Genomic DNA, 56,542 nt, shown 5'->3' on the forward strand with positions numbered 1-56,542 from the left:
TGGCCGTCTTCGACGAGGATGGACTCGATCACACCGCTGGTTTCAGCTTCGATGTGGTTCATCATCTTCATGGCTTCGACGATGCACAGAGTGTCGCCTTTCTTCACGGTCTGGCCGACTTCAACGAAGGACGGCGAGGTTGGCGAAGACTTGCGATAGAACGTGCCGACCATCGGCGAACGGGCAACAGTGCCGTTCAGTGCCGGAGCAGCAGCGGCAACCGGGGCAGCAGCCACTGGAGCAGCGGCGGCAGGTGCGGCAGCCGGCGCTTGCATCGGTGCAGGCGCGTAGTACTGCTGAGCCGGGGTCTTGCTGTGGCGGCTGATGCGTACGGACTCTTCGCCTTCCTTGATCTCGAGCTCGTCGATGCCGGACTCTTCCAGCAATTCGATCAGTTTCTTAACTTTACGGATATCCATGAATCATCAACTCCCAAGGGTCGGTCAGGGGCGTTTAACGCTTGTAGTTCAAGCCGTTGCCTGTGTTTCAAGCTGTTCTAGTGCAGCCTCCAGGGCCAGTCGGTAACCGCTGGCGCCAAGGCCGCAGATCACTCCCACCGCTACGTCGGAGAAGTAAGAGTGATGGCGGAAAGGTTCGCGTTTGTGCACGTTGGACAAATGCACTTCGATGAATGGGATGCTCACTCCCAGCAGCGCGTCACGTAATGCAACACTTGTATGTGTAAAAGCTGCTGGATTGATCAGGATGAAATCCACGCCTTCGCCGCGTGCGGCGTGGATGCGGTCGATCAATTCGTACTCGGCATTGCTTTGCAGATACAGCAGATGATGGCCGGCTTCACGGGCGCGGCGCTCCAGGTCCTGATTGATCTGCGCCAGGGTCGTCGACCCATAGGTCCCCGGTTCGCGGGTGCCGAGCAGGTTCAGGTTGGGGCCGTGCAGCACCAGTAGGGTTGCCATCTGCGTAGTCCTTGTTATGAATGAGCAGTCGTCAGAACCCGGCGACTATGCCGCAAAGACTTTGTGACTGTCCAGTTCTATGCAATAGCCAGCACGATGGCCGATGTTTGCGCAAAATATGTGACCGACTGTTCAAATCCGGTCATTTGCAGTGATTGTGCTGACGCCTTCGCGAGCAGGCTCGCTCCCACAGGGGGACATATTCCAATGTGGGAGCGAGCCTGCTCGCGAAAGCGGTTCATCAGACGCGAAAGGCCTGAACGGCTGTATGCAGTTGCCCGCCCAATACCAGCAAGTTCTCCCCCTGTTCGCGCCCACGCCCGATACGCAGCAGGTTATCCCCGCCCAACTGATGAATGCGCTCGCTGTGATCGCGAATCTCGCTGACCGCGCCGCTTTGCTGCGCAGTGATATCGGCAATGCGGATCGCCGTGTCGGAAATGGTCTGGATCGCGCCGACGATTTTATCCAGCGCCCCGTCCGCCGCTTGCGCCTGATTGGCGGTGGCTTCAGCGTGTTCGACCTGCGTACGCATGCCTTCGACCGATTGCCGGGCAGCGGTTTGCAGGCCGGCGATCAGGGTCTGGATTTCCGCCGTCGCCCCGGCCGTACGCTGCGCCAGTGAGCGCACTTCCTCGGCCACCACGGCAAAACCGCGGCCCATTTCCCCAGCCCGCGCCGCCTCGATCGCGGCGTTGAGCGCCAGCAGATTGGTCTGGTCGGCAATCGAGCGGATCACCGTCAAGACACCGCCAATGGTCGCCGACTCCTCGGCCAGATGTTCGATCATCTGCGCATTGCCCTGCACTTCACCGACCAGCGCGTGCAGGCCGGTCAGGCTCTGGCCGATAACGCTTTGGCCGTGTTCGACAGCCAGCCCTGCGTGACGACTGGCATCCGCAGCCTGCCGCGCATCGCCGGCCACTTGCTGGATGGTCGCTTCCAGCTCACCCAAGGAATCGCGAATCAGTGCGGTGTCACCGGCCTGATGCTCGGCGCCGCTGTGCAGATCGTTGCTCAGTTCGGCGAGGGTGCGGCTGCTGCCCGCCACTTGTTCGGCATTGCCGCGAATGGTGGCGACCAGGTCCACCAGATAAGCGCGCAGGCGATTGAGCGAAGCCTCGATGTCATGCAGTTCGCGATTGGTCTTACCCAGATGTATGTCTCGACTGAAATCACCTTCGGCCCAGGTCGACAGTGCTGGCGCCAGATTGGTCAGGGTGCGGGCCAGACGCCGCTGCAAGGTGTCGATCAGCAACGCGATCAACAGGATCAGACCGATCATCACGCCCTGCATCAAACGGACTTCGCCCTGGATTTGTCCGTGCGGGGCGCGCACCACGGGCTCCAGTCCGGCGATGGATTGCTGGACGGCAGCGATTTTCAAATGAGTGGCGGTGCTCAGCTCGGTGCGCTTCTGGATTTGCTCGCGGGTGCGTGCGAGTTCAGCGGGGTAGCGGCCCAGCAGGCTGTTGAGTTCACGTTTGAGGCCGACGCCAGCATCTTCGGTCGCGGCTTTTTCAGTGCTCTCGATACCCATCATTGCGGCGAAATCATCGCTGCTCGATTCATTGCTGGCGACCACCCCGAGCAAGGGCAGGGCGTCGATCACTTGCGCCTGAGCGCGGATATTGCTCACTTCGCGCTCAACATCGGCGCCGAGTTCACTGCGGCCGCTGCTGACCAGTTTGTCCCGCGCCAGCGACAGTTTGCCCAGATGCTGAGACGCAGCCAGCAGCGGGGTCAGGTAGGTGGCGTTGCCGTTGGCATAGGTGCTGAGTTGGTCGAGGCTGGCGCTCAGTTCGCGTTCGGCTTGCAACAGCAAGCCCTGCGGATCACCGGCCAGTTTGCCGGCAGCGAGCAAGTCGGTTTTGCTGAACTCTTCAAGCCCCGACAGACTCGGACGCAGGCTGTCGGCGAGCGCTGGCGGCAGTTCAGCGAGTTCTTTCTGCAAGCCGTCGATAGCCTGACTGGCGCTGCTCAGACGCAGGGCATCGCCGCTGGCGAGATAGTCCTCGATGTTGCGTGCCACTTCATTCTGAAACTGCTGCGACAGCCCCAGATAACGCTCCATCAACAGATACGGGCGTTCGAGGGCTTTTTGCGACCACCACAAAGTGGCGCCGAGGGCTACGCACACGGCGACCAGCAGCAGAGTGTTGAGATTGGTGAGCAACTTCAGGCGCATGACGGCTACCAACGGCAGAAATGGTAGCGACTGAATTTATTGCGGTTCTGTTACAGGGTTATGACCGAATCGGTGGATTCCGATGAAAAAGTGGCACTTTGCTGTGAGTCCCGTGCGGTCTGCACCCGATTACGCCCGGCACCCTTGGCGCGGTACAGCGCCTCGTCGGCCTGGCTGGCCATCATCAGGCTGTCGGAGTCGTCACGCATTTCCACGACACCGGCGCTGAAGGTGCACCACAGATCCTGCGGCTGTGCCGGGTAATGGATTTCGGCGAAGCGCTGGCGGATCTCGTCGAGCACTTTGTGCGCTGCCTCGATATCGGTGTCTGGCATGACGATGGCGAACTCTTCGCCGCCGTAACGGCCGATGAAATCGGTCTTGCGCAAACGTTGCTTGAGGAACAGCGCCAGGCTTTTGATCACGCGGTCGCCCATCGGGTGGCCGTGGCTGTCGTTGACCCGTTTGAAATGGTCGATGTCGAGCATGGCAAAGCTCAGCGGCTTGTTCTCGCGGCGGGAGCGGAACGAGCAGTCTTCGAGCAACTGCAGGATGTGTGTGTGGTTATACAGCCCGGTGAGGCTGTCGCGGACCATTCGCGCCTTGAGATTGCGCGCACGGGCGGCGCGGTTGCGCACCGTGGTGATCAGGTGGCGCGGCTTGATCGGTTTGGTCAGGAAGTCGTCGCCGCCTTCACTCATGGCGTCGAGCTGTTTATCCAGATCGTCCTCGGCCGACAGGTAAATGATCGGTACGCTGACATAGCGGTCATTGTGGCGGATGACTTTGGCCAGTTCGGTACCGGTGCAGGCGGGCATGTACATGTCGAGGATGATCAGGTCCGGCTGGAAATCCGCCAGCTCTGCCATCGCTTGAATCGGTTCGATCAGCGTGCGGGTGACGATCCCGGCACTGTTGAGCAGGCGTTCGGTGTGCAAAGCTTGCGCACGCGAATCGTCGATGATCAGCACTTTATAAGGTTCGTACTGGGCGACGCAGGTGAGGACTTCGATCTTCTCCAGCAGGCTCGACGCTTCGAGGGTGCCGGTGAGGAATTCCTGGCCGCCGGCGCGCACGGCGGCGAGGCGCGTCGGGGTGTCGGTTTCGTGCAGGCTGAAGAACAGCAGGGGCAGTGGTTCGTCCAGACCGACCTGGGCTTCGGCGGCCAGTTTCAGGCCGATGCCGGGGCCGCTGAAGTCGACGTCCATGACAATCGCTGCTGGCAAGCGCTCGACCATCGACGAGCGATACGCCGCGACGCTGTCCAGCGCCTGGGCGCTCAAACCGAAGAACTCCAGTTGTTTGGCCAGCCGCTCGGCGCGGTCGTGATCCTGCAGCATCACGTAGATCGGTTTGCGCAACGGCGGCAGGAAAGTCTGGTCGAGTTGATCGCCATGACGCAGGCCGGTACGCGACAAGCGCTGCATCAAGCGATTGAGGTCGGTGATCAGGCCGCTGCTCAGGCGACCGCGATTGGCGTCCACCGCTTCCAGCGACTGACTGATATGGCGCGCGAGCTGGGTATGCTCGGGCTGTTCGAAACGCTCGGCAAAACGCAGCAGGCGCAAGTTGGCCTCGCTCAGTTCGGCGAGGTCGACGTTGGACCATTCACTGCGTTGCAGGCGCTGCCATATCTCAAGAATCTGACGTGCCTGATGAATTACCCGCTGGGCAAAGTGGTGCTTGAGACGCTCACGGCTGGGGTCTTCTGGCTCGGTCATATCCTGACTACTAGTTAGGGTGCATGCTGAGATCGACTGGTGGCTCTATGCTAGCACCTCTTTTCCCTTAGACGAGTGTCGTACGTCAATAATCTGCAATGCGTCACTATTCAGTTTCTGACCGAGCGGTTTTATTTTCGACCTGTTCGTCGCTCAAGTACCCATGTGCTGGGGTTCTGATGGCTAATCGACAGGCATGCCGGTGAATTTTTCGCGGCACTGTCATCATCGTCGTGAATGCGCTTTACGAGGCTTATCAATGCTCTGCGGCGGTGTGATAAGGGAGCTGACATCAGGGATTCCCTTAGTTCTGACAGATGCACCAACGGCCGTTGCGATTTGCTGCTTATCTTTATGCGCAGGTGCCCGGCCCTGGCACGTTGTTGTATGGTTGTGGTCGAACCGATGAACTCAAGTGATTGAAAGGATATCGCCATGCTGGACTGGAAAAACCGCGCGGGCAGCGCGCCTGAACGTGCCGCCGAGCCCAAGTCGGCCACCCGCAGCTATGTCGGTGGGTTGCTGTTCAGCCGTGCGCTGGCCACGCTCATCGGTATTTATCTGCTGGTGACCATTGGTCTGGGCTGGTACTGGAGCCAGGAGCCGGCACTGTTTCCGGTGGCGCAAAACGCCCAGGCGGCCGCCGAAAAAGAAGGCAAGCAAATGGTGGTCGGCTACACCACGGTCGAAACCCTGAAGACCGTCGCCAGTACTTTGCTGGACAAACCGGGCGGCTACATTTCCAACGACCGTTTTCCGCCGGGTCTATGGATGGATAACACGCCGAGCTGGGAATACGGCGTGCTGGTGCAGGTGCGTGACCTGACCCGCGCACTGCGCAAGGATTTCGCCCGCTCGCAATCGCAGTCGGCGGAAGATGCCGATCTGGCCAAGGCCGAACCGCGCTTCAACTTCGACAACAAGAGCTGGATCCTGCCGTCCAGCGAGTCGGAATATCAGGAAGGCATCAATTCCCTGAGCCGCTATCAGGCACGTCTGTCTGATCCCACCCAGAAAAACGCGCTGTTCTATGCGCGCGCCGACAACCTGAACAACTGGCTGGGCGACGTCGGCACCCGTCTCGGTTCGCTGTCGCAGCGTCTTTCGGCCAGCGTCGGTCGAGTCAAGCTCAACACCGCGCTGAAAACCGAAGTTCCAGCGGTCGGCGAAGTACCGCAGGTTGACGAAGAAGTCGTCGAGACTCCATGGATGCAGATTGACAACGTGTTCTACGAAGCGCGCGGTCAGGCCTGGGCACTGTCGCACTTGCTGCGTGCCATCGAAGTCGACTTCGCCGATGTGCTGGCGAAGAAGAACGCCACGGTCAGCGTACGCCAGATCATCCGTGAACTTGAGGCGTCGCAAGAGCCGGTCTGGAGCCCGATGATCCTCAACGGCAGCGGCTTCGGGGTGCTGGCCAACCACTCGCTGGTCATGGCCAACTACATTTCCCGAGCCAACGCCGCCGTCATCGATTTGCGTCAACTGCTCAATCAGGGCTGAGTCATGAGTCAAAGCACCAAGGAAGCGGCGCACCGTGCCGCTTCGGATGCCGAACAGATCGCCTGGGTCGACGAGCAGGACAACCTGCTCGGCGCGCTGGTGCGGGCCGATTTGCGCGAGCGCGGGCTGATCGGCCGTGGCACCTACATCATGTTGTTCAATTCTGCCGGTGAGCTTTGCGTGCACCGGCGCACCTTGAGCAAGGCGATCTACCCCGGGTACTGGGACGTGGCGGCGGGCGGCATGGTGCAGGCGAACGAGACTTACGCCGAGTCGGCGGCCCGTGAGCTGGAAGAGGAATTGGGTGTGAGCGGTGTGGAGCTGACCGCTCACGATCATTTCTACTTCGAAGACACCGGCAATCGCCTGTGGTGCTCGGCATTTTCCGCCGTGTGGGACGGCCCGTTGAAACTGCAGCCCGAAGAAGTCCTCGAAGCACGCTTTATTCCGGTCGGGCAGGTCATGCAGGAAATCCAGCAGAAGCCTTATTGCCCGGACTCTCTGGCAGCGTTGAAGCGCTATTTGAAGGCTCAGCAAAGCGACGTCGCAAAGAACACATAAATTGGCGCCGATTGGCACTTAGCAATCGGGTTTTTTGCCGTTACACTGCGCGACCTTTTCAAGCTGCACCGGCCTGCTTTTATTGAAGAACCGGTGCAGTAGCGCTGCCCCTGCCTGAGTGGGGCTTCGCGGTCGATGACCTTGCCCAAGGTCGCGATCAGTCTTTGTCCTCCCAAGAGGATTGCCGGTGGCCAAAAAAGCCGCATCCTTCGCCGCCCTTGGTGGCCTGGTATTTTCCACCGACGCAGGTCGTCATTGCCCGGAATGCAGTAAGCCGGTGGACGCCTGTATCTGCAAACAAACCGTGATCCCGGCCGGCGACGGCATTGCCCGCGTACGCCGCGAGAGCAAGGGCCGTGGCGGCAAGACGGTGACCACCATCACCGGCGTGCCGCTGGCCGAAGACGCGCTCAAAGAGTTGGCGACAACGTTGAAGAAACGTTGCGGCACCGGCGGTGCGTTGAAGGACGGAATCATCGAAATCCAGGGCGATCATGTCGAGCTACTCTTGGCAGAGCTGATCAAGCACGGTTTCAAAGCGAAGAAGTCCGGCGGCTAGCAGCCTCTGTGAAAACCACCTGCGGCTTGATCCGGCTCTGAACAGTTTCAGACCCGGCGTCGTCTCCATGGTTTTCACAGAGCCTGTTCATGACCGGTTTCTAAACTCCACGCGGTCAGTGCGGTCTACCGCCGCGCTGACGAACCGTCATTTTCATTCTTTAGACTGCGCCGGCCTGAACGTCAGGCGACGCACTATGACTTCTTTATAGGGGACTTCGATGTCCGTACGACGCACACGCAAAGACGATGGCAGCCAATGGACAGTTGCGGACAGCCGCAGTGTTTACGGGATTCGCCATTGGGGGGCCGGGTATTTCGCGATCAATGACGCCGGTCGCGTCGAAGTTCGTCCGAACGGCCCGAGCAGCTCGCCTATCGACCTGTTCGAGCAAGTCGACCAACTGCGCAAGAGCGGTTTGTCGTTGCCGTTGCTGGTTCGTTTCCCTGACATCCTGCAAGACCGTGTTCGCCAATTGACCGGTGCTTTCGACTCGAACATCGAGCGTCTGGAATACCAGAGCAAGTACACCGCGCTGTACCCGATCAAGGTCAACCAGCAAGAAGCGGTGATCGAGAACATCATCGCCACCCAGGACGTCTCCATCGGTCTGGAAGCCGGCTCCAAGCCTGAGCTGCTGGCCGTGCTGGCACTGGCGCCGAAGGGCGGCACCATCGTCTGCAACGGTTACAAGGACCGCGAGTTCATCCGTCTGGCATTGATGGGCCAGAAACTCGGCCACAATGTGTTCATCGTGATCGAGAAAGAATCCGAAGTCGGTCTGGTGATCGACGAAGCCGCCTCGCTGAAGGTCAAACCTCAGGTCGGCCTGCGCGTGCGTCTGTCGTCGCTGGCTTCGTCGAAGTGGGCGGACACCGGTGGCGAGAAATCCAAGTTCGGTCTGTCGGCGGCGCAGTTGCTGTCGGTGGTCGAGCGCTTCCGCGCTGCCGGTCTGGATCAGGGCATTCGCCTGCTGCACTTCCACATGGGCTCGCAAATCGCCAACCTGGCTGACTATCAGCACGGTTTCAAGGAAGCGATCCGTTACTACGGCGAACTGCGCAACCTCGGTCTGCCGGTCGATCACATCGACGTCGGTGGCGGTCTGGGCGTCGACTACGACGGTACGCACTCGCGCAACGCCAGTTCGATCAACTACGACATGGACGATTACGCCGGTGTCGTGGTCGGCATGCTCAAGGAATTCTGCGACGCGCAGAACCTCCCGCATCCGCACATCTTCTCCGAAAGCGGCCGCTCGCTGACCGCCCACCACGCGATGCTGGTGGTGCAGGTGACCGACGTCGAGAAACACAACGACGAAATCCCGCTGATCGAAAACAAGGAAAACCTGCCGGAAACCGTGCAGTGGCTGGTTGACCTGCTGGGTCCGACCGACATTGAAATGGTCACCGAAACCTACTGGCGCGCCACGCACTACATGAGCGATGTTGCAGCACAGTATGCCGACGGCAAACTGACCCTGGCCGAAAAAGCCCTGGCCGAGCAATGCTACTTCGCCGTGTGCCGTCGCCTGCACAACTCGCTGAAGGCGCGTCAGCGTTCGCACCGTCAGGTGCTCGACGAACTCAACGACAAACTGGCCGACAAGTACATCTGCAACTTCTCGGTATTCCAGAGCCTGCCGGATACCTGGGCGATCGATCAGGTGCTGCCGATCATCCCGCTGCACCGTCTCGACGAAGAGCCCCTGCGCCGCGCGGTATTGCAGGATCTGACCTGCGACTCCGACGGCAAGATCAACCAGTACGTCGACGAGCAGAGCATCGAAACCAGTCTGCCGGTACACGGTTTGAATGAGGGCGAAGATTACCTGCTGGGCGTGTTCCTGGTCGGCGCCTATCAGGAAATCCTCGGCGACATGCACAACCTGTTCGGTGACACCGATTCGGTGAACATCTACCAGAACGCCGATGGCAGCGTGTACCACGCCGGCATCGAGACCCACGACACCATCGAAGACATGCTGCGTTACGTGCACTTGTCGCCGGAAGAACTGATGACTCACTACCGCGACAAGTGCGCCAGTGCCCGCATCAGTGCCAGCGAGCGCACGCAATTTCTCGATGCCTTGCGTCTGGGCCTGACCCGCTCCTCCTACCTGTCTTCCTGAGGCCAGGTTGCAATCTTGCCGGGTTGTCTGAAATTTTCCCGAAAGCTGTGGAAAACTCGGATGACCCGGTGGGATATATCCCAAAATCTTCGCGAAATGCTTGGCTATCCCGGCCAGCAAAGTCATCCGGTCTGCTTTTCGCGTAGGTCATTTCCTAAGTTGTACTTCAGCTCTCTACTCGGCCATGGCTCTCGGCGAGAATCCCCGACCGCCCCTCCTGTAGAGATCCGCCTATGTTCGATCAAGTCTACGAGTCGTCGTTTCGTCTCGATGTAGCGGGCCTGTCCGACCCTTTCGAAGTCCTGGCCTTTACCGGTAGCGAAGCCCTCAGCGAACCCTTTACGTTCGAAATCGATGTGTTGATCGATGATCCGCAACTGGATCTCGCCGGTCTGCTTTACCGTGGCGCGTATTTGTGTTTCGGGCCGTCGGGGGAGGGTGTGCACGGGCAATTGCAGAGCCTTGTCCAGCATGAACACGGACTCGGTTCGCGGTTGTGCCGGATTCGTCTGGGGCCGAAACTCGGTTGCCTCGATCTGCGCATCAGTCAGCGAATCTTCAGTGGCCGTACGGTGCCGCAGATCATCGAGCAAGTGCTCAGGGAGCATGGGATTGTCGGCGCTCAGCGACGCTTCGAGCTGCACGGCGACTACCCGGCCCGCACGTTCTGCACGCAATACCGTGAATCGGATCTGCAACTGCTTCAGCGTCTGTGTGCGCAGGCGCGGATTCACTACTTCTTCGAGCACGGCCGCGACCGGCATTGCCTGGTGTTCGGCGATGATCAGGCGCAGTTGCCCCTGGCAGGCGCCGCGCTGTATGAGGATGCACACGATGGCCATAACGTCGCCCCCTCGGTGCATCACTGGCAATTTGAAGAAACGTTGCAGGCGGATTCGCGGCAGGCGCAAAGTGCCGAAGGGCGTAGTGACCTGACCACGTTGCGCAGCGGCCAATGGTTGCGCTTGGTCGGTCATCCGTTCGCCGAGTGCAATCGTCAGTGGTTGTTGACCCGTATTGAACATTGCGTTGATCCATCCCTCGATCTGCCTTATGCCAACCGGCTGTTTGCCGCTGCGCAGTTGTCGCCTGCGACGGTTCCGGCACCGTCACGGCTGCGCATGCACAGTCTGCAACGGGCCTGGGTGGTGACGGTCGACGAACCGCAGCCCGACCGTTTGCGGCCAGTGGCGGTGCAGTTCGACTGGCTCTATCAGGGCGAAGGCGCGGCGCCGAGTCACTGTTGGCTGCCGCTCGCGCCGGCCTTGGCCGAGGCGCCATTGGCGGCACTGGGCGATGGGGTCGAGGTGGTGGTCAGCTTCTTTGAAGGCGACCCGGATCAACCGATGATCAGCGGCGTCTTGCAAGCACCGATTGCTGTCGCGGGCATCACCGATGATCCACCGTTACCGCTGCCGGACAAATTGGTCAGTGAAGGTTTGCAGCAGTTGCTGGTGTCTGGCGAACCATTGTTACTGCTATGCCTGATTCCGGGCGGCGGCAGTTTCAGCCGCTGCGCAGAGGCCGTGTGCAGTTGTCGGCTGATGGCTTCGCTTGAACAGAGCGGCGCAACATGAGCGGCGCGGCGCTTGAGCCGATGGCGCAATGGCTGCTGCTCGACGGCCCGGATGCAGCGCGGGCATTGACGATATTACGCCAGGCATTCCCCGGCATACGGCGCTTCTGGCTGTTCGAGGGAACCGAGTTCGAGCCAGTCAGCGAACACGGCCCGTTGCTGGTCGAGCTGTGCGACAGCTTGGCGTTGGCAGCGTTGTGTCACAGCGATCCGGATACCTGGCGCGGGCTGTTGCTCGGCAGCGAGGCATCGGCTCCGGCGTTGCTGAGCCACTTGCAGCGCATGCTCACGGTCTCGTTCGGATTGAACCATCGGGCCTTGCTCAGCTACTACAACCGCCAGACCGCGAGCTATTTTTTCGACGCCTGCGATGCCGGCGAATTGAGCCGCTGGCTCGGGCCGATCCGCCAATTGCGCTGGTTCGGCGGCACCTGGGCCGACCGTGCAATCGGCAGTCAGGGCTGGCAGCAGTTGCGTAATCCGGGGTTGGTTGTCGAGCCCCTGAACATCGAAGAAAGCCTCACCCGGCGTCAGCGCGAACGCTTGCAGACCTGTCTGTTGGAGCAGCACATCTGGCGTTGGTGCCAATCGCTGGGAACCGACTACGCAGTGATGGCCTCCCATGTTCAACAGGGGCTGGCGCTGGGTTTCAGCGACCGCACCGTGCTCGATGGCTGGCTGTGGCTACGCTTGCTGCATCCGCGTGCCGTGCTGGTGCCACCACCAGAGGGGTTGACCCAGCAGGAGCGGCTTGAGCATGTGCGGCGCCAATGGCGCGGTGATCCGGTTTGATGTGAGGTGCGGCACCTATGAGAGCTTTTTTTCGGCAAAGGTTTGGCGCGCTGATCGGCGCTGTAATGCTATTGGCACTGAGCGCCTGTTCGCCGGTGAAACTGCTCAATGCCCTGACGCCGGACAGCACGTTCAAGAAAACCGCAGACATTGCTTACGGCGACGATCCTCGGCAGAAGCTCGATGTGTACGTGCCACGTCAGGCGCTGGCGAATGCGCCGGTGGTGGTGTTCTTCTACGGTGGCAGCTGGAACAGCGGTGCGCGCGAAGACTACAGTTTTGTCGGCGAGGCGCTGGCGTCTCGCGGCATCGTCGCGGTCGTGGCGGATTATCGGTTGTATCCACAGGTGCGTTATCCCCTGTTTCTTGAGGATGCTGCCCGGGCGGTGGCCTGGACTCGGGCGCACATTGGCGAGTACTCCGGCAATCCGCAGCGCTTGTATCTGATGGGGCACAGCTCGGGTGGCTACAACGCGGCGATGCTCGCGCTCGATGGCAGCTTGCTTGGGGCGGTGGGCATGTCACCGAAGGATCTCAGTGGCTGGATCGGTCTGGCCGGGCCTTACGATTTTCTGCCGATCAAGAATCGCGATGTGCGTCCGGTGTTTTTCTGGCCGGACTCACCGCCGCAATCGCAGCCGATCAACCATGTCAGTCGCGGCGCGCCGCCCGCCCTGCTGATCGCGGCGAGCAAGGATGATCTGGTCAACCCGACACGCAACACCGGTGGTCTGGCGCGCAAACTGCGCGAAGCCGGGGTGCCGGTGCAAGATCTGTACTATTCGCGGCCCAGTCACATCACCTTGGTGGCGACGCTGTCGCGACCGTTGCGGCGACTGGCGCCGGTGCTCGATCAAGTGGTCGGCTTCGTCGAACACACGCCGACTCAGTGAGCGGCGCCGTTGAACCAGCCATCGTTGCGCTTGAGCCACCAGGCTTGCGCCCCGAGGGTCAGGCTGCGCAGCACCATGAACAGCAGAAACGTTATCCACAGACCATGATTGCCCAGACCTTGGAGCAGCCAGGCGAACGGCACGAGCAAAACTACGGTCATGAGCATGCCGTTGCGCATTTCCCGGGCACGGGTGGCGCCGATGAACAAGCCATCGAGCAGGTAGCTCCACACCGCAATCAACGGCAGCACGGCGAGGTAGGGCAGGTAGATGAACGCGGTGTCGCGCACGCTTTGGATGTTGGTCTGCATTTCGATGAACAGGTGCCCGGCCAACAGAAACAACAGGGCAAATCCGAGACTGGCAATCAGTGACCAGCCACCGGCAACCACCAGCGAACGGCGTAAGGCGAGGCGATCACGGGCGCCGATGGCGTGGCCGCACAATGCCTCGACCGCATGGGCCAGACCGTCCAGCGCATGGGCGGTCAGCAGCAAGCCGTTGAGCAACAAGGCGTTGGCGGCGACCGTCGCATCGCCGAGTCGCGCGCCTTGCACGGTGATCAGGAAAAATACCGATTGCAGCGCCAGGCTGCGAATGAAAATGTCGCGATTGACCGCCAGCAGCGGTCGCCAGCTCTGCCACAGCTTGAGTGCGGCCCAGACAATGTGCCCGGGATAGGCGCGCAGTGCGTTGCGCGTCAGCAGCAGGCCGAGCAGGGCGCCGCACCATTCAGCGATCACCGAGGCCCGGGCCGAGCCGACCACGCCCCAATCCAGACCGATGACGAACCACAGATTGAGGATGATGTTGATCAGGTTGGTGGTCAGCAGAATGGCCAACGGCGCCCGCGCGTTCTGGGTGCCCAGGAACCAGCCGACCAGCGCATAACTGGCGAGCGCTGCCGGCAGGCCGAACAGCCGGGTGTGGAAAAAGTCGCGAGTGAGTTGATCAAGCGCCGCCGACGGCTGCATGAAGTGCAGCGCTACACCGCTGAGCGGCACGCCCAAGGTGCCGAGCACCAGCGCCAGCCCCATCGCCAGCAGCAACCCCTGCAAGAGGATCTGCCGCAACGCCGCACCATCACTGCGCCCGGCGGCCTGAGCCGCGAAACCGGTGGTGCCCATGCGCAGAAAACCCATGGCCCACGCGAGAAAGGTGTACAGGCTGGCGCCGACCGCCACTGCGCCCAGTTGATGGGCGTGCGGCAAATGGCCGATGACGGTGCTGTCGACCAGCGCCACCAGCGGTACGGAAATATTCGACAGGATCATCGGCGCGGCCAGCGCCCAGACCTTGCGGTGGGTCGGGCGGTCGCGCCAGTCGGCAATCAGGTTGGACATGCGGGCTCCTTGGGGGAGCGGGCATTGTAGCGATTCATGCGATCCAATGTGGGAGCGAGCCTGCTCGCGAAGGCGATGTGTCCGTCGGCGTAGATCTCGGGGGCGCCGGCCATTCGCGAGCAGGCTCGCTCCCACAGGGGCGGTGGTATTAATGAATAATCCAGCTCAGCAGCCACAACCCCAGCAGCAACCAGATGATCCCGGCAATGATCGACGCATTCATGAACGCGCGAATCGCCGACCACAGCAGCATCAACCCGACGATCAGCGCGATGATGCTGATGATCGAAGTGTCCATCCCCAACTTCTTGGCCAGCCCGTCGACAAAGTTGCCACCGGCATTGCTCAGTATGTTGAACAGACCACTGAGGCCATCAACGATAAAGCGGATGACCGAACCGAGCGCCTGGCCGAGCCATTCGAAAAAGCTTTCTACCTGCATGTGTGCATCCTGATGAAAGAGCTGAACCTTGGGCCACAACGCCGGTGGCCGAGTTCCCTGCATGATAGAAGGTTTGCGCCAATCCTGTGTGGGAGCGAGCCTGCTCGCGAAGGCGTTGTGTCAGTGACATCAATGGTTGATGACGCACAGCATTCACGAGCAGGCTCGCTCCCACATGAGATCACCTGCGCTGCTTGCCTTTGGTGGACTTCCCCCCGAAGCTATACGCCTTCAGGAGAGCCCGATGAACCTTGTTGAACTGACCGAACGCCTGCACGCCATTCGCGACCGCAATGACTGGCGGCAATTTCACAGCCCGAAAAACCTCGCCATGGCCGCCAGCGTCGAAATGTCTGAGCTGGTGGAGATCTTCCAGTGGCTGACGGAAGACCAGTCGCGCCAGTTGCCGGCGGACAAACTCGCCCACGCCGGGCAGGAAGTCGGCGACATCGTCCTGTATCTGTTACTGCTGTGCAGCGAGTTGGGGTTGGACATGAATGAAGTGGTGCGCAGTAAGCTCGCCGACAGCGAACGGCGGTTCAACTGATGAGCGACCGGCATTTCGATCAGTTGGCGACCCGCTTCGCCGAGAAAATCTATGGCGGTGCCAAAGGCGCGATTCGCCTCGCGGTGTTGCAGGCTGACCTCGCCGAAGCACTGCCGGATCGTCCGTTGCGCGTGCTCGACATCGGCGGTGGTCTGGGCCACATGTCGCTGTGGCTGGCCGAACGCGGCCATGACGTGACCTTTACCGAGCCGGCCGAGCCGATGCTCCAAGGCGCCCGCCAGCGCTTCGCCGACGCGGGGCAGACCGCGACGTTCATTCAGGCGCCGTGGCAGGAACTGCTCGGTCAACTCACCGAACCTTACGATTTGGTGATCTGCCATGCGGTGCTGGAATGGCTGGCCGAGCCCCATGCGATCCTGCCGGTGCTGCACCAACTGACCAAACCCGGTGGCTGGTTGTCGCTGGCGTTCTACAACCGCGATGCGCTGATTTACCGAAATCTGCTCAAGGGCCATTTCAAGAAGATGCGCAAGAACGACATGGCCGGCGAAAAGCAGAGCCTGACCCCGCAGCAACCCCTCGATCCGCGCGAACTGGCAACGCAACTCGAAGGCCTGTGGCAGGTCGAAAGCCAGAGCGGGATACGGGTTTTTCACGACTATATGCCGGTGGAATTCCAGGCCCGCGCCGAACTTGTGGATTTGCTCGAGATGGAGCTCGCTCACCGTCGTCACCCAAGCTTCGCCGGGCTTGGGCGTTACCTGCACTGGATCTGCCGGCCGATCTGATCGGAGCGCGAAATGAAAGCACAATCGGGGTTATTGCTGATCTGTCTGGGGTTGGCCGCGTGCCAAGGCAGTAACCCCTACGTGGCGCAGTCGCGGCCCCTGCCGCCGGCACCGCCGCAAGCCGCCAATACCTTCGATCGCAGCGCTTACCCGGCGCCACCGCGTGATTATGGGCGTTACCGCAGTTGGGCCTGGCTCAACGGTCAATTGCCGCCGGGCACGGCCTGGGCTGATTCGGCGCAAGTGGCCGAAGCGGTGAGCAACGCGCTGGATCAACGCGGCTTGCGTCCGCTGCACGACAATCGTCCGGCTGACCTGTTCGTCACCGCCAACCTGCGTCTGGAAACCCGCTTGCGCCAGGTGCAGGACGATTACGGCTACTACGGTGGATACGGCGGCTATGATCGTTATGGTCGCGGTTACGGCATGTACAACACCGTGCCGATCGTGCGCACGTATCAGGAGCAGGTTGTGGTGGTGCGGGTCGATCTGTTCGACGCCGGCACTGGCCAACCGGTGTGGAGCGCCAGCGCCGAGACCGCGAACAAGGGCAGCCAGATTGATCGCACCGATGCGATTCGCGAGGCTGTCGAAAAGGCCATGTCGGCGTATCCTCCCAGTTAGCTTCCGGCAATCGGCAAGCTCCCGCAGGTTCATGTCTTCAAGTGGAGAAAAACCATGTTCCGCCGTCTCGCTTTACTGGCCATGGCCGCACTGCTCAGTGCCTGCGCCGCCAACCAGGTCAATCATGACTTCGATGCCAGCCGCGACTTTGCCGCCTATCGCAGCTGGAGCTGGAAAGAACCCGCCCTGCAATACCGCCCCGACGATCCGCGGATCAAGAGTGACCTGACCGAACAGCGAATCCGGCAGGCCGTCAGCGATCAGCTCGATCAGCGTGGCTTGCGCCCTGCTGCCGCCGGCGCCAAAGGTGACTTGAGCGTACAGACCTACCTGATTGTCGAGGATCGTCAGCAGCAGGTGACGACCAACTACGGCGGCGGTTGGGGTGGCCCGTGGAATGGCTATTGGGGCGCGCCGATGTACAACGAAACGCGCAACATCACCTACAAGGTCGCGACCATCCAGATCGACCTGCTCGACGGCAAGGACGGCAAACTGGTGTGGCGCGGCAGCGATGAGCAGATGCTCGCCAGCAAGCCGAATCCGGAGGATCGCAGCAACGCCATTCGTGAGACCGTCACCCGCATCCTCGCCAACTACCCACCGCGTTAACTGCTCTCAAAATCAACACGAACCCTGTGGGAGCGGGCAAGCCCGCTCCCACAGTTTCATTGGTTGATCAAAGTCAGCATTTCATTGCTAGTGGACTGGCTTGTTGCCAGCAGTCTCATTCAGCGCCGTCTACACTCAAATCCACCAATGGAGGTAGCGCTCGGCAGTGCGCCGGCAAAGGAGTGCGCGATGTCGCCTCGTTCGCAATTCAACGGCCCGGCCCGACAGCGCGGGGCGATCGGTCTGATGGCGGCGCTGACCCTTGGCCTGGCCTTGGTGTGCATGGTCCTGGTGGTCGACAGCGGGCGTCTGTACATGGAGCAGCGCCGCTTGCAGCGGGTGGTCGATGTCGCCGCGCTGGAGGCGGTCTCGCGAGGTGGCGATTGCCTGTCAGGTGCCAGCGCCAATGCTTACGCCACCGCCAGTGCGGCGCGCAACAATTTCACCGTGGCGCAAGGTGCGACCCTGGCCGTGACCTGCGGCACCGTGCAAACCGGTGCAAATAACCTGCGCGCCTTCGCCGCCGATGCCAGCAAAAAAGAAGCCATCAGTGTCGTCGCCACCCGGGTCGTGCCGACCAGTGTGGCTGCCGCGCTTTATGGGTTGTTTTCGCCGGGCAGCGTTTCGCCGACCACTCGCCTCGGCGCTACCGCCGTCGGCGCTTCCTCGATTCTGCCGCCGCAGGCGCAATTGACCATCGGCACCACGCTGGCGACCGTGGATGCCAGCAAGTCGGCGCTGCTCAACTCGATATGGGGCGGCATGCTCGGGGGCAGCCTCAACCTCAGCGTTGCTGGCTGGCAGGGGCTGGTGGACGCCAATATCAATCTGCTCAGTTACCTCAATCAACTGGCGCTCGATGTCAATGTCGATGCCGGCAACTACACCCAACTGTTGAGCAAAAACATCCAGATCGGCCAACTGATCGATACCGCCATCACCGTGCTGACCAAGGGTGGTAGCACCACCAGTGTCGCGGTCAACGGTCTGCTCGGGTTGAAGGCCGTGGTCGGCAGCACCCAAGTGGCGCTCGGGCAATTGCTGCAGTTGCAGACGGGAGCCACTTCTGCCGCGCTCAATGCCAATCTGCAAGTGTTCCAGTTGCTTGAGGCCGTCGTGCAAGTGGCCAACAGTCAGAACGCGCTGACCGCGACGGTGCCGTTGAGCATTCCGGGGCTGGTCAACGGCTCGGTCAAAGTCAAAGTCATCCAGCCACCGCAATTATCGGCCGTGGGCAACCCGATGCTGGCCAAGGCCGATCCCATGGGCGCCAACCGGATCTACGTGAAAACCGCGCAGGTGCGTACGTTGATCTCGCTGAACCTGCCGGTGCTGTCCAGTGTGGCCGGGCTGGCCAGCGCCATCGTCAGTACGCCGCTGGTGGGCGGATTGACGGACACGCTGAACAACCTGTTGCACCTGAACATTGCCGGCACGCTGAACTCGTTGTTCTGCGCGCTCGGTGGCACCTGTCAGCGCACAGATCTGAAGATTCTGCCGACGTCGAGCATCGACATCCTGCTGGAAGCCGCAGCCGCCGACAGCCATGTCACTGATTACAACTGCGTGAGCGATGCGAGCAAAAGCCTGACCACCCAGACCAACTCCTCGCTGGTCAAACTCAAGATCGGCAAGATCGACGCGACCAATGCGTTTTCCTCCGCGGCGGACGTCACGGTGCAGCCGCTGGCGTTGATTGATGTCGGTGTCATCACTTGCACCATTCCGCTGTTGGGCCTGGGCTCGGCCACCTGCGATCCCAACTCGCGCAAGCCATTTTATGGCGGTGGTCTCGGCGTGATGGTGGACACCTCGGTGGCCAGCACCCAGAACATCCACACCTACAACCAGCCACCGGAAATCAAGCAAACACCGCTGAACTACAGCTTCGGCACGCAGGGTGTGGTCAATAGCCTGAAAGGCACCTTGAGCGGGGTGCAGGTGCAAGCCTACAAACCCACCGGTTCGAGCCTGCTGGGCGGATTGCTCACCACCACTGCGGATGTCCTGGCCAGCGTCAACAGCACGTTGGGCGTGGTCATTGATAACTTGCTCAGCCCGGTACTCGACCCGATTCTTGACAGTTTGCTCGCCAACCTAGGTATCACCCTGAACAAGGTCGATGTCGGCGCCAACCTCAGTTGTCGGCCGCCCGGCCAACCGACACTGGTGATCTAGTCGTTCAGGGCAATCGGCAGTTCGATACAGAACCGCGCACCTTCGTCGCCATTACGCACGCTCAGGCGACCGCCCATGTTGTCGATGATGCCGTAACTCACCGACAAGCCCAGACCGGTGCCAACGCCGACCGGCTTGGTGGTGAAGAACGGCTCGAAAATACGCTCCAGCAAGCGCGGATCAATGCCGCCGCCGTTGTCCTCGACCCACAATCGCACCACGTGCTCATCGCACTCGGCATGCACGGCGATCCAGGGTTGAAAGTCTCGATTGGCCTCGCGTTTGCCGAGCAAGGCGTCACGCGCATTGACCATCAGGTTGATCAGCACTTGTTCGAGTTGATCGACATACCCGCGAACCTGAACCTGAAACCCCGCCTCTTTGATCCGTAACTCGACGCCTTTGCCGCGCAGCCCTTCCGACAATAGCGACAGCGTGCCTTCAATGGCATCGAGGGGGTTGAACGGATGCTGTTCGATTTCCGAGCGGCGGCCGAACACGCGCATGTGATCCACCACCCGCGCTGCCCGTTGCACCTGCGCATCGATGCGATTGAGCTTGTCGGTCAAATAGTCGATCTGCACATCGCCGTTGCTCAGACGCTTGAGCACATTGACGATGGCCATGCGCATCACGTTGAGCGGCTGATTGATTTCGTGGGCGAGACCGGTGGCCATTTCGCCGAGGGTGGCCATTTTTGCGCTTTGCGTCAGTTGCTGCTGGGAGCGCCGCACCTCGGTGTTGTCACGTCCCACGGCCTGCACCTCGACCAAGTGCCCTTGCTCATCAAACACCCCACGATCCGACCAGATCCACCACGCATGCTCGCGACCGGGCAGGCGCAAATTGATTTCGGCACTGCTCACCGGCTGTTCGGGGGTCAATTGCGCCAGGCGCTGGACGAAGGCGTCGCGCTGTTCGTCGGACATCCAGCCGCCCAGATTCACGCCGGGCATTTGCTCGGGCAGGCATTCCAGATACGTCGCCAACGGCCTGTTGCCGAAGGTCAGGGTCAGGTCCGGGCGGTAGCGGCAAATCATCGCCGGCGAGTCTTCCACCAGAATCCGGTAACGCTCTTCGCTGGCCTTGACCTGCTCGGCGGCGAGAGTGGCTTCGGTGACGTCCAGCCACAGTCCCACTGCTTCCACGGGCAGGCCGAGATCGTCGCGCAGCAGCTTGGCTTCGTCGAGCAGCCAGTGCGCATTACCCTGACGGTCGAGCACCCGATATCGCGTGCTCACCGAACCTTCGCGCAGTAACTGACGTGTGCGTTCGAAATAGCGCGGGCGGTCTTCGGGATGGACGTGTTCCACCAGTCGACCGTCGTCGCAGTCGGTGAGACTCCAGCCGAGCAACGGTTGCAGGCTGGCGCTGAAAAATGTCGGTTGCAGCGCGCCTTCGACATAGCGCTGCACATAGATCACGGCGGGGGCGCTGGCGATCAGATTGTCCAGACGTGCGTGGGCGGCGGCGGCCTGTTGCTGCTGATTCTTGATGTCGCTGATGTCGAGCATGAAGCCGACCAATCGGCGCTCGGCACCGATGCCCAGCGACCGACCCTGCAAGCGATACCACGATGGCAACGGCTGATCGCCGGGTTGCAGGCGCACACTCAATTCCAGTGGTGTGCCTTCGTCCTGCAAGGCTTGCAGATGACTACGCAGTTCATCGCGGTCGGCGGGATGCACCTGGCCGAACCAGTCCTGAATCGGCAGTCGCGGGGCGGTCAGCCCGAGGCTGGCGGCCAGGGCCGGGGCCAGTTGCACTTCGGCGCTGTCACTGCTGATCTCCCACCAACCGGTGCCGAGCAGCGCTTGCAGAACTTCGAGGCGTTCCAGTTGCTGGTGATGGCGATGCTCGCGCAGCCGTTCGAGCAAAGGCGCGGCCACGGCGGCGGCCAACAGCAGCCAGTCGTGATCGTTCAGGTCCGGTGCCTGTTGCTGCGCGTTGTAACCGGCGCAGAGCAACCACGCCGCGACGCCCTGCGCGTCGCGGTAGGGCACGGCGAAACCTTCGTGTGGGCCGAACAGCGCACTCAGGCGCGGTTGTTCGCTGGCCAACAAACGTTGCGGCAAGGCGCCGTTGAGACTGTCGAGGCCGGTGCCCAGACGCTGCTGATCACGCCAGATCTGTGGTGCCTGCAACGCGGCGTAGTGCTGATGAATCTGCCAGCCCTGACCTTGCTCATCGAGCAGTGCCACTGCCAGACAAGGGATGTGCAAGTGCTGGCTCAGGCGTTGCAATTGATCGCCCAGTACCTCTGGCAAGCGCGCGAGGCTGCCCAGGCGTAACTGATCGCGAACCTGCGTGGCCAGCAACTGACATTGCTCGCGACTGCGCGTCTGTCGCCGTTCGCCGAGCAGGTCACCGATGTCGAGCAATTGCAGGAGCCAGCCGGCACCTTGCGCCTGCACCCAACCACGCAAATGCAGGGGCGGACCGGCCAGGCTGAAAAAATCCAGGTCGAGCAACTGGCCTTGCCAGTCGGCGGGACGGCCCTCCAGCGCGAGGCTGCTGTGCGGCAACACATATTCCAGCAACGGCGCGGGATGGCTGGCGGACATCCGCTGCGCGAGGAAGTGGCGCAACGGTCCACTCAGATGAATGACCTGGCCATCGCCATCCAGATGCAACTGCAGGCCGACGCTCGGCACCACAGGCTCATCCAGTGGTTGGGCGGTTTCGGCGTGTCGATTGAGCAGGCGAGCGAACAGCTTGTCACCGGAACTCAAAATTGCAGGCTCGACGAGGCGCGCAATGTCGCAGGCAGGCGCGGTACCGAACCGATGCCCGGCAACACCAGAAACGGCAGCGCCTGATTCAATTTACTGGTGGGATAGTTGATGGTCACGGTCAGCACGCCGCCGGTATAGGTAATGGTGCTGTCGGAGGCGGCGTTGAAATTCAAGGCACCCGGCAGCCACGCCAATTGCCGGGTCAGCTCGGTTCTGGCCGTGGCGGTGACTGCGGCGGGGTAATTGGCGGTGGCCGGATCAAGTGCCACGCTGCGGCGCACGGCTTCAGCAGTCGATTCATTGAACGACTGCATCAACAACAGCGGCAGGCTGTAGCTGACCAGACCATAAAACACGGCAAAAAAGACGATGAACACCAAGGCGAACTCGATGGCGACAGCGCCTTTTTGCTTGCGGGGGAGGCCGGATTTCATGAGTGCGTCTACCCTGACAATCACTACGTAATATCAGCATAGAATCATTCGGCCAAAACGGACGTTTTTTACCGCATGCACAGCTTTGTCCTCCTGATCTGGCTGACGCTATGCGCGGCGCAAGATGCCCGACAGCGGCATATCGGCAACGGCCTGACCCTCGGGGTGGGTGGGTTGGCGGCGGTGTACTTGCTGGTGACCGGTCATACCTGGCTCGGCTCCGACATGGCGCAAGCGGGCTGGGCATTGCTGCTGGCCGCGGTGCTCTCTCTTCCCGGTTATATCTTGAAACGTTTTGGCGCCGGCGATGTGAAATTAATGACAGCCTTTGCGCTTGCGACGAACGGTACGCTGCTGCTCGGCGCGTTCATCGGCGCAGCGCTGTCCAGCGCTCTGTGGATCCTGTTGATGCCAAAACTCTGGTTGCATATGAGTCAAGGGCTTAGAGAACGTCTTCGATATCTAGGGCCAGACAAGTCAAAAAAGCTGCCATTTGCACCGTTCGTGCTGATTGGCACAATCCTGACTTTGCTTTGGATCCATTAGTCGCCCCATGCCACTACTGCTATGTACATAGTCGGAAAGTGCGTCTACTTTCAAATCAACGCTGTACAGCTTCATGCTGTCAGTACAGGAACGGTCAGCCTTTGGCCTGGGCATGGAGTGGCAAGTGAACAAGCTTACGTCTGCAGTAAAGGTTCTGGTGGTCGATGATCAGCCGCTGATTGTCGAGGAACTCTGCGAATTCATCGAAAGCAGCGGTTACCGTTGCGTGCCTTGCGAATCCAGCAAGCAGGCGATCGAACAATTCGTCGAAGACCCCGCCATCGGCCTGGTCCTGTGTGACCTGCATATGCCAGACATGGACGGCATTCAACTGGTGCAGGAACTGCAACGATTGGCGGGCAAGCAACGCGTGTTCGAAGCCATCATGCTTACCGGTCGTGCCGACAAGCAGGACGTGATCAAGGCCTTGCGCGCCGGCATCGCCGACTACTACCAGAAACCGATTGATCTGGACGAACTGCTCGAAGGTCTGCAACGCCAGGAAGCGGCATTGCAGGAACGGCAGAAAACCCTGCAATTGGGCCATCTGAATCAGAAGCTGCAATATCTCTCCGAGTCGATCGACGACCTCTACCAGGACCTCGACAAAGTCCGCCGTGGCCCTGCGCCTGCGACTGACGACAAGGCGGGGGAGATCGAAGGCGTGGAGATACCGGCGATTTTCAATCAGCTGTCGCCACGTCAGCTCGATGTCGCTCGATTGGTCGGCAAAGGCCAGACCAACTATCAGATCGCCTGTGAATTGGGGATTACCGAGAACACGGTAAAGCTCTATGTCTCGCAGGTATTGCGTCTGACGCACATGCATAACCGCACCCAGTTGGCCCTGGCCTTGTCACCCGGCAATTCGGGCCGGCAACGGGTGACCGCGCACTGACTTCAACTGACCTCGCTACTCGACGAGGTCATACCCCACGAACGCTACTGGCTTTGGGCTTGGGAAACAGGTTGTCCAGGGTTTCCAGCAACCGCACGTGATAGATCGGTTTACGGAACAGGTCCAGCACCTGCAAGCGCAGCATGTCGCTGACGTCCTCCATGTCCGCATGCCCGGAGGTGACGATCACCGGCAGATGCTGGCGTGAGGTGTGCTCACGCAGGCGCTTGATCAGCGACATGCCGCTTTCTTCCGGCATGCGCAGATCGGTGATCACCAAGGCGATATCGGGATGGCGGGTGAGGTGATGAAGGGCGAGTTTTACCGATGTCGCGGTATGACAGGTGAAGCCTTCGCCCTCCAGTAACTCCGCAAGTTCCAGCAGTGCGTCCTCCTCATCGTCGACGAGGAGCAACTGCTGGCGTGGAGAGTGTGAGGAGTTCATAGGCAACACCTGCAATGGACTGAGTGCTGACGGTAGAACCCAATGGCTGCATTGACAAGTTATCCGCCAAGTGCGGTCTGGATCTGGGTCAGAATCGCGGTGACACGAGTGCCGATGCCTGAACCGAATGCGGCAATCACCAGCGCCACCAGACCGACCACCAACGCGTACTCGATGGCAGATGCGCCTTCAGTGTCTTTGGCCAGACCTTTGAAAAATGCGGTCGTGGATTTGATCTTTTGAACAACGAGGGGATACGACATGAGAATTCTCCTTGAGCACGCCAGGTGTTGCGCGTTCGCAACATGATTTCCCTGTGCCAGCATCAGCATTGTCGGCATTCCTCGACCCTACAACTGTAAGAACGGATTAACACTTAAGTAGTAGTCGGCCGTTTGACGGCATAAAACGACGTTTGGCGCTTTAGGCCTCTACTTTCGTTGGATATTTCAGCCTTCGTAATGGCGTTTTGTTCGGGCTGCGCTACCGTCAAATAGCGAAATAGTTACTTGTTCATAGCTGCCTGATTGCGAAGTTATCTCGTTGAACGTCACGGGTCATTGCAAGAGAGACAAAGCGCAGCGGGAAAGGGAGAGCCGTCATGAACAGTCGCATCACTTTGGGTCTGGCCGGATTGTTCCTGGTGGGCGCCATCATTGCCGGATATTGGGGGCTGACATTGAGCCGGCCAACGGTGGCCGAACCGGTCGCCGCACCTGCCGTGGTACCGGTCGTAACACCCGCCACCAAGGCCGAACCTGTGGAAGACCCTACACGCCAACCCGTCGTGGTGCTGCTGCGGGACATCGCACCGTTCGTGAAAATCACCGCGGCCGACGTTGCCGTGGAGAAACTGCGCACGGCGCCCGCCGGTAGCCTGGGCAAGGTTGATCAAGTCATCGGCCGCACGCCGTGGCGCCCGTTGAGTGCCGGCAGTTGGCTGAGCGATGAAAGCTTCGAGCCGGGCAGCCAACTGGCACGGATGATTCGTCCCGGTGAGCGCGCACTGGCCGTGGCGGTGGATGAAGTGATCAACGTCGGTGGGCAATTGGCGCCCGGCGATTACGTCGATGTGCTGCTCTTCCTGCGCAAGGACGAAAGCAATCCGCAGGCCTCGGCGCAACTGGTGGTCCCGGCGGTGCGGGTGCTCGTGGTCGGCAGCCAGAGCGGCCTGACCAACGACGGCCAGCCAAGCAGCCCCGCGCGCAGTGACGATGAACGATTGAAACAGGAACAGCAACGCATGGCTGCACGCAGCGTGGTGCTGGCCGTGCCTGAACCGTTGCTCAACCGCTTGATGCTGGCCTCCGGCGCCGGGGTGTTGCGCTTGGCAGTGCGCAGCGCCGATGAGCAACAACTGGCGAAATACTGGGCTGGCGAAAGTGATGTCGCCACCCGTCTCGACACGCCGCGCCGCGACCTGCTCGAGTTCAGCCAATTGTCCCTGGCGCCACCGCCCAGACCACTCGCGGTGGCCGGGCAACCGACGGCGCGCAAACCCACCGTGGAAGTCATCCGCGGTGCCGAAAACGCTCAACCCACTCCCTGATTCGAGCAAGGACGCCTTTACATGCGCACACGCTTTACGCCCCTGTTCAACGGCTTGTTCCGAGCCTCGCTGCTGAGCGTCGCCTCGATCGGTACGGCCGTCGCCGCCGCGAGCAACTGCGCCGCCCTCGGTCCGTTGCCGGCGACATTGGAAGTTGGCGAAGGCCTGCAACAGTCGCTGCAATCACCCGTGGCAATCACCCGGGTGGCGGTGGGCGACCCGAAAATCGCCGACGTGCGCGTCACCGGCGATCAAGGCATCTTGCTCACTGGCGTCGCGCCCGGCGCCACCACGCTGATGATCTGGAGTGCCTGCGCCAGTGCTCCGCGCCAGAGCATGGTGTTCGTGCAGGGCAAGGCGAGTGCGGCGATGAAGGCGGTTTCATTGCCGGCCTCCGACGACCCGGGCCTGCCCTCGCAAGTGCAGACCGACATTCGCTTCGTCGAAGTCAGCCGCACCAAACTCAAAGAGGCCGGCACGTCGATTTACGGCAAAGGCTCAAACAACTTTTTGTTCGGTGCGCCCGGTACCGTACCCAACACCGGGGTCACGCCCGGCGTCGTGCCACTGAACAACATCGACCCGCGCATTGCTGTGCCGAGCATCCCGTTGGCCAACGACATGTTCAACATCGTCTGGGGTGGCGGCAGCAGTAAATTCCTCGGCATCGTCAACGCCCTGGAAGGCAGCGGATTTGCTTACACCCTGGCGCGCCCGAGTCTGGTGGCGTTGAGCGGGCAGAGCGCAAGTTTCCTGGCCGGTGGTGAAATCCCGATCCCGGTGCCAAGCGCCAACAGCAACAGTTACTCGATCGAGTACAAGGAATTCGGCATCCGCCTGACCCTGACGCCGACGGTGGTCAGCAATGACCGCATCGCCCTCAAGGTGGCGCCGGAAGTCAGCGAGCTGGATTACAACAACGGCGTGACCATCGGCGGCACCAAAGTACCGGCCTTCACCATCCGCCGCACTGACACCAGCATCTCGCTGGCCGATGGCGAGAGCTTTGTGATCAGCGGTTTGATCAGCACGCAAAACGCCTCCCAGGTGAACAAGTTTCCCGGCTTGGGCGACATCCCGATACTCGGCGCATTTTTCCGCAATTCCTCGATCAATCGTGAAGAGCGCGAACTGCTGATGATCGTTACGCCGCACCTGGTTCAACCCTTGGCCGTCAACGCGCCATTGCCGTCGTTGCCCGGTGAAAAGCTGCGCAACTACGACCCGAACTGGTATCGCCTGTACTTCCTCGAAAACGGCAACTTCGATAAACGCAGCGGGTTATCGCAATGAGCCAGAGCCTCAGTCAGACCTTCCTCGCCATCACCCGCAACGACACCGATCTTGAGTGGTTGCAAGGTGCGCTGGCGCCCCTCGGTCAGGTGGTCAGCGCCGGGGGTGGCAGCCTTGACGAGCTGCTGGCGCTGGTCGACGTGACCTTCGCCAGCCTGGTCTTCGTCGGGCTTGATCGCGATCATCTGGTGGCCCAGAGCGCGTTGATCGAAGGCGTACTCGAAGCCAAGCCAATGCTCGCCATCGTTGCCCTCGGTGACGGCATGGACAATCAGTTGGTGCTCAACGCGATGCGCGCCGGGGCTCGGGATTTTGTCGCCTACGGTTCCCGCTCCAGCGAAGTCGCCGGGCTGGTGCGGCGCCTGAGCAAACGTCTGCCAGCGGTCACGCCGAACGCCCAGCTCGGTGGCTTGACCGTGCTCTATGGCGTGCAAAGCAACGCCGACGGTGCACTGCTCGCCAACCACATGGCGCTGGTCGTGCAGAAGAGCGGCCAGCAAACCCTGCTGCTGGATCTGGGCTTGCCGCGTGGTGACAGCCTGGCCTTGCTCGGGCTTGAGAGCTCGTTCCATTTCGGCGATGCGCTGCGGCACTTGCGGCGGCTCGACGCAACCCTGATCGACAGCGCCTTCACCAGCGCAGAAGCCGGTCTGCGCATTCTTGCCTACGCGCATGGCGACGAACCGCTGGAACGCACCAGCGCCGCCGAGTTGTACATGTTGCTCAGTGCCCTGCGCCAACACTTCCAGCACATCGTCGTCAACCTTACCGGCCAGCCCGACAGCGAGGCGCTGCGCACCTTTGTCAGTCATTGCGACAAGCTGTTGTGGTACACCGACCAGAACGTGCTCGACTGTCGGCGCAACCTCGCCGTGCTCAATCTGTGGCGCGAAAAAGGCATGAAACTCGACCACGGCCGACTGCTGGTGGATCGCTACCTGCGCAACGTTGCACCGGACTCCGAAACCCTCGGCAAGACCTTCGGCCTGGAGGTGATCGCGGTACTCGCGTTCAGCCCGGAGATCCGCCTCAACGCGAAAAACCAAGGCGTGACCCTGTTCGAACTGGCCCCGCGTGAAGCCATCAGCCAGAGCCTGCGCACCCTCGGTGAACGCCTGGCGAAACGCTCAGAAGGCCTGGCCAAACCCAAGGCCAACTGGTTCAACCGCTTGCGAGGTACCTCATGACCGGCGAACAGCTGTTCGGCGGGCCGCAGCGCCATGCCTCCGGCAACACCGATCACGACGGCCTGAAACTGGTGCTGCACCGCTACATCATCGACGCCATCGAGGAGTCCGGGAAAAACCTGCTGGAGGGCTCGCGGCAGGTGTTGTCGCAATTTGTCATCGACAAGGTCGCCGAATACATTGCGCGCCTGCATCTGGCGATTTCCCGTTATGAAATGGAGCGTCTGGCGGAAGAAATCGTCGATGAACTGACCGGCTTTGGCCCACTGGAAGTGCTGCTGCGCGACAACGCGGTGACCGAGATTCTGGTCAACGGTCCGCACCGGGTGTTCATCGAACGCGATGGCGTGCTGCATCTGAGCGATTTGCGTTTTATCGATGCGCATCACGTCGAGCGGGTCATGCAGCGCATTCTGGCGCCGCTGGGGCGGCGTCTCGACGAGTCGTCGCCAATGGTCGATGCGCGCCTGCCCGATGGCAGCCGGGTCAACGCGATCATCCCGCCGATTGCCCTCGACGGGCCGTGCCTGTCGATCCGAAAATTTCGCAAGGACATGCTCAAGAGCACCGACCTGATGGCGATGCAAACCATCGATCAGGCGATCTACGACTTCATCGAAGAAGCGGTGGGCAAGCGCTGCAACATCCTCATCAGCGGCGGTACCGGTACCGGCAAAACCACGTTGCTGAACATCCTCAGCCAGTTGATCAATCCCCACGAACGTCTGGTGACCATCGAGGACGTTGCCGAATTGCAGCTCGACCATCCCCACGTCGTGCGCCTGGAAACCCGTCCGCCCAACGCCGAAGGCCACGGCGAGGTGAAGGCCAGCGACCTGATTCGCAACGCCCTGCGCATGCGCCCCGACCGGATCATCCTCGGCGAGATTCGTGGCGTCGAAGTGGTCGACGTACTCACCGCCATGAACACAGGCCACGACGGCTCGATGAGCACCGTGCACGCCAACAATGCCCAGGACGCCTTGCTGCGTCTGGAAACCCTGGTCGGCCTGACCGGGCGCACCATCGCCGAACGCACCCTGCGTCAGATGATCTGCGCCGCGCTGGATGTGGTGATTCAACTGACGCGCATGCCCGACGGGCGCCGCTGCGTCAGCGAAGTGGTGGAGGTGGTCGGCGTGCGTGACGACGTCTACGTCACTAACACCCTGTTTCGCCTTGATCGGCGCACCGGCTTCGGCTTTCTCCGCGAGGCGGTCAACCCGGCGGGCGACAAGTTGCGCCGTGAACCGACGCTCGCGCACTGAGGGCCAACGGCATGCTCAAACCGCTGTTGCTGATCGTGATCTGCCTGGTCTTGCTCGGGCTGTCGCTGCGGATGTTTTACAACGGCTGGCGGCAGGGCGGTGCCGAGCGGGTGCTCGACCGGCTCAATCAGGGGCAACCCCAACTGACGACGGATTCACCACGCTGGGCCGGCCTTGAACGGGCCTTTTTGCGCGCCGGACTGGGCCGCCCGACCGAGCGCATCGGTGTCTGGCTGCTGCTCTGGGCTTTCGCGATGCTCATCGGTTTTGCCTTGGCCGGATGGATCGGTCTGCTGGTGCTGATCGTGTTGCCACCGCTGGCGTTGCGCGTGTATGTCAGTTGGCGCTACCAGCGCCGGTTGCGGCGCATGATCGAACAACTGCCGCAATTGCTCGATCACACCGTGCGCAGTTTGAAGTCCGGGCGCACCCTCGCCGATGCGGTGCTCGGTGGCATCGAGGCCAGCGAATATCCACTGCGAGACGCCATGGGCCGGGTCCAGCGCAACGTGCAGTTGGGCGTGAGCCTGCCGGACGCCGCGTCGGATCTGGCGGAGCTTTACGAGCGTGATGAGTTTCGCCTGTTTGCCCTCGGACTCAAGGTCAATCATCGCTACGGCGGCAACGCCAGCGAGTTGCTGGAAAACCTCATCAAGATGATCCGCGAACGTGATCAGGCCTCGCGCCAGTTGCGCGCCATGACCGGCGAAACCCGCCTCACGGCGTGGGTGCTGGGCTTGCTGCCGATCATCATGGCCGGGTACTTCCTGATGGCCAATCCGATTTACCTGGTCGCCATGTGGCACGACCCGTCAGGGCAGCGGATGCTGGCCACGGCGTTCGGCATGCAGGTGATCGGCAGTCTTATCCTCTGGCGGATGCTGCGCAGCCTATGACGACGCCCCTGATGATCAGCGCCGCGCTGTTGCTCGGTGCCGCGCTGTTGCTGCTGGTCAGCCTGTTGGAACAACGCCGCCGCACCCGGCAGGTCAGTCGTCGACTGGAGGGCGATCTGTTACGGGAAAACCGCTTCGGCAACCTGTTGCAGGTGTTGGGCGACAGCAAAGTCGGCCAGCGCAGCGTCAAACTCGACAACGAAACGCAGAATCTGCTCAACCGTCTGGGCTGGCGCAGCGCGCGCCAGCGCTCGTTGTTCGCCGCCTGCCAGATCGGTTCGCCGCTATTGCTGCTGGCGCTGACGGTGTTGCTGCAATCGGTGTTTTTCCCCACCGTGGAAAAACAGTGGATCGCGCCGCTGTTCGCCCTCGGCGTCGGCTACCTGTTGCCCAAGCGACTGCTGGTGATTGCGGTCGCCCGGCGGCAGAAACAACTGGCGACCGAAATCGGCACATTCATTCCGCTGCTGCGCATCCTTTTCGAATCCGGCATGGCCGTGGAGCAGGCACTGCGTGTCCTCAGCCATGAGGGCCAGGCCTTGCTGCCAGTGCTGACTCAGGAACTGCGTCTGGTGCTGGCGCGGGTCGATTCGGGTCTTGAACTGGGCGAAGAACTGAACAAGGCCACGCAATTGCTGGCGGTGGATGAGTTCACCGACACCTGCGTGATCCTCCAGCAATTGCTGCAGCAGGGCGGTGGCGCGATGAAGTCGCTGCTGTCGCTCAAGCAATTGCTCGATGACCGACGCCTGACGCGTCTGCAGGAATACATCTCGAAGATGTCCGCGAAAATGTCCGTCGTGATGATGCTGTTTCTCTTCCCGGCGTTATTGATTGTCCTCGCCGGCCCGGGCTTCACTGCCCTGGCCAAAGCGTTGGGTGCATGAAGGAGTAGTGATGAAAGCAATGATTGCAGGTGCCTGTTTGCTGTTGCTCGGGGGCTGTGCCAATACCGGGCAAAATCCTTGGGAGGCGCTGACCAGCAGCGCCAGTTGCGGCAAGTTGAGTTCCGATCAGCAACTGTCGCTGAACCTGGCCGATGACATGGCCAATGACGGCAAGCTGCACGCCAGTCTGGCCAACCTGCAAAGTCTGCCGGACAACCTTGCCGATGTGCGTTTGCGCAAGGCCAAGGTCTATCGCCTGCTCGGTCGCAGCGAGGCCGAACCGTTGTATCGCAGCCTGCTCGGCACCTGCCTCGCCGCCGAGGCCGAGCATGGTCTCGGTCAACTCGCCGCAGCGAAATCCGACTACGGCCAGGCGCAGGCGCACCTGCAACGCGCCGCACGGTTGGCGCCGACCGACGAAAAAATCCGCAACGACCTCGGTGTGGTTTACCTCAACCAGTTGCGCATCGAAGACGCACGATTCGAATTTCTCACCGCCATGGAACTCAAGCAGAGCGATCAACTGGCCGCGCTGAATCTGGTGACGCTGTTGCTCTATCAGGACGACTGGAACCGCGCCGCCGAACTGGTCAGTCGTCTCGGCCTGAGCCCGGCACAGTTCAATGAGGCGCAGAGCCGCGCAGAAAAACTCAAAGTGCCAAACCGCGCCACCGTCGCCGTCACAGCGATGCTCAAGTCAGGAGAGCTGTGATGAAAATCGCAATTTTTTGCCTGGGCTTGCTGGCCCTGCCGCTGACCAGCCACGCCATCGACGCCGGCCCGGCCTCGGCCCAGCAACAGGAAACCGAAGGCTGGCTGCAACTGCAGAGCCGCAACAAAGTCGCCTCGCCGAAAGTGCAAACGGCCACGCCGACCGAGCGTGAACTGACCATGCAGCGCTGGCTGAAAAGCTATCAGCACGAGATCCCGCAGTTTTTCGATCAGGAGCAGGGCGGCAAGGTCGACAGTGGTTCGGGGGGCGGCGGCTGACGGTTTTTCAGCAGGTTTACCGCGTTATCGTTCATCGCGAGCAGGCTCACTCCTACAGGGGAATGCATTCCAAATGTAGGAGTGAGCCTGCTCGCGATGGGGCCTTTCCATTCAACCCTTCAATTGCAGTTGTTTAATAATGTGTGGAATTACCGGAACCGTCCCACAAGGTTTTCAGGTTGTCCGTCGGACGTGCGCTCACTAGTCTTGGGCTGTCGCTGCTAATTCAGCGACCGGGTGTGGAAACCTGCTTTCAAGTAGTTGCTTTGCATCAGCACCGTAATCGTTGCCGACGTCTTCGTTCGTCTGCAAACTGCGTCGCGGCGGCTGTGCGTGGGCAGACTTCGGTCTGGCCGGTTGCCTACTTATCGGTTTTCCACCCCGCGTACAGCTGCCACCTTTTTATCGTGTGGAAACGATCGGTAGGTGGCTCCAACAGCCAAGTAGGAGTTTTTTCATGGACAAACTGATCCCGACCCACCCCTCGAAACCACAACCCCGCTCGAAGAAATCCTGCGCGCCGAGGACCAGGCCAGAAACCGCGAAGCCATCAAACGCGCCCTCGATTTCTACCTGTGCCCCAATCCCGCCAAACCCCGCCAGCCGAGCACGATGTTCCTCGTCAATCCGAACGTCGACACCGAAAGCCTGCTCGCCCACGCCTGTGAATCACTGGCCAGTGCCAGCACGGCGACCAGCAACTTCGCCAATGAACTGAGCGGCACGCAGCGCAGCACGGTGTTGGGCATCCAGCAGGTTGTCATGCTCGCCGAACTGGCGGTGAACCGCGCGCTGGACCGGGTCGATCCACAGACCTGATCCGCAGGGATACCGCGTTATCGTTCATCGCTGGCTTGCCAGCGATGAGGCCCTTTCAGCCAACCCAATGTTTGTTGCCTGCCCGATCTGCGTGGGAGCCACTGCGGTGGGCTATCTGAAATCTGACGCCACCGCATTGACATTTTAATGGTGTCGAAATGATGGCTCGTGTAGATTGCGCCGCGCCCGGATCAGATGAACTGGTGGGCCGGTAGGGATGCCAAAGTGAATGTATGAACCCTGCTGAAACTGTTTTTAATGTTTTGGAAGGGAATCTCGCTTGAACACTTCTTGCCTGCGCCGCTCGTTGCTGGCGCTGTCCGTTGCTGCTGCCACCGTCAACACCCCGGCTGCCTTGGCTGTCACGCTCAATTACGATCTGAGTGGCGGGCCACTGGTCAGCATCAAGCAAAATTATGACTTCCTGAATCTCGTCGGCTCGATCAACGTCGTGGAGAGCTCGCCGTCGGCAATGACCAGTGCCGCGCGGTTTTCCGGGTCGCGGGTCAACGCTGAAATCGTCAACAAAGCTGCGATCACGATTGATGGGGCCACCCACGGTGTCGGGATCGACATCGATTCAGCGGGCATTTCCTGGGTCGAGCTCGACTCCAACTTCACAAATCAAGGCTCTGTCACCCTCAACGGTCTGGCCAACAGTGGCGAGTCGACGGGGATCGCGGTGAGGGACATGCCGATCACCGGCAACTTCATCAACTCAGGCGCTATCAGCGTGACCGGCAACAATGCGACAGGGGTTTCGCTGATTGGCACGACCATGGGCAACGGCGTGATCAACGAGGGCGCCGGCGCCATCGTGGTCAGCGGTAACAATGCTCGTGGCATTTATATGCAGAACACCTCGCAGTCCATGCCTATCTTCAACGCCTCGACGATCAAGGCTACCGGCAGTGGCTCAGAAGGTTTGACGTTGAACGGGGCAGCGTTTGTGCCGAAGCCTGGCGGCAATACCGACGGCCTGTTCAACCGGGGCATCATTTCCGGCGAAAGCATCGGTATCCATGTGAGCAATCAACCGGCGGCGCAAGGCTCGTTCAATATCACCCTCGCCGGGGGATTGATCGAAGGCCGGACTGCGGCGATTCAAGTGGACGATGGGCACAGTTATTTGTACTGGTGGGGCGGTGACGTCAAAGGTAATTTGCTCGGCCTGTCCGGGGTGTCGGTCGATGGCGAAGTCGACTTCGACGGTTCGCTGATCAAGTCAGGTTACGTGGCGATTCAGGAAGCTACATTAACCTTGATGCAGCCTCACACCACGATCATCGGCAATCTGGACATGGAGGAAGCCGACTCGAATATCGCGATGTCGGTCGGCAATGACACCGACATCAATCGGCCCATTCTGACTGTCACTGGCACCACTGAAATCGCACCGGGCGGCCACTTGCAGTTGCAGGCACGCACCAACGATTTCCGCACTGCCGCTGCAGGCAACCGTTACACCCTGATCAGCTCGGGCAATCTGGTCGGCGGAGAAAATCTGAGCGTGGTGTCGACTTCCGCGCTGCTGGATGTAAAAACCTTTGGCGTCGAAGGTAACGACATCAAGGCGCTGGTCAGCACCAAGTCGCAGGATGTCGTGACGGAAAACACCCTCAATGCCGGCGGCAGTCGTAACGCGGCAACGGCAGTGAGTCGCCTGTCCGGCCTGATGTCACGTATCAACGAGCAGGATCCGGTATTCCAGACCTTCGCCAATGCCAGCACCGATGCGCAACTGGCGCGCCTGTCAGAAAACCTCAGCCCGGATGTCAGCCGTGGTGTGCTGCACGCCGCCACCAACAGCCAGACGCTGGTCTCCGGGGTGATCAACGAACGCTCCAGCCGCGTACGCAATGCAACCGGCTCGAGCGAAAAAGGCGTGTGGCTGCAAGCCTTGAGCAACGACGCCAATCAGGACGAACGTCGCGGCGTGTCGGGTTATGACGCCGACAGCCACGGGATTGCCGTGGGTGCCGACGGCCAGTTGAATGCCGACACGACTTTGGGTCTGGCTTACAGCTACCTCGATACCGACGTGAAATCCGACCTGGGCAGCAAGACCCAAGTCACCGGTCACGCGCTGACGGTCTACAGCAACTGGGTGCATGACAACTGGTTCGTCGACACCTCGCTGATGTACGGCTGGAACGACAACGAGTCCAAGCGCTACATCGCCGGCACTCGAGCCAAGGGTGATTACGACAGTGATGTGTTTGGTGTCAGCGCTCTCGCCGGTTACAGCCTGCGCCTGATGCCGGATGTCGTGCTAGAGCCGCAAGTCGGTGCACGTTATGCCAACGTGGGCATGGATTCATACCGCGAGAAGGGCAGCGCCGCCTCGTTGAATGTCGGCAGCCAGCGTTACGAAGTCGGTGAGTTGGGCATGGGCGCGCGCCTGGCCGCTGCGTTCGCGGTGGGCGCCGGCAGTCTTGAGCCTGAAGCAAAACTCATGGCCTGGCATGACGTGATTGGTGACAAGGTGGCGACCCAGTCTTCGTTTGTACAGGGCGGCGACTCGTTCACCAGCCGCGGCACCACGCCGGTACGTGACAGCTATGAATTGGGCCTGGGCGCGAACTACCGGATGGGCGCGTGGAGTGTCGGCGGTTCGTACAACTACGTGACGGCCAGCGGATTTGATTCCGATGGCTTCACGGCGAAGGTGCGTTACGCGTTCTGATCCAGCCTCGGCACCGCGTTATCGTTCATCGCGAGCAGGCTCGCTCCCACAGGGGAATGCATTCCAAATGTGGGAGCGAGCCTGCTCGCGAAATCGGTCTGACAAGCGCCGCACCTTCTACAACTGATAACTGAAGCTGATGCTGTAACGCGCCCGGCGATTGAACGTATCCAGCGCTTCATCCGACATCGCCTTCGCTGCCTCCAGCGCAATGTTGTAGTACTTGGCGTCGCCGAACCTCAAGCCCACCGCCGCCGACGACAGGTTGTTGGCCTGCACCGGCAATTCATTGAACCAGCTGCGCGAGCGATCAAGCACCACGTACGGTTGCAGGATGCGCACCCAGTTGCCGTCGCGATTGAAACTGTAGTTGACCTCGTAAGCCACCCCCCAGCCCTTGTCGCCCGATGCCTGATCATCGGGATAACCGCGCCCGAAATTCTGCCCGCCGAACACCGCGCGCTCGCTGTCGGGGAGGGTGTCGTCGCTCCAGTACAACGCCGCCGACAGCACGCCTTGCCAGTTGTCGAAGAACTTGTCGCTCTGCACACCTGACAGGCGCACGCGGAAGAAGTCGAGGTCGATGGCGTTGTTGTTGGTCTTCGCGCCCATGCTGTCGAGGCCCTGGTACACGCCACCGCTGAGGATCCGCAGCTGCCGGGCATCGGCCTTGCGCCAGTCGCTTTCGAAGGCGAGGGCGCGGATGTCGGTGCGTTCTTCGACGCTCAGCGGGTAGCCGATGACGTTGTAGCGAGTCTTGTCATTGACCGCGTACAGCCGCGCTCCGGCGGTCAGCAGTTCGTTGGAAGCGGCGATCAGCGGCAGGGTGAAGCCGATCGAATAGCGGTCGTTCTCGCGGTGCGGTTTGAGCTGTAGGCCGTTGTCCAGCAGCACGTTGGTGCCGGGGTCGGCACGGTAGCGTGACGCGGACAGCGCGAGTTGTGTGCCTTCGGCATCAAGGAACTGGTTGTAGTCGAGGCGGTAGTAATGTTCTTTGTCGTCACCTGGCGGAAACAGACCGCTGAGGCTCAATTGCTCGCCCATGGACGTCTGCGAGTTGCTGCTGACACCGAGCAATGCCTGCGTGCCGTTACGGTTGTCTTCGGTGGTGCTCAAGGTGCTGGTAAACGGTTTGCGGCTGGCCTGGGCAACCAGCGTCGTTGCACCGTCGGTGGTGCCCGGCGGTGGCACTTGTGCCTGGATCGTCACGCCGGGGATGCGCGTCATCAACGTGGTGTAGCGCTCGAACGTCTTGCGGGTCAGCGGCCGTTCGGCCTGGATTTTTGCTGCCAGTTTGTCGAGCAGGCCTTTGACCCGGCCGACATCACCCTGCATCTGCACGTCCCGCACGTAACCTTCAACCAGTACGACGCGAGCCACGCCGTCGTCGAAATTCTGTTGTGGCAAGAATGCGTAGGACAGTAGATAGCCGTCCTGCTGATAGCGGCGGGTGATGTTGCGCGTTGCTTCGATCAACTCGGCGAGGCTGGTCTGATGGCCGATCAGCGGTTTGTAATTGTCGGCCAACTCATTCAGCGGATAGATCGTGCCGCCCTCGATCTGAACGGTTTTGAGATTGACCTTGGTGCTCATCATCAACGGTTGCGCGGCAGCCGCACCGGGCTCTGGCACTTGCAGCGGCGCGGCAGCCGGGCGATAGGCATCGGCCGGCAGGTTCGGCACGGGCAGGTTGCGGATGGTTTCGTTGCTGTTGAGAAAACTGGGCAGGGTGTCGGCGAGGGCAGCGGAACTGAGACTGAGGAACAGCAGGGACGCCATAACGCGCATAGGACACTCCGTGGTCAGGTCGCAGCTCGAGGCTGTTTTTTCCTAAGAAAAAAGCGGAAGACTCGTGGGAATCTTCCGCCCTCAACCAAGCGTAGGCGCTGTAGGTGAGGCCGTCGAATCGGCCAGGTGCAATTTAGCGTTTGTTGCCTCCCAGGGCGCCGGTCAGGCCGCCGATTACTCCGCCCAGACCGCCCGTGGTGCCGCCGGTTGCGGTGCCGCCGTTGACCAGCCCACCCACTGCTGCGACGGTACCGCCGACGTTGTTGACCAGACCTCCGACGGCTGTGGTGACCGGGTTGTTGGTGGCGGCAATCGCGCCGCCCAGATTGCTCACCGCACCGCCGACCTGATTGGTAAGCCCGGCGACTGGCGAGCCGAGACCGGTGGTGGCGCCGACATTTTGGGTCAGGCTGGTGACTGCGCTGGTGACTGGATTCAGGCCTGCACCGACGGTGGCCCCGACAGTGGCCAGTGGCGAAGTCGTTGCCGTGATCGGTGAACCCGAACCGCCGAGCACGGTGTTGAGCGAAGCGACGGTGTTACCCAGTCCGCCTGCGGTAACGCCACCGGCACTCACCACGCCGTTGGTATTGCCGGCGTTCAAGCCAGAGCCGACGTTGACCACTGCGCCGCCCACGGTTTGCAACAGACCCGTGCCGCCGAGGCCGCCACCCAGTCCACCGCCGACCCCGCCGCCAGTCCCGGACCCGGTGCCGTTGGATACCAGACCGCCAGCCTTGCCGACGGCGGTACCTGTGTTACTCAAAGCACCGCCGAGGGTGTTGGTCAGCGCGTTGCCGTTGCCGGCATCAGTCACCTTGTCGCCGACACCGTCCACGGTGCTGCCGACTTTCTGGATCACGCCTTTGAGTGGGTCGCCCAGACCGGTGGCATCGCCGATTTTGTCGGTGGTGCTTTCAACCATGGCGATCACCGGCACCAGGCTGGCGCCGACTTTATCGGTCAATTGGCTGGTTGGACCATTGGTCAGCGTGGTGTCGAGGGTATTGCCGAGCATGGTGACTTTCTCGCCAACGCTGTCGAGCACTGGTGCGACTTTGGTGACCACGCCGCCGACCACGGGAACGCTGCCGGTGGCGGTCGCCAGTTTGCCGCTGAGGTCGGACACGCCGTTGCCGACGTCCGTGACAACACCGCCGACCGAGGCCACGGTGGTGGTCAGGCCTTTAGGGTCGGTGGACAGTTTGCCGACGCCATTGGCGATGCCATCGCCCAGCGTAGTGACAACGTTGCCAGCGGTGTTCGCCGCGCTCTGCACCACACCGCCGACCACCGGCACGGTGCTCAGTGAGTCACCAATTTGACCGACGCCATCGCCGACACCGCTGACGGTTTTACCGACATCCTGCACCAGCGTGGTGGTCACCAAAGGTGTGGTGGTTGGATTGGTCGGATTAGTAGGGTTAGTCGGATCCGTCGGGTTGGTTGGATTGGTCGGGTCAGTGCCACCGGTTCCGCCGGTGCCTCCCGTACCGCCAGTGCCACCGGTTCCGCCAGTACCGGCGGTATCACCTGTGCCTCCGGTACCTCCAGTGCCACCCGTGCCAGCGGTGCTGCTGTCCGGCGAAGAACTGCCGGAACTGCTGTGATGGCCGCCACCGCCGCTGCTGCAACCGGCGAGGCCGAGGGAGAGAATCAATGCCAGAGCGATTGCTGATTTGCACCACACGTCTTGAGTTTTCATGATCGAGATTCCTTGCACCTGTCACAACGTTCGTTGCCTTCGATGGCTCACCGATCTGTCGCCGGTGATGCCTCGTCCGTTGTGTCAATCTCAGCCCGGGGGCAGGGAGCCGACCATTCTCAAGTTGGTATTAACGCCTTTATATATAAAGTGAAATCCAGCGCCTAAGGACTAATACCCACGGTATAAACGGGCAAAAAAAAGCCTTGAAAATCAAGGCTTGGTGTTTGTCGAGGAAGGAGGAAAGGAGCGGAAAAACTTAAGTGATATATACACAATTTACGGGTCGGCCCCAGTCTCCAGTGCGTTGAAAACGCTGTGGTGACAGGGAGCTTTTGTGATGAGGGGATTTCCTTCGCACAATTGCTGTGTTTGCCACCCACCTTTGGAGTCAGGCGATCGGCTGCCAATTCCCCACCATGTGCTCCAGATCCCCCGCACCCACCAGCCGCAACTCGCCACTGGAGCCCGCTTCGCTTGCCAGCAACGTCACCTCGCTCGGCAATCGCACCGGTTTGCGAAAGTGCACCGTGACTTCCAGATTGGCCTTGGGCAAGTGATTCGCCAGCGCCGCGAGTGTGCGGGCCTTGTTCCACAAACCGTGGGCGATGGCCGTGGGAAAACCGAACAGTTTCGCACTCGCCGCGCTCAAGTGGATCGGGTTGTAGTCGCCCGACACCTTGGCGTATTGCCGGCCAATGTCGGCCGGCGCTTGCCAGTGCGCCACTTCAGTCAGCGCTTGCGTCGGCTGCCAATGTTGTTCGACGGCTTCACCGTCAAGCTTCACCCCGCGACAGAGAATCTGGCTTTCGGCTTGCCACAACGGTCCGAGCTGATCATCCAGCGTGGTCAACAAATCGAACGTCACCCCCTTGGGATGCGGTTGCAGATTAGTCACGCGCACGCTGACTTGCGCCCGACTGATCCCGCCCATCGGCCGCAGCACGCGAATGCGGTTGCTCAGATGAATCAGTCCCAGCAGCGGAAACGGAAAATCCCTCGCCGTGAGCAATTGCATCTGCAAGGCAAATGCGAGGATGTGTGGATAAGTCGGCGGCAGCAGACCGTCGTCGGTAAAACCGCAGACCTTGCGATAGTCCGCCAGGCGTTTGCCATCGACATCGACCCAGCAGCGCAAGCCGCTGTCAGGCAGTTGCGTGCCGGTAATCTTGCGTCGTGTTGCCGCCCGCGCATACAAACCGGGCAGACCCGGTTCGCGATCCAGTGTGTGCCATTCGATGCTCATGCCTAGGCCCCCAGAACACTTTGTCCACAGACTCGCAGCGCCTGCCCGGTGAAAGCGCCGGTGCCCGGTTGCGCCAGCCACGCGACGGCCTCGGCGACGTCCTGCGGCAAGCCGCCCTGGCCGAGGGAACTCATGCGCCGTCCGGCTTCACGCAGGCCGAAGGGAATGTGCGCGGTCATCTGCGTTTCGATGAACCCCGGCGCCACGGCGTTGATGCTGATGCCGCGTTCCAGCAGCGTCGGTGCCCAGGCCTGGGTCAGACCGATCAGGCCAGCCTTGCTCGCGGCATAGTTGGTCTGCCCGCGATTGCCGGCGATGCCGCTGATCGAGGCGAGCAGGATCACCCGCGCATTATCTTTCAGCGTGCCGCTGTCGAGCAGGGCTTTGGTCAGCACCTGCGGCGCGTTGAGGTTTACCGCCAGTACCGCGTCCCAGAACTCCGGGGTCATGTTCGCCAGTGTCTTGTCGCGAGTGATCCCGGCGTTGTGCACGAGGATGTCGAGGCCGTCGGGCAACTGTTCGATCAGTTGCGTGGCAGCGTCTTCGGCGCAGATGTCGAGGGTGATGCTGCGGCCGCCGAGCCGTGCGGCGAGGGCTTCAAGATCCGTCTTGGCTGGCGGCACGTCGAGCAGAATGACCTCGGCGCCATCGCGCGCCAGGGTTTCGGCAATCGATGCGCCAATGCCGCGTGCCGCGCCGGTGACCAGCGCCTTGCGCCCGGCCAGTGGCCGCGTCCAGTCAGTGACCGGCGTTGCGCATGCCGTCAGGCGAATCACTTGTCCGGAAACGAAAGCACTTTTCGGCGAAAGGAAAAACCGCAGCGGGCCTTCGAGTTGCTCTTCGGCGCCTTCACCGACGTAGATCAATTGCAGCGTGCCGCCGCTGCGCAATTCCTTGGCCAGCGAACGGGAGAAACCTTCCAGCGCCCGTTGTGCACTGGCGGCGAACGGATCACTGAGGGTTTCCGGGGCGCGGCCGAGGATCACCAGATGCGCGCTGGATTCGAGGTTTTTCATCAGTGGCTGGAAGAACTCGCGCAGCTGTTTGAGCTGATCGGTCTGTTGCAGATGGCTGGCGTCGAACACCACCGCCTTGAGTTTCGGACCGAGGCCCGGAATCCATTCGGTGGCGCTCGCCGGTTGCTCGCCGTAGCGGTAAATCCCCTCGGTCAAACGATTGGCGAAGGCATTCACGCGTTCGGCCAGCGGCCCGCCACCGATCAGCAGCGCACCCTCCACCGGCCGCAGGCGTCCGGCCTGCCAGCGCTCCAGTCGCACCGGCGCCGGCAGGCCCAGAGCACCGACCAGACGATGGCCGATGGACGAGTTGGCGAAGTCGATATAGCGGTCAGACATGGAACGCTCTCCAAAAGTTGGGGTTCAAAGTGTGGACTACCAACGGCAATCAATCGTTCGATCCACGCAATAAGGCCTACGCTAGAACAGCAGAGTAGACCACTGACCCTGTGGGAGCTGGCTTGCCAGCGATGGCGGGCTGTCTGCCACTGAAGGTATTGGATGTGCCGGCCTCATCGCTGGCAAGCCAGCTCCCACAGGATTTGATGCGAATATGGACATCTAACAAGGAGCTTTTCATGAGTCAGCTGCGCCGCGTCGCGATCATCGGCGGTAACCGTATCCCTTTCGCCCGTTCCAACGGACCGTACGCCACCGCCAGCAATCAGGCGATGCTCACCGCCGCCCTCGAAGGCCTGATCGAACGCTACAACCTGCACGGCCAGCGCATCGGCGAGGTCGTGGCAGGCGCGGTGCTTAAATTGTCACGGGATATGAACCTGACCCGCGAATGCGTGCTCGGCTCGCGCCTGTCACCCTCGACCCCGACCTATGACATTCAGCAAGCCTGTGGCACCGGCCTGGAAGCGGCGCTGCTGGTGGCGAACAAAATCGCTCTCGGGCAGATCGACAGTGGCATCGCCGGCGGCGTCGACACCACTTCGGACGCGCCGATCAGCGTCAGCGAAGGCCTGCGCAAGATCCTCCTGCAAGCCAACCGCGCCAAGACCACCGGCGACAAACTCAAGACCTTCCTGCAATTGCGCCCTCGGCACTTGATCCCGGAATTCCCGCGCAATGGCGAACCGCGTACCGGCCTGTCGATGGGCCAACACTGTGAGTTGATGGCGCAGACCTGGCAGATTCCCCGCGAGGATCAGGATCAACTGGCCTTGGAGAGCCATCTCAAACTGGCCGCGTCCTACAGCGAAGGCTGGCACAACGATTTGATCACCCCGTTTCTCGGCCTGACCCGCGACAACAACCTGCGCCCGGACCTGACCCTGGAAAAACTTGCATCGCTGAAACCGGCCTTCGAAAAAAGCGCAAAAGGCACGCTGACGGCGGGCAACTCCACGCCATTGACCGACGGCGCTTCCGTGGTGCTGCTCGGCAGTGAGGAATGGGCGAAAGAGCGTGGCTTGCCGATTCTTGCTTACCTGCGCGACGGCGAAGCGGCGGCGGTGGATTTCGTCAACGGGGCCGAGGGCCTGCTGATGGCGCCGGTGTACGCGGTGCCACGTTTATTGGCGCGCAACGGGCTGACCTTGCAAGATTTTGATTACTACGAAATTCATGAAGCCTTCGCTGCGCAGGTTTTGTGCACACTCAAGGCCTGGGAGGATCCCGAATACTGCAAAACCCGTTTGGGGCTGGATGCGCCGCTCGGGTCGATCGACCGCAGCCGTCTCAATGTCAAAGGCAGTTCGCTGGCCGCGGGGCATCCGTTTGCCGCGACGGGGGGGCGGATTGTCGCGAACATGGCGAAATTGCTGGATGCGGCGGGCAAGGGGCGCGGGTTGATTTCGATTTGCGCCGCGGGCGGCCAAGGCGTCACCGCAATCATCGAAAGATAAACCGGATCCTGTGGGAGCGGGCTTGCCCGCGATGAGGCCATCAGATTCAATATTTTTATTGACTGGGATACCGCCATCGCTGGCAAGCCAGCTCCCACAGGTTTATTTGGGCATGTTCAAGGACGCTTACAGGCGGATGTCAGATTCTGTCGCAAATGCCCTCAACACCGATCAGCAACATTTACCACCGCCTCGGCTATGATTCGCTGCGGTCAGATTTTCGGCACAGTGTGTGCATTCTCAAGGTTCACAGGTCGGCAACCCCTCCCCGTGACGCGAGGATTGCCGTATAACGAGTGACATTCGCGTGTTTGGTAATAAAGGACCCACAATAAAAGCTGATGAAGACTCCAAAACGCATTGAACCCCTGATCGAGGACGGTCTGGTCGACGAAGTGCTGCGCCCACTGATGAGTGGTAAAGAAGCAGCTGTTTATGTGGTGCGCTGCGGCAATCAGTTACGTTGCGCAAAGGTCTACAAGGAGGCGAACAAACGTAGTTTCCGCCAGGCGGCCGAGTATCAGGAAGGCCGCAAGGTTCGCAACAGCCGACAGGCTCGAGCGATGGCCAAAGGCTCCAAGTTCGGTCGTAAAGAGACTGAGGATGCCTGGCAGAACGCCGAGGTGGCGGCGCTGTTCCGTCTGGCCGGTGCCGGTGTGCGCGTGCCAAAACCGTACGACTTCCTCGACGGCGTATTGTTGATGGAGCTGGTGGCCGACGAATTCGGCGATGCCGCGCCGCGTCTGAACGACGTGGTGCTGGAGCCGGATCAGGCACGCGAGTATCACGCGTTCCTGATCTCGCAGATCGTGCTGATGTTGTGTACCGGTCTGGTGCACGGTGACCTTTCCGAGTTCAACGTGCTGCTGACACCGACCGGCCCGGTCATCATCGACCTGCCACAAGCGGTGGATGCGGCGGGCAACAACCACGCGTTCAGCATGCTTGAGCGTGACGTTGGCAACATGGCTTCATATTTCGGTCGTTTTGCACCAGAGCTGAAGCAGACCAAATACGCCAAGGAAATGTGGGCGTTGTATGAAGCCGGCACCCTGCACCCGGCCAGCGTGCTGACCGGCGAGTTCGACGATCCGGAGGATCTGGCCGATGTCGGCGGGGTACTGCGCGAAATCGAAGCGGCGCGGCTGGACGAAGAGCGCAAGCAGGCGATTCGTGCAGCAGATGACGAGCCCAAGGGCAAGTCCGACGAGCCACCGCCTCCGCCATGGATGCAGTGATCGTTTAAAGAAAAACCCGGCTTCGGCCGGGTTTTTTTGTGTCCGCGCATTAAAAAGGACAGCAAAAATCCCCTGTAGGAGTGAGCCTGCTCGCGATAGCGGTGGTTCAGTCGACAGAGAGGTTGATGGTGCCGACGCTATCGCGAGCAGGCTCACTCCTACAGGGATCTGTGGTGTTCTTGAAATGTGTGTGGGAATCTTGTCTGCCTCCGCACACTCAAGGACTGAATGTGACTACCCCCCGCAATGCCCGCCTGATTATCACCGCCCGGCTGATCTCTGATTTCGGCGCTTTCCTCAACATGGTCGCGCTGGCCACGTACGTCTATCTGCTCAGCAACAGCGCCATGAGCGTCGGGATCTTCCTCGCCAGTCGAGTTGGTGGCGGGATTTTCGCCAGCCTGATCGGCACGCGGTTTTATCGGCGCTGGAGCGGACGTTCGCCGCTGATTGCCTTCGATCTGTTGCGCGCCGCAGTGCTTGGTCTGTTGCTGATCGTTCCGGTCAGCCAGCAAGCGCTGCTGTTGCCGCTGATTGCCTTCGGACTCGGCTTCGGCAATTCGATGTTCGCCATCGGCCTCAACAGTCAGTTGCCGCGTTTGATCGAGCCCGCACACTTGCTCAAGACCAACGCCTGGATCACGTCGGCTTCTTCAGCGGCGATGGTCGGCGGCAGTCTGGTCTCGGGATTGCTGGTAGCGGGGTTTGGTTTCGAAACGGTGTTTGCTCTGAACGCACTGACCTACTTGCTGGCCGCACTGTTGATTGTGCCGCTGCGTTTCGAAGCACCGACCGATAACGCGGAGCCTGAGCGCGGCGAATGGTCAGCCCTCAAGCAAGGCCTGCGTAGTGCTCCGGTGATTGCCGCGATGCTTACCGTGACGATGGCCGATACCTTGGGCAGCGCCGCGCACAACGTCGGTTTTCCGATCATCTCGAAACTGCTCTCGCCAGAGTCGGCGAGCACCACGCTCGGTCTGATGCTGGCGGTGTGGGCCAGCGGCAAACTGCTCGGCGCACGGATCGCCAGTCGCATGAAAGGCTCGGACAACATCCATCTCGAACGGCGATTTTTCTTCGGCGTGGCGCTGATGTCCTGCGGTTTCATTCTGATGTTTCAACAGCACAGTCTCTACGGATTGTTGCTGTTCTCATTGCCGGCGGGGCTGGGTGACGGCTTCTCGGAAGTCGGTCTGATGTCACGGTTGCAACGCGAACCGGAACACCTTCGCCTGCCGATTTTCAGTTTCCTGACGTTGCTGCAAATGACCGGGTTCGGCGTCGGCATGTTGATTGCCGCGCCGTTCTACCAATGGTGGACGCCGGGTGCCGTGGTCATGTTGTTCCACGGCATTCCCCTTGGCACATTGCTGGTGGTGAAGGTGCTGGCGCTCAGGCGCGGGCGGGTTGTGCGCAGCAGCCCGACGCCAGCTCCTTGAGGATCGGGCAATCAGGGCGATGGTCGCCCTGACAATGCTCGACCAGATCCTGCAAGGTGTCGCGTAGCTCGCCGAGTTCGCGGATCTTCTGGTTCAACTCGTCAATGTGCTGCCGGGCCAGCGCCTTGACATCGGCGCTGGCGCGCTGGCGATCCTGCCAGAGTGTCAGCAGTTTGCCGACTTCTTCGAGGGAAAAACCGAGATCGCGCGAACGCTTGATAAAGGCCAGTGTGTGCAAGTCATCGTCGCCGTAGACCCGATAACCGCTGTCGGTGCGATGGGCCGCTTTGAGCAAACCGATCGACTCATAGTAGCGGATCATTTTCGCGCTCAGGCCACTGTGCCGGGCCGCTTGGCCGATATTCATCGGTGCTCCTCCAGATCCTTGGGTTTCCAGGTTTTCAACAGTAGCGCATTGCTCACCACGCTGACGCTCGACAGCGCCATCGCCGCACCGGCCAGCACCGGGTTGAGGAAGCCGAACGCTGCCAGCGGAATGCCGATCAGGTTGTAGACGAAGGCCCAGAACAGGTTCTGGCGAATCTTCGCGTAGGTCTTGCGGCTGATCTCCAGCGCCGCTGGCACTAGCCGTGGATCGCCGCGCATCAGCGTGATGCCCGCCGCGTGCATGGCGACGTCGGTGCCGCCGCCCATGGCGATGCCGATGTCGGCGGCAGCCAGTGCCGGGGCATCGTTGATGCCGTCGCCGACCATGGCGACGACGCCGGTTTTCTTCAATTCGGCGACGGTGGCAGCTTTGTCGGCCGGCAGAACTTCGGCATGGACGTTTTTAATACCAAGGGCTTCAGCCACCACGCGCGCACTGCCGCGGTTGTCTCCGGTCAGTAAATGGCTGTGGATATCGCGTGCGGCAAGTTGTTGCACCGCTTCCAGTGCCCCCGGCTTCAAGGTGTCACCGAAGGCGAACAAACCCAGCACGCGCAGCTCGGGGCTTTGTTCGATCAGCCACGACAGGGTTCGGCCTTCGGCTTCCCATGCCTGGGCAGATTCGCTCAGATTACCGGCGTGCAAACCATTTTCGTCCAGCATCCGTCGGTTGCCCAGGGCCAGACGCCGCCCGTCAAGCGTGCCGGCGATGCCGCGACCGGTCAGCGATTGGCTGTCGCTGACATCCGGCACCTGCAGATTGCGTTCGGCGGCTGCGTCCAGTACCGCTTTGGCCAGTGGATGCTCACTGCCGCGTTGCAGCGCCCCGGCCAGTTGCAGCAGGGTATTTTCATCACCATCGACGGCACTGAAATGCGCGATGCGCGGGGTGCCGGAGGTGAGGGTGCCGGTCTTGTCGAACACCACGCTGCTGACTTCATGGGCACGTTCCAGTGCTTCGGCGTCCTTGATCAGAATGCCGTGACGCGCCGCCACGCCAGTGCCGGCCATGATCGCCGTCGGTGTGGCGAGACCGAGGGCGCAAGGGCAAGCAATCACCAGAACCGCGACGGCGTTGATCAACGCGGTTTCCAGCGGCGCGCCGTACAGCCACCAACCGATCAGCGTTGCCAGGGCCAGGACCAGTACGGTCGGCACGAACACCTGGCTGACTTTATCCACCAGCTTCTGGATCGGTGCTTTCGCCGCCTGAGCGTCTTCGACCAGACGAATGATTCGCGCCAGCACGCTTTCCGCGCCAAGTGCGGTGGTACGCACCAGCAGGCGACCTTCACCGTTGATGGCGCCACCGGTCACTTTGTCCCCCGGTTGTTTCGGCACGGGCAGGCTCTCGCCGCTGATCAAAGCTTCGTCGGCGTGACTCTGGCCCTCCAGCACTTCACCGTCGACCGGGAAGCGCTCGCCGGGTTTGACCAGCACTTGATCGTTGAGGCGCAGGGCACTGATGGCGACGTCCTGTTCGCGGCCGTCGATGACCTGGATCGCCCGCTCCGGGCGCAGCGCTTCAAGGGCACGAATCGCGCTGGCGGTTTGGCGTTTAGCGCGACTTTCCAGGTATTTGCCGAGCAGCACCAGGGCGATAATCACCGCCGACGCTTCGAAATACAGATGCGGCATGCGCCCGGCAGCAGTCGCCCATTCGTAGAGACTCAAGCCATAACCGGCGCTGGTGCCGAGGGCGACGAGCAAGTCCATGTTGCCGGCACCGGCGCGCACGGCTTTCCACGCCGCCACATAGAACCGCGCACCGAAGATGAATTGCACGGGCGTGGCGAGGACGAATTGCGCCCAGGCGGGCAGCATCCAGTGAATGCCGAACGGCTGCAGCAACATCGGCAACACCAGCGGCAGGGCGAGGGCGATCGCGCAGATCAGTGCCCAGCGCTCACGCTGCAGGCGCTGTTGCTGATTGTCTGTCTGTGGGTTTTCGGCCTGCCAGACGCTGGCCGAATAACCGGCCTTGCTGACGGCATCGAGCAGGGTTTGCGAGTCGATTTGTCCGAGCAATTCAAGGTGCGCGCGTTCGTTGGCGAGGTTGACGCTGACGCTTTTCACCCCGGCGACTTTGTTCAGGGCGCGCTCGACGCGTCCGACACAACTGGCGCAGGTCATGCCGTCAATTTTCAATTCGAGGGTTTGTTGCGGCACGCTGTAACCGGCACGCTCAACGGCGTCCATCAGCGCCGGCAAGCTGTCGCCGGGTGCTTGCACGCGGGCCTGCTCGGTGGCGAGGTTGACGCTGACGGCGCTGGCGCCGCTGACTTTGCGCAAGGCCCGCTCGACACGCCCGGCACAACTGGCGCAGGTCATGCCGGCAATCGGCAGATCGAAAGTGATGGATTCGGACATCGGTCACGCTCCCTGTAGAAGTTGCCTACAGGATCAACCTTGCCACGCGGGCAAGGTCAAGCGCCAATCAGTATTCGAGAGCAGCAGGGCGCAGATACATGCCTTTGGCCGATGCAGCAATCCGATACTTCACGACATCGCCGGCCTTGAGCGAGATCTCCTGCGCTGGCGGTGCCAGCATGCCCGGCTGACACCCCGGAACCTGACCAGGCTCAAGCTTCAGACGTATGGAAAACGTGCCGTGGGGCAGATTGAACGAGGTGGACTGCTCCTGAAGCAGGCGCCCGGCAAACTGATCCTGGATATACACGCCAATCTCGCAGGACGTCGGCACTTCCAGACGCTCGCGCGAGATGATCAGAACCGCGTAGTCCTCACCCGTTGCGTTGGCTTGAGGCACGGCGGCAAACAGGCTGAGGAAGCCAAACAGGCTGAAAGCTGACCAGCGCATGGCTGAATCTCCTGAATTTATGTCATTGATGCACGCAGCTTGGCCGAGCGCGGCGCTGATTGCCAGCCCGGCAGTTTATTCAAGAACTTGACCTTGCCATCGTGGCAAGCTCGAAACTGCCGGCAACCTCACTCAAAAGGAGTCATTTGCATGCAAGTGTTCAATGTTGAAGGCATGTCCTGCGGTCACTGCGTCAAAGCCATCACCAACGCCGTGCAGGCCAAGGATCCGGCGGCCAGTGTGCGCGTCGATCTGGTGGCAAAGGAAGTCGGCGTCGAAAGTTCGCTGAGTGCCCAACAGGTGATTGAAGTCATCAGCGAAGAAGGCTATGCCGTAAAACTCGCCTGACACAAATCCCTGTGGCGAGGGAGCTTGCTCCCGCTGGACTGCGCAGCAGGCCCATGGTTTTTGGCATGGAAATCAATCGGGGCCGCTACGCGACCCAGCGGGAGCAAGCTCCCTCGCCACAGGTTTACGTCAGGTCGTCTGATTTTTTAATTGTTAGCGAGCTATCGGAATGTTCAAGGCGTTCGGGCGCGGCTAGACTGTCGGGCTGCCGACTTGCCAACCTGGATGCCTGATGAACTTCCGTATCATTCTTATTCTCGGTGCCTTGACTGCCTTCGGGCCGTTGGCCATCGACTTCTATCTGCCTGCCTTTCCGTCCATGGCTCTGGCGTTCGGCACCGATGAAAAACACGTGCAGATGACCCTGGCGGCGTATTTCCTCGGTTTGTCCATCGGTCAGCTGTTGTATGGCCCGGTCGCGGATCGCTTCGGTCGCCGGATTCCGCTGCTCACCGGTCTGGCACTGTTCACCTTGGCGTCTCTGGCCTGCGCTTACGCGCCGAACCTGGAATGGCTGATCGGCGCACGCTTCGTGCAAGCGCTGGGCGGCTGTGCGGGGATGGTGATTTCCCGCGCGGTGGTCAGCGACAAATGCGACGCGGTGGGTTCTGCGAAAGTTTTCTCGCAGTTGATGCTGGTGATGGGCCTGGCACCGATTCTGGCGCCGATGCTCGGCGGGCTGCTGGTCAACACCACGGGCTGGCAGTCGATCTTCCTGGTGCTGACCGGCTTCAGTGCTCTGGCGGGGCTCGCGGTGGCGCTCGGTTTGCCGGAAAGCATGCCGGCGCATATGCCGCGCCAGCCATTGTCAGGCGCCCTGCGCCAGTACGGACGCCTGCTGAAGGACCGGGTTTACCTCGGTCATGCGCTGACCGGTGGCATCGCCATCGCCGGGATGTTTGCCTACATCGCCGGTTCGCCGTTTATCTTCATCAAGTTGTACGGCGTGCCGGCCGAGCATTTCGGCTGGCTGTTCGGCACCAACGCAGCGGGGTTCATTCTCGTGGCGCAGGTCAATGCGCGGCTGTTGGCCAAGCGTGGCCCGGCGTTCCTGCTGTCGCGTGCGGTCTGGGTTTATCTGGGTGCCGGCCTGACATTACTGGCGGTCAGCGCATTGCACACCGAGGCACTGTGGCCGTTATTGATTCCCTTGTTCATCTGCGTGGCCAGCCTTGGCTGCATCAGCCCCAATGCCGCGGCTTGCGCCATGAACGGCCAACGCGAACGCGCCGGCAGTGCGTCGGCGTTGCTCGGTTGCATGCAGTTCAGCGTCGCCGCCGGGGCATCGGCACTGGTGGGAATCCTGCACGACGGCACAGCTGTACCGATGGCCATGGTCATCAGTCTGTGCGGTTTGTTAGTGGTCAGCGTCGCGTTGCTCACCCGGCGTTTGCAGAATGCCCGGGCGCTGGCGCAAGCCGCCGTCTAAGCGGGCTCAGCCGGCAGCGCGCTGCTGGCTGCGGTCGGGAAACTGATGGGGCGCGCAAAGTCGCGCTTCGAGGGTGCGGGTAAAAGCCAGCGCTTCGGCTTCACTGCGGAATGTCACGGCATGCTGATCGAGGCGAACCTGCCATTGGGACTTTGCCACTTCTTTTATCAGGATCTTCATTGCTGACCTCCCTTGCGTAAAAGATGTATCGCAGAGGCTTCGATTCTAGTCCGGAATACGATCGCAATTGTGACAAAGGTCAAGCATCTGACTGACGGCAAAAATCCATCACAGCCCGCGCCAGGCATGGATCAGCGCTGGCGAAGGCGGTGATTTTCCGGTGTTTTAGAAACTTTCTAAAACAATTTTCCCCTTGGCTTTACCGCTTTCGAGCAATTCGTGCGCCCGGCGCAGGTTGGCGGCATTAATCGTGCCGAAATGCTCTCCAACCGTAGTCTTCAATGTCCCGGCATCGATCAGCTCGGCCACGCGGTTGAGCAGATGGTGTTGCTCGATCATGTCCGCCGTCTCGAACAGTGAGCGGGTGTACATGAACTCCCAATGCAGCGACAGGCTCTTGCGCTTGAGTTTGGTCACATCCAACGACTTCGGATCGTCGATCAGCGCCAGTTTGCCTTGTGGCGCCAGGGCCTCGACCAGTTGGTCCAGATGCTGATCGGTCTGGGTCAGGCTGGCGACGTGGGTCACATTGGCGATCCCCACGCGTTTCAGCTCTTCGCTCAGCGGCTGGCTGTGATTGATCACCAGGTCTGCGCCCAGTTCGCTGACCCAGTCGCGAGTCTGCGCACGGGAGGCGGTGCCAATCACGATCAGGCCGGTCAATTGGTTGGCCAATTGGGTGAGGATCGAGCCGACACCACCGGCTGCGCCGACAATCAGCAGGCTCTGGCCTTCGTCGGTCTGGCCTTCGCGGACTTGCAGACGTTCGAACAGCAGCTCCCACGCGGTGATCGCGGTCAGCGGCAGGGCGGCGGCTTCGGCGAAACCGAGGGATTTGGGCATATGGCCGACGATTCGCTCATCGACGACGTGCAGTTCGCTGTTGCCGCCAGCACGGGCGATGGACCCGGCGTAAAAGACTTTATCCCCAGCCTTGAACAGCGTCACGTCGCTGCCGACGGCCTTGACCACACCGGCCACGTCCCAGCCCAGCACTTTCGCCGTGCCAGATTCAGGCGCCACGTTCTGCCGCACCTTGGTGTCGACTGGATTGACCGAGATGGCTTTGACTTCCACCAGCAGATCACGCGGGCCGGCGACCGGTTCCGGCAGTTCGATGTCTTGCAGGGAATTTGCGTCGCTGATCGGCAGGGAAGCGTAATAGGCAATGGCTTTCATGGTTGGCTCCGTACAGGTAATAGAAGAAGGGCTCAGGCGATGGCGCCCAGACGTTTCAATTCGAAGTGTTCGATGCAGTGCCCGGCAGTGGCCTGGAAGTTCTGAAAATGGGCGCTGGCGTTATGCGTTTGCAGAATCGCTTCGCTGGCCCAGTGTTCAATCACGTAGAACACCCGCGGGTCGGCCAGGTCGCGATGCAAGTCGTACTGACTGCAACCGTCCTCGACACGGCTGGGTGCAACCAGTGCGTGCAACGCCTGTTCGAGAGTGTGCTGCTGGCCGGGTTTGGCGATCAGGGTGGCAATGGCGGTGAATGGCTGGGACATGTTCGGCTCCACAGAATCGGGATGAATTCGATGGAGCAGATGATTGGCTATTTCTCCTCGAGATAAAACCGGCTAAAAGAGCAGTCTCTTTCAATTTTTTTTTGATAATCGAGGCTGTGAATGTTGCGTTTCGATGACTTGCAGTTATTTGTCCGGGCGGCGGATCTGGGCAGTCTGTCGGCGGCGGCGCGGGTGATGGACATGTCCGCTGCGGTGGCCAGTGCGGCGTTGAAACGCATTGAGCAGCAACTCGGTGCGCGCTTGCTGGCCCGTTCGACGCGCAGTTTGCGTCTGACCGCTGAAGGCGAAGGCTTCCTCGAATACGCCCGGGCGGCATTGAGTCAGCTGGATGAAGGCCGGCGCTTGCTGGCCAGTGGGCAGGATCAGGTCAGCGGGGTCCTGCAACTGTCGGCGCCGTCGGATTTTGGCCGCAACCTGTTGTTGCCGTGGCTGGACGCGTTTCAGCGCGAGCACCCGAAGCTGACTGTACGCCTGCTGCTCGGCGATCGCATTGCCGACATGTTCCGTCAACCGGTGGACATTGCCCTGCGCTATGGCGAGCCGGAAGACTCCAGCCTTATCGCCTTGCCCATCGCCCCGCACAACCGCCGTGTGCTTTGCGCCTCGCCAGCCTATCTGGCGCGGCACGGTGAGCCGCGCCAGCTTGAACAACTGGCGCAGCACAATTGCCTGTTGTACATGCTCGGCAGCCGCGTTCATGACCATTGGAGTTTTCACGACGGCAAGCGCGAAGTCAGTCTGACGGTCAGTGGCGACCGCTTCAGCGATGATGCCGACGTGGTACGGCTGTGGGCGGTGGCCGGAGCGGGAATTGCCTACAAATCCTGGCTCGACGTGGGCGCCGACGTCCTCGCCGGTCGCCTCAAAGTGCTGCTGCCGGAGCTGTTGTGTGAGCGCGCTCCGCTGAATCTGTTGTGCGCCCATCGCGCGCAATTGAGTAAGCCGGTGAACCTGTTAAGGGAAATGCTCGCCAGCCAATGCGCTGATTTGAGTAGTCAATTTCCCGTTTTTCTGAAAGTTGATCATTAGTCGCAGGTAAATAGAGAAATTTCTGTCAGGAACAATCACCACCCGTGCAGGCTGCGAGGCGGGACGGGGCGTGCATCCCGCTTATACTAGCGCCCGCCTCATGCCAGTACCGAAACCCGTCCCGAACGCCGTCAATGCTGAGTTACCCTGTTTAATTACGGGGTTAGCCACGGTGGCGGGTTCTGCGTCGGAGCATGTTGCGTCAATGGCCTGCCTTGCCCCGGTTCAGGGCGTTTTTCGCGTCTTGGCCACCGACCCATTACTGGTCAAGATGTCTCCGAGCAGTAGACGATACGATTCCACAGGGAGTGAATACATGGAACATGCACCTTGCATCAGCCAGATCGCCACGTTGCTGGCCGACCCCAAGCGCAGCGCGATGATGTGGGCGTTGATGGATGGCTCGGCCCGGCAAACCGAGGAGCTTGCGCTACTGGCAGGGCTGTCGCCGTCATCGGCCAGTGCACATCTGGCACGGCTGGCCACCGGCGGTCTGTTAAAGGTCGAAGTCCGTGGTCGCAAACGGTTTTTCCGGCTCTCGGCGCCGGAGGTGGGGGCCGCGATAGAAGCGCTGGCCAGCGCCACCATCGCCAGTGCTCCGCGGGAAATCGCCGAAGCGTTCAAGCGCACCACCCCCATGGCCAAACCTCAGGCGGCGCCGTCGTCGCTGTTGCGCGCACGCTTTTGCGATGACCACCTGGGGGGCACGCTGGCCGCCGATCTGTATCAGCGACTGCTCGACGCCGGCTGGATTGAACAGCTAGAACAGCGGGTGGTGGTGACCCTCAAAGGCTCGAAGCAGTTGGCCGGGCGCGGGGTGTTCATTCAGGCACTGGCCCATCGCAACGTCCAGGTGGCCTGTGCATGCCCCGACTGGAGTGAACGACGTCCGCACATGGGCGGCTCACTCGGTGCAGCGTTGCTGCAGTTGTTCATGCAGTCTGGCTGGCTGGCCCTGCCCAATGATTCAAGAGCCCTGCAACTGACAGCCACCGGCCAGCGCGAGCTGCATCAATTCGCCAAGGAAACCGAGCTGGAAATGGCGTAACAGGGCATCGCGCAAGCGGCGCCTGAAACGGCATCGGCTCTGCTGGCGTCGTCTACGGCTGTGAACAGGTCGCATCCAGCACGAACGGCAAGGCGCTATCGCGCACACTCGATCCGGGGATATTCGGATGGGGGGAGGCGATATGGACACTCAAGGCTTCAGCGCGGCAGAACGCCTGGAACGACTGCCGATCAGCGGTTATCACCGGATCATTTTCATCATCATCGCGTTGGCGTTTTTCTTCGACTCCATGGACTTGGCGATGATGACGTTTCTGCTCGGCTCGATCAAAGCCGAGTTCGGCCTGAGCAGCGCACAGGCAGGATTGCTCGCCAGTTCGAGCTTCTTCGGCATGGTGCTCGGTGCGTCGCTGTCCGGCATGCTCGCGGACCGCTTCGGGCGCAAACCGGTGTTTCAGTGGAGCATCGTCCTCTGGGGCGCGGCCAGTTACCTGTGCTCGACGGCACAAACGGTCGAGGCGCTGACGCTGTTTCGTATTTTGCTGGGGATTGGCATGGGCATGGAGTTTCCCATCGCGCAGTCGATGCTCTCGGAACTGATACCGGCTCAGCGGCGTGGGCGCTATATCGCGTTGATGGATGGCTTCTGGCCGCTGGGTTTCGTCGCGGCCGGTGTGCTGTCGTACTTCCTGCTGCCAGTGATTGGCTGGCGCGACATCTTTCTGGTGTTGGCGGTGCCGGCGGTGTTCGTGTTGGCGATCCGTTTGTTCATTCCTGAATCACCGCGCTGGCTGGAACAGGCCGGGCGGCATGAGGCGGCGGACAAGGTCCTCGACGGCATCGAACAGCGCGTACGTGCATCGCTCGGCGTTGCCGCGTTGCCTGCGCCGATACGTTTGCCGCGGACCGTGACGCCACCGGGCAACTTCTTCTCGGCGCTCAAGCAGATCTGGTCGCCACAGTATCGCCAGCGCACGACGATGATCTGGAGCCTGTGGTTCTTTGCGTTGTTGGGTTTTTACGGGCTGACGTCGTGGCTGAGTGCGTTGCTGCAACAGTCGGGTTTCGCCGTGACCCAGTCGGTGTATTACACGGTGCTGATTTCGCTGGGCGGGATTCCCGGATTTTTGATGGCGGCGTGGCTGGTTGAGCGTTGGGGACGCAAACCGGTGTGCATCGTCACGTTGCTCGGCGGCGGGGTGATGGCGTTTCTCTACGGGCAGAGCGCGGTGTTCGGCGGCAACGTTGCCTTGTTGATCGGCACGGGACTGCTGATGCAGTTCTTCCTGTTCGGCATGTGGGCGGTGCTCTACACCTATACGCCAGAGTTGTATCCGACCTCGGCACGGGCGACGGGCTCGGGATTCGCCTCGGCGATCGGCCGCGTAGGTTCGCTGCTCGGGCCGTTGGTGACCGGGCTGGTGTTCCCGATTACCGGGCAGGGCGGGGTGTTTGCGCTGGGGGCGCTGTGCTTTGCGATAGCGGCGGGTGTGGTGTGGCTGTTCGGGATGGAGACGCGGGGGAAAACCCTGGAAGAACTGACGGAAACCG

General features: G+C 61.1%; 51 protein-coding genes and 1 pseudogene (1 of these 52 cut by a window edge). 32 read left to right on the plus strand and 20 right to left on the minus strand.

Annotated elements, in window-relative coordinates; translation table 11 throughout:
• The 4 genes from accB to gcbA all read right to left on the minus strand — a co-directional run.
• A partial coding sequence (gene accB, locus ACIOWE_RS16805; RefSeq protein ID WP_401393484.1) for an acetyl-CoA carboxylase biotin carboxyl carrier protein occupies positions 1–419 on the minus strand: 419 nt, incomplete at its 3' end.
• Positions 420–467: 48 nt separating this feature from the next.
• Positions 468–920 (minus strand): type II 3-dehydroquinate dehydratase, encoded by a 453-nt coding sequence (gene aroQ / locus ACIOWE_RS16810; protein WP_093430249.1) that lies wholly within the window; start codon positions 918–920, stop codon positions 468–470.
• Between the two features lie 241 nt (positions 921–1,161).
• Positions 1,162–3,108, minus strand: a complete 1,947-nt coding sequence (locus tag ACIOWE_RS16815) for a methyl-accepting chemotaxis protein (RefSeq protein ID WP_401393486.1) — start codon at positions 3,106–3,108, stop codon at positions 1,162–1,164.
• A gap of 50 nt (positions 3,109–3,158) precedes the next feature.
• On the minus strand, positions 3,159–4,829 hold the full coding sequence (gene gcbA / locus ACIOWE_RS16820) for a diguanylate cyclase GcbA (protein WP_401393489.1): 1,671 nt from the start codon (positions 4,827–4,829) through the stop codon (positions 3,159–3,161).
• A gap of 435 nt (positions 4,830–5,264) precedes the next feature.
• Between gcbA and ACIOWE_RS16825 the strand changes: the two genes are divergently transcribed.
• From ACIOWE_RS16825 to ACIOWE_RS16855, 7 genes are all read left to right on the plus strand, one after another.
• Complete coding sequence (locus ACIOWE_RS16825) at positions 5,265–6,332, plus strand: DUF2333 family protein (protein ID WP_201235688.1); 1,068 nt, start codon at positions 5,265–5,267, stop codon at positions 6,330–6,332.
• Between the two features lie 3 nt (positions 6,333–6,335).
• Positions 6,336–6,893 (plus strand): NUDIX hydrolase, encoded by a 558-nt coding sequence (locus ACIOWE_RS16830; protein WP_401393492.1) that lies wholly within the window; start codon positions 6,336–6,338, stop codon positions 6,891–6,893.
• 187 nt (positions 6,894–7,080) lie between these two features.
• The gene (locus ACIOWE_RS16835) at positions 7,081–7,452 is read left to right on the plus strand and encodes a translation initiation factor Sui1 (protein ID WP_007914613.1); all 372 of its coding nucleotides are present in this window, start codon (positions 7,081–7,083) and stop codon (positions 7,450–7,452) included.
• A gap of 220 nt (positions 7,453–7,672) precedes the next feature.
• Positions 7,673–9,586: an arginine decarboxylase gene (gene speA / locus ACIOWE_RS16840; protein ID WP_401393495.1), complete on the plus strand. Its 1,914-nt coding sequence runs from the start codon at positions 7,673–7,675 to the stop codon at positions 9,584–9,586.
• 233 nt (positions 9,587–9,819) lie between these two features.
• The gene (locus ACIOWE_RS16845; protein WP_401393498.1) at positions 9,820–11,163 is read left to right on the plus strand and encodes a type VI secretion system Vgr family protein; all 1,344 of its coding nucleotides are present in this window, start codon (positions 9,820–9,822) and stop codon (positions 11,161–11,163) included.
• A complete protein-coding gene (locus tag ACIOWE_RS16850) occupies positions 11,160–11,954 on the plus strand; it encodes a DUF4123 domain-containing protein (protein WP_401393501.1) in 795 nt (264 codons plus the stop codon). The genes ACIOWE_RS16845 and ACIOWE_RS16850 overlap by 4 nt, the downstream gene beginning before the upstream one ends.
• Before the next feature lie 17 nt (positions 11,955–11,971).
• Positions 11,972–12,847 (plus strand): alpha/beta hydrolase, encoded by an 876-nt coding sequence (locus ACIOWE_RS16855; RefSeq protein WP_401393504.1) that lies wholly within the window; start codon positions 11,972–11,974, stop codon positions 12,845–12,847.
• Here the strand turns inward: ACIOWE_RS16855 and ACIOWE_RS16860 are convergent.
• Both ACIOWE_RS16860 and ACIOWE_RS16865 read right to left on the minus strand, forming a co-directional pair.
• Positions 12,841–14,190, minus strand: coding sequence for an MATE family efflux transporter (locus ACIOWE_RS16860; RefSeq protein WP_201235682.1), 1,350 nt, complete (start codon positions 14,188–14,190; stop codon positions 12,841–12,843). The two genes, ACIOWE_RS16855 and ACIOWE_RS16860, sit on opposite strands and share 7 nt — an antisense overlap.
• 148 nt (positions 14,191–14,338) lie before the next feature.
• Positions 14,339–14,632 carry a hypothetical protein gene (locus ACIOWE_RS16865; protein ID WP_401393508.1) on the minus strand — a complete coding sequence of 98 codons (294 nt, stop codon included), beginning with the start codon at positions 14,630–14,632 and terminating at the stop codon, positions 14,339–14,341.
• 244 nt (positions 14,633–14,876) lie between these two features.
• Here ACIOWE_RS16865 and ACIOWE_RS16870 point away from each other — a divergent pair, with 244 nt between their 5' ends.
• The 5 genes from ACIOWE_RS16870 to ACIOWE_RS16890 all read left to right on the plus strand — a co-directional run bounded on the left by ACIOWE_RS16870 (position 14,877) and on the right by ACIOWE_RS16890 (position 19,342).
• The gene (locus ACIOWE_RS16870) at positions 14,877–15,179 is read left to right on the plus strand and encodes a MazG-like family protein (protein ID WP_135294881.1); all 303 of its coding nucleotides are present in this window, start codon (positions 14,877–14,879) and stop codon (positions 15,177–15,179) included.
• Entirely contained in the window at positions 15,179–15,928 is a 750-nt protein-coding gene (locus ACIOWE_RS16875) for a methyltransferase domain-containing protein (RefSeq protein WP_401393511.1), read from the plus strand. Before ACIOWE_RS16870 ends, ACIOWE_RS16875 begins: the two co-directional genes overlap by 1 nt.
• Before the next feature lie 12 nt (positions 15,929–15,940).
• Complete coding sequence (locus ACIOWE_RS16880; RefSeq protein ID WP_401393514.1) at positions 15,941–16,552, plus strand: DUF4136 domain-containing protein; 612 nt, start codon at positions 15,941–15,943, stop codon at positions 16,550–16,552.
• Between the two features lie 54 nt (positions 16,553–16,606).
• Positions 16,607–17,164, plus strand: coding sequence for a DUF4136 domain-containing protein (locus ACIOWE_RS16885; RefSeq protein ID WP_401393516.1), 558 nt, complete (start codon positions 16,607–16,609; stop codon positions 17,162–17,164).
• Between the two features lie 189 nt (positions 17,165–17,353).
• Entirely contained in the window at positions 17,354–19,342 is a 1,989-nt protein-coding gene (locus ACIOWE_RS16890; RefSeq protein WP_401393519.1) for a pilus assembly protein TadG-related protein, read from the plus strand.
• Here ACIOWE_RS16890 and ACIOWE_RS16895 read toward each other — a convergent pair.
• Both ACIOWE_RS16895 and ACIOWE_RS16900 read right to left on the minus strand, forming a co-directional pair.
• Positions 19,339–22,074, minus strand: a complete 2,736-nt coding sequence (locus tag ACIOWE_RS16895) for an ATP-binding protein (RefSeq protein WP_401393522.1) — start codon at positions 22,072–22,074, stop codon at positions 19,339–19,341. The two genes, ACIOWE_RS16890 and ACIOWE_RS16895, sit on opposite strands and share 4 nt — an antisense overlap.
• Entirely contained in the window at positions 22,071–22,511 is a 441-nt protein-coding gene (locus ACIOWE_RS16900; protein WP_213027445.1) for a TadE/TadG family type IV pilus assembly protein, read from the minus strand. Before ACIOWE_RS16900 ends, ACIOWE_RS16895 begins: the two co-directional genes overlap by 4 nt.
• 75 nt (positions 22,512–22,586) lie before the next feature.
• Between ACIOWE_RS16900 and ACIOWE_RS16905 the strand changes: the two genes are divergently transcribed.
• Together ACIOWE_RS16905 and ACIOWE_RS16910 are read left to right on the plus strand one after the other, a co-directional pair.
• Positions 22,587–23,057, plus strand: coding sequence for a prepilin peptidase (locus ACIOWE_RS16905; protein WP_401393523.1), 471 nt, complete (start codon positions 22,587–22,589; stop codon positions 23,055–23,057).
• A 124-nt stretch (positions 23,058–23,181) separates the two neighbouring features.
• Entirely contained in the window at positions 23,182–23,955 is a 774-nt protein-coding gene (locus ACIOWE_RS16910) for a response regulator transcription factor (RefSeq protein WP_401393525.1), read from the plus strand.
• 28 nt (positions 23,956–23,983) lie between these two features.
• On the opposite strand, the gene ACIOWE_RS16915 is transcribed toward ACIOWE_RS16910, so the two are convergent.
• Both ACIOWE_RS16915 and ACIOWE_RS16920 read right to left on the minus strand, forming a co-directional pair.
• Positions 23,984–24,400: a response regulator gene (locus tag ACIOWE_RS16915; protein ID WP_401393528.1), complete on the minus strand. Its 417-nt coding sequence runs from the start codon at positions 24,398–24,400 to the stop codon at positions 23,984–23,986.
• Positions 24,401–24,459: 59 nt separating this feature from the next.
• Positions 24,460–24,663, minus strand: coding sequence for a Flp family type IVb pilin (locus tag ACIOWE_RS16920; RefSeq protein WP_401393531.1), 204 nt, complete (start codon positions 24,661–24,663; stop codon positions 24,460–24,462).
• A 338-nt stretch (positions 24,664–25,001) separates the two neighbouring features.
• On the opposite strand from ACIOWE_RS16920, the gene cpaB reads away from it, so the two are divergent.
• The 10 genes and pseudogenes from cpaB to ACIOWE_RS16970 all read left to right on the plus strand — a co-directional run bounded on the left by cpaB (position 25,002) and on the right by ACIOWE_RS16970 (position 35,975).
• On the plus strand, positions 25,002–25,949 hold the full coding sequence (cpaB, locus tag ACIOWE_RS16925; protein WP_401393533.1) for a Flp pilus assembly protein CpaB: 948 nt from the start codon (positions 25,002–25,004) through the stop codon (positions 25,947–25,949).
• Between the two features lie 21 nt (positions 25,950–25,970).
• Complete coding sequence (locus ACIOWE_RS16930) at positions 25,971–27,242, plus strand: type II and III secretion system protein family protein (protein ID WP_401393536.1); 1,272 nt, start codon at positions 25,971–25,973, stop codon at positions 27,240–27,242.
• Positions 27,239–28,429, plus strand: coding sequence for a pilus assembly protein (locus tag ACIOWE_RS16935; protein ID WP_401393539.1), 1,191 nt, complete (start codon positions 27,239–27,241; stop codon positions 28,427–28,429). The genes ACIOWE_RS16930 and ACIOWE_RS16935 overlap by 4 nt, the downstream gene beginning before the upstream one ends.
• The gene (locus tag ACIOWE_RS16940; RefSeq protein WP_401393541.1) at positions 28,426–29,697 is read left to right on the plus strand and encodes a CpaF family protein; all 1,272 of its coding nucleotides are present in this window, start codon (positions 28,426–28,428) and stop codon (positions 29,695–29,697) included. Before ACIOWE_RS16935 ends, ACIOWE_RS16940 begins: the two co-directional genes overlap by 4 nt.
• 11 nt (positions 29,698–29,708) lie before the next feature.
• Positions 29,709–30,593 (plus strand): type II secretion system F family protein, encoded by an 885-nt coding sequence (locus tag ACIOWE_RS16945; RefSeq protein WP_401393543.1) that lies wholly within the window; start codon positions 29,709–29,711, stop codon positions 30,591–30,593.
• Complete coding sequence (locus ACIOWE_RS16950; protein WP_401393545.1) at positions 30,590–31,480, plus strand: type II secretion system F family protein; 891 nt, start codon at positions 30,590–30,592, stop codon at positions 31,478–31,480. The genes ACIOWE_RS16945 and ACIOWE_RS16950 overlap by 4 nt, the downstream gene beginning before the upstream one ends.
• Before the next feature lie 10 nt (positions 31,481–31,490).
• Positions 31,491–32,192: a hypothetical protein gene (locus ACIOWE_RS16955; protein ID WP_401393547.1), complete on the plus strand. Its 702-nt coding sequence runs from the start codon at positions 31,491–31,493 to the stop codon at positions 32,190–32,192.
• On the plus strand, positions 32,192–32,470 hold the full coding sequence (locus ACIOWE_RS16960) for a DUF3613 domain-containing protein (protein ID WP_401393549.1): 279 nt from the start codon (positions 32,192–32,194) through the stop codon (positions 32,468–32,470). Before ACIOWE_RS16955 ends, ACIOWE_RS16960 begins: the two co-directional genes overlap by 1 nt.
• Positions 32,471–32,927: 457 nt before the next feature.
• Positions 32,928–33,289 (plus strand): annotated as a pseudogene (locus ACIOWE_RS16965) (DUF6124 family protein).
• Positions 33,290–33,569: 280 nt separating this feature from the next.
• On the plus strand, positions 33,570–35,975 hold the full coding sequence (locus tag ACIOWE_RS16970) for an autotransporter outer membrane beta-barrel domain-containing protein (protein ID WP_401393551.1): 2,406 nt from the start codon (positions 33,570–33,572) through the stop codon (positions 35,973–35,975).
• A 117-nt stretch (positions 35,976–36,092) separates the two neighbouring features.
• On the opposite strand, the gene ACIOWE_RS16975 is transcribed toward ACIOWE_RS16970, so the two are convergent.
• From ACIOWE_RS16975 to ACIOWE_RS16990, 4 genes are all read right to left on the minus strand, one after another.
• A complete protein-coding gene (locus tag ACIOWE_RS16975; RefSeq protein WP_401393554.1) occupies positions 36,093–37,763 on the minus strand; it encodes a ShlB/FhaC/HecB family hemolysin secretion/activation protein in 1,671 nt (556 codons plus the stop codon).
• 133 nt (positions 37,764–37,896) lie between these two features.
• Positions 37,897–39,468 carry a collagen-like triple helix repeat-containing protein gene (locus tag ACIOWE_RS16980; RefSeq protein ID WP_401393557.1) on the minus strand — a complete coding sequence of 524 codons (1,572 nt, stop codon included), beginning with the start codon at positions 39,466–39,468 and terminating at the stop codon, positions 37,897–37,899.
• A gap of 391 nt (positions 39,469–39,859) precedes the next feature.
• On the minus strand, positions 39,860–40,714 hold the full coding sequence (locus tag ACIOWE_RS16985; protein ID WP_401393559.1) for a MaoC family dehydratase: 855 nt from the start codon (positions 40,712–40,714) through the stop codon (positions 39,860–39,862).
• A gap of 2 nt (positions 40,715–40,716) precedes the next feature.
• Positions 40,717–42,069 (minus strand): 3-oxoacyl-ACP reductase, encoded by a 1,353-nt coding sequence (locus tag ACIOWE_RS16990; protein WP_401393561.1) that lies wholly within the window; start codon positions 42,067–42,069, stop codon positions 40,717–40,719.
• 239 nt (positions 42,070–42,308) lie between these two features.
• Between ACIOWE_RS16990 and ACIOWE_RS16995 the strand changes: the two genes are divergently transcribed.
• The 3 genes from ACIOWE_RS16995 to ACIOWE_RS17005 all read left to right on the plus strand — a co-directional run bounded on the left by ACIOWE_RS16995 (position 42,309) and on the right by ACIOWE_RS17005 (position 46,263).
• A complete protein-coding gene (locus ACIOWE_RS16995; RefSeq protein ID WP_401393563.1) occupies positions 42,309–43,586 on the plus strand; it encodes an acetyl-CoA C-acetyltransferase in 1,278 nt (425 codons plus the stop codon).
• Positions 43,587–43,927: 341 nt separating this feature from the next.
• Positions 43,928–44,824, plus strand: coding sequence for a PA4780 family RIO1-like protein kinase (locus tag ACIOWE_RS17000; RefSeq protein ID WP_122593621.1), 897 nt, complete (start codon positions 43,928–43,930; stop codon positions 44,822–44,824).
• 230 nt (positions 44,825–45,054) lie between these two features.
• Positions 45,055–46,263, plus strand: coding sequence for an MFS transporter (locus tag ACIOWE_RS17005; protein WP_401393566.1), 1,209 nt, complete (start codon positions 45,055–45,057; stop codon positions 46,261–46,263).
• On the opposite strand, the gene cueR is transcribed toward ACIOWE_RS17005, so the two are convergent.
• The 3 genes from cueR to ACIOWE_RS17020 all read right to left on the minus strand — a co-directional run bounded on the left by cueR (position 46,217) and on the right by ACIOWE_RS17020 (position 49,471).
• Positions 46,217–46,630, minus strand: a complete 414-nt coding sequence (cueR, locus tag ACIOWE_RS17010; protein WP_096819703.1) for a Cu(I)-responsive transcriptional regulator — start codon at positions 46,628–46,630, stop codon at positions 46,217–46,219. The genes ACIOWE_RS17005 and cueR overlap by 47 nt on opposite strands.
• Positions 46,627–49,020, minus strand: a complete 2,394-nt coding sequence (gene cueA / locus ACIOWE_RS17015) for a copper resistance metal-translocating P1-type ATPase CueA (RefSeq protein ID WP_401393569.1) — start codon at positions 49,018–49,020, stop codon at positions 46,627–46,629. Before cueA ends, cueR begins: the two co-directional genes overlap by 4 nt.
• A 67-nt stretch (positions 49,021–49,087) precedes the next feature.
• The gene (locus ACIOWE_RS17020; RefSeq protein ID WP_201235654.1) at positions 49,088–49,471 is read right to left on the minus strand and encodes a hypothetical protein; all 384 of its coding nucleotides are present in this window, start codon (positions 49,469–49,471) and stop codon (positions 49,088–49,090) included.
• Between the two features lie 150 nt (positions 49,472–49,621).
• On the opposite strand from ACIOWE_RS17020, the gene ACIOWE_RS17025 reads away from it, so the two are divergent.
• Both ACIOWE_RS17025 and ACIOWE_RS17030 read left to right on the plus strand, forming a co-directional pair.
• Positions 49,622–49,819, plus strand: coding sequence for a heavy-metal-associated domain-containing protein (locus tag ACIOWE_RS17025; protein WP_401393572.1), 198 nt, complete (start codon positions 49,622–49,624; stop codon positions 49,817–49,819).
• A gap of 232 nt (positions 49,820–50,051) precedes the next feature.
• Complete coding sequence (locus ACIOWE_RS17030; protein ID WP_401393575.1) at positions 50,052–51,248, plus strand: multidrug effflux MFS transporter; 1,197 nt, start codon at positions 50,052–50,054, stop codon at positions 51,246–51,248.
• A 6-nt stretch (positions 51,249–51,254) separates the two neighbouring features.
• Here the strand turns inward: ACIOWE_RS17030 and ACIOWE_RS17035 are convergent, their stop codons facing one another.
• The 3 genes from ACIOWE_RS17035 to ACIOWE_RS17045 all read right to left on the minus strand — a co-directional run bounded on the left by ACIOWE_RS17035 (position 51,255) and on the right by ACIOWE_RS17045 (position 52,933).
• Entirely contained in the window at positions 51,255–51,428 is a 174-nt protein-coding gene (locus ACIOWE_RS17035; RefSeq protein ID WP_201235643.1) for a hypothetical protein, read from the minus strand.
• Positions 51,429–51,593: 165 nt separating this feature from the next.
• Positions 51,594–52,607: a zinc-binding alcohol dehydrogenase family protein gene (locus ACIOWE_RS17040; protein WP_401393578.1), complete on the minus strand. Its 1,014-nt coding sequence runs from the start codon at positions 52,605–52,607 to the stop codon at positions 51,594–51,596.
• A 32-nt stretch (positions 52,608–52,639) separates the two neighbouring features.
• A complete protein-coding gene (locus ACIOWE_RS17045; protein WP_401393581.1) occupies positions 52,640–52,933 on the minus strand; it encodes a putative quinol monooxygenase in 294 nt (97 codons plus the stop codon).
• A 120-nt stretch (positions 52,934–53,053) separates the two neighbouring features.
• Here ACIOWE_RS17045 and ACIOWE_RS17050 point away from each other — a divergent pair, with 120 nt between their 5' ends.
• From ACIOWE_RS17050 to ACIOWE_RS17060, 3 genes are all read left to right on the plus strand, one after another.
• Complete coding sequence (locus ACIOWE_RS17050) at positions 53,054–53,983, plus strand: LysR family transcriptional regulator (RefSeq protein WP_401393584.1); 930 nt, start codon at positions 53,054–53,056, stop codon at positions 53,981–53,983.
• A 316-nt stretch (positions 53,984–54,299) separates the two neighbouring features.
• Positions 54,300–55,031 carry a helix-turn-helix transcriptional regulator gene (locus ACIOWE_RS17055; RefSeq protein ID WP_201235636.1) on the plus strand — a complete coding sequence of 244 codons (732 nt, stop codon included), beginning with the start codon at positions 54,300–54,302 and terminating at the stop codon, positions 55,029–55,031.
• Positions 55,032–55,173: 142 nt separating this feature from the next.
• Positions 55,174–56,542 carry the 5' portion of an MFS transporter gene (locus ACIOWE_RS17060; RefSeq protein ID WP_401393587.1) on the plus strand. It continues 14 nt past the right edge of the window, so only the first 1,369 of its 1,383 coding nucleotides appear in the window; the start codon lies at positions 55,174–55,176; its stop codon lies beyond the right edge, outside the window.

It is taken from the genome of Pseudomonas sp. NPDC087598 (assembly GCF_044743525.1).
Taxonomy (GTDB): Bacteria; Pseudomonadota; Gammaproteobacteria; order Pseudomonadales; family Pseudomonadaceae; genus Aquipseudomonas.

Bases quoted from the DNA above. Each gene is read 5' to 3' on its own strand.
- ACIOWE_RS16905 (WP_401393523.1), top strand. From the start codon at position 22,587: ATGCACAGCTTTGTCCTCCTGATCTGGCTGACGCTATGCGCGGCGCAA.
- ACIOWE_RS16870 (WP_135294881.1), top strand. From the start codon at position 14,877: ATGAACCTTGTTGAACTGACCGAACGCCTGCACGCCATTCGCGACCGC.
- ACIOWE_RS16975 (WP_401393554.1), bottom strand. From the start codon at position 37,763: ATGCGCGTTATGGCGTCCCTGCTGTTCCTCAGTCTCAGTTCCGCTGCC.
- aroQ (WP_093430249.1), bottom strand. From the start codon at position 920: ATGGCAACCCTACTGGTGCTGCACGGCCCCAACCTGAACCTGCTCGGC.
- ACIOWE_RS16930 (WP_401393536.1), top strand. From the start codon at position 25,971: ATGCGCACACGCTTTACGCCCCTGTTCAACGGCTTGTTCCGAGCCTCG.
- ACIOWE_RS16940 (WP_401393541.1), top strand. From the start codon at position 28,426: ATGACCGGCGAACAGCTGTTCGGCGGGCCGCAGCGCCATGCCTCCGGC.
- ACIOWE_RS16815 (WP_401393486.1), bottom strand. From the start codon at position 3,108: ATGCGCCTGAAGTTGCTCACCAATCTCAACACTCTGCTGCTGGTCGCC.
- ACIOWE_RS17000 (WP_122593621.1), top strand. From the start codon at position 43,928: ATGAAGACTCCAAAACGCATTGAACCCCTGATCGAGGACGGTCTGGTC.
- ACIOWE_RS16885 (WP_401393516.1), top strand. From the start codon at position 16,607: ATGTTCCGCCGTCTCGCTTTACTGGCCATGGCCGCACTGCTCAGTGCC.
- ACIOWE_RS16980 (WP_401393557.1), bottom strand. From the start codon at position 39,468: ATGAAAACTCAAGACGTGTGGTGCAAATCAGCAATCGCTCTGGCATTG.
- ACIOWE_RS16920 (WP_401393531.1), bottom strand. From the start codon at position 24,663: ATGTCGTATCCCCTCGTTGTTCAAAAGATCAAATCCACGACCGCATTT.
- ACIOWE_RS16945 (WP_401393543.1), top strand. From the start codon at position 29,709: ATGCTCAAACCGCTGTTGCTGATCGTGATCTGCCTGGTCTTGCTCGGG.
- ACIOWE_RS16935 (WP_401393539.1), top strand. From the start codon at position 27,239: ATGAGCCAGAGCCTCAGTCAGACCTTCCTCGCCATCACCCGCAACGAC.
- ACIOWE_RS16890 (WP_401393519.1), top strand. From the start codon at position 17,354: ATGTCGCCTCGTTCGCAATTCAACGGCCCGGCCCGACAGCGCGGGGCG.
- ACIOWE_RS16875 (WP_401393511.1), top strand. From the start codon at position 15,179: ATGAGCGACCGGCATTTCGATCAGTTGGCGACCCGCTTCGCCGAGAAA.
- ACIOWE_RS16830 (WP_401393492.1), top strand. From the start codon at position 6,336: ATGAGTCAAAGCACCAAGGAAGCGGCGCACCGTGCCGCTTCGGATGCC.
- ACIOWE_RS16955 (WP_401393547.1), top strand. From the start codon at position 31,491: ATGAAAGCAATGATTGCAGGTGCCTGTTTGCTGTTGCTCGGGGGCTGT.
- cpaB (WP_401393533.1), top strand. From the start codon at position 25,002: ATGAACAGTCGCATCACTTTGGGTCTGGCCGGATTGTTCCTGGTGGGC.
- ACIOWE_RS16990 (WP_401393561.1), bottom strand. From the start codon at position 42,069: ATGTCTGACCGCTATATCGACTTCGCCAACTCGTCCATCGGCCATCGT.
- speA (WP_401393495.1), top strand. From the start codon at position 7,673: ATGTCCGTACGACGCACACGCAAAGACGATGGCAGCCAATGGACAGTT.
- ACIOWE_RS16900 (WP_213027445.1), bottom strand. From the start codon at position 22,511: ATGAAATCCGGCCTCCCCCGCAAGCAAAAAGGCGCTGTCGCCATCGAG.
- ACIOWE_RS17030 (WP_401393575.1), top strand. From the start codon at position 50,052: ATGAACTTCCGTATCATTCTTATTCTCGGTGCCTTGACTGCCTTCGGG.
- ACIOWE_RS17040 (WP_401393578.1), bottom strand. From the start codon at position 52,607: ATGAAAGCCATTGCCTATTACGCTTCCCTGCCGATCAGCGACGCAAAT.
- ACIOWE_RS16985 (WP_401393559.1), bottom strand. From the start codon at position 40,714: ATGAGCATCGAATGGCACACACTGGATCGCGAACCGGGTCTGCCCGGT.
- ACIOWE_RS16995 (WP_401393563.1), top strand. From the start codon at position 42,309: ATGAGTCAGCTGCGCCGCGTCGCGATCATCGGCGGTAACCGTATCCCT.
- ACIOWE_RS16960 (WP_401393549.1), top strand. From the start codon at position 32,192: ATGAAAATCGCAATTTTTTGCCTGGGCTTGCTGGCCCTGCCGCTGACC.
- ACIOWE_RS16915 (WP_401393528.1), bottom strand. From the start codon at position 24,400: ATGAACTCCTCACACTCTCCACGCCAGCAGTTGCTCCTCGTCGACGAT.
- ACIOWE_RS16950 (WP_401393545.1), top strand. From the start codon at position 30,590: ATGACGACGCCCCTGATGATCAGCGCCGCGCTGTTGCTCGGTGCCGCG.
- ACIOWE_RS17050 (WP_401393584.1), top strand. From the start codon at position 53,054: ATGTTGCGTTTCGATGACTTGCAGTTATTTGTCCGGGCGGCGGATCTG.
- ACIOWE_RS17020 (WP_201235654.1), bottom strand. From the start codon at position 49,471: ATGCGCTGGTCAGCTTTCAGCCTGTTTGGCTTCCTCAGCCTGTTTGCC.
- ACIOWE_RS16825 (WP_201235688.1), top strand. From the start codon at position 5,265: ATGCTGGACTGGAAAAACCGCGCGGGCAGCGCGCCTGAACGTGCCGCC.
- ACIOWE_RS17035 (WP_201235643.1), bottom strand. From the start codon at position 51,428: ATGAAGATCCTGATAAAAGAAGTGGCAAAGTCCCAATGGCAGGTTCGC.
- ACIOWE_RS17045 (WP_401393581.1), bottom strand. From the start codon at position 52,933: ATGTCCCAGCCATTCACCGCCATTGCCACCCTGATCGCCAAACCCGGC.
- cueA (WP_401393569.1), bottom strand. From the start codon at position 49,020: ATGTCCGAATCCATCACTTTCGATCTGCCGATTGCCGGCATGACCTGC.
- ACIOWE_RS16845 (WP_401393498.1), top strand. From the start codon at position 9,820: ATGTTCGATCAAGTCTACGAGTCGTCGTTTCGTCTCGATGTAGCGGGC.
- gcbA (WP_401393489.1), bottom strand. From the start codon at position 4,829: ATGACCGAGCCAGAAGACCCCAGCCGTGAGCGTCTCAAGCACCACTTT.
- cueR (WP_096819703.1), bottom strand. From the start codon at position 46,630: ATGAATATCGGCCAAGCGGCCCGGCACAGTGGCCTGAGCGCGAAAATG.
- ACIOWE_RS16855 (WP_401393504.1), top strand. From the start codon at position 11,972: ATGAGAGCTTTTTTTCGGCAAAGGTTTGGCGCGCTGATCGGCGCTGTA.
- ACIOWE_RS16860 (WP_201235682.1), bottom strand. From the start codon at position 14,190: ATGTCCAACCTGATTGCCGACTGGCGCGACCGCCCGACCCACCGCAAG.
- ACIOWE_RS16880 (WP_401393514.1), top strand. From the start codon at position 15,941: ATGAAAGCACAATCGGGGTTATTGCTGATCTGTCTGGGGTTGGCCGCG.
- ACIOWE_RS16850 (WP_401393501.1), top strand. From the start codon at position 11,160: ATGAGCGGCGCGGCGCTTGAGCCGATGGCGCAATGGCTGCTGCTCGAC.
- ACIOWE_RS16865 (WP_401393508.1), bottom strand. From the start codon at position 14,632: ATGCAGGTAGAAAGCTTTTTCGAATGGCTCGGCCAGGCGCTCGGTTCG.
- ACIOWE_RS17055 (WP_201235636.1), top strand. From the start codon at position 54,300: ATGGAACATGCACCTTGCATCAGCCAGATCGCCACGTTGCTGGCCGAC.
- ACIOWE_RS17025 (WP_401393572.1), top strand. From the start codon at position 49,622: ATGCAAGTGTTCAATGTTGAAGGCATGTCCTGCGGTCACTGCGTCAAA.